The organism is Caulobacter sp. GW821-FHT10E02, assembly GCF_059415225.1.
In genome coordinates, this window is the sequence record NZ_JBWKMV010000001.1 from 1129869 (window position 1) to 1185112 (window position 55244).

57 protein-coding genes (2 of these 57 cut by a window edge) are annotated in these 55244 nt (G+C 68.3%); 31 read left to right on the forward strand and 26 right to left on the reverse strand.

The window, feature by feature from the left end:
* The 4 genes from AC07NI_RS04970 to AC07NI_RS04985 form a co-directional block, all read right to left on the reverse strand.
* Positions 1-488 carry the beginning of a PepSY-associated TM helix domain-containing protein gene (locus tag AC07NI_RS04970; protein ID WP_494616602.1) on the reverse strand. It extends 1018 nt beyond the left edge of the window, so the window shows 488 of its 1506 coding nt (coding positions 1-488); its start codon is at positions 486-488; its stop codon lies off the left edge, out of view.
* Positions 488-1051, reverse strand: coding sequence for a hypothetical protein (locus AC07NI_RS04975; RefSeq protein WP_494616603.1), 564 nt, complete (start codon positions 1049-1051; stop codon positions 488-490). Before AC07NI_RS04975 ends, AC07NI_RS04970 begins: the two co-directional genes overlap by 1 nt.
* Positions 1048-3378, reverse strand: coding sequence for a TonB-dependent receptor (locus AC07NI_RS04980; RefSeq protein WP_494616604.1), 2331 nt, complete (start codon positions 3376-3378; stop codon positions 1048-1050). The genes AC07NI_RS04975 and AC07NI_RS04980 overlap by 4 nt, the downstream gene beginning before the upstream one ends.
* A gap of 80 nt (positions 3379-3458) precedes the next feature.
* Complete coding sequence (locus AC07NI_RS04985) at positions 3459-4361, reverse strand: LysR family transcriptional regulator (RefSeq protein WP_494616605.1); 903 nt, start codon at positions 4359-4361, stop codon at positions 3459-3461.
* 96 nt (positions 4362-4457) lie between these two features.
* Here AC07NI_RS04985 and ilvD point away from each other — a divergent pair, with 96 nt between their 5' ends.
* Positions 4458-6305: a dihydroxy-acid dehydratase gene (gene ilvD, locus AC07NI_RS04990; RefSeq protein ID WP_494616606.1), complete on the forward strand. Its 1848-nt coding sequence runs from the start codon at positions 4458-4460 to the stop codon at positions 6303-6305.
* A gap of 6 nt (positions 6306-6311) precedes the next feature.
* Here the strand turns inward: ilvD and AC07NI_RS04995 are convergent, their stop codons facing one another.
* On the reverse strand, positions 6312-7259 hold the full coding sequence (locus AC07NI_RS04995) for a LysR family transcriptional regulator (RefSeq protein ID WP_494616607.1): 948 nt from the start codon (positions 7257-7259) through the stop codon (positions 6312-6314).
* A 121-nt stretch (positions 7260-7380) separates the two neighbouring features.
* Here AC07NI_RS04995 and AC07NI_RS05000 point away from each other — a divergent pair, with 121 nt between their 5' ends.
* The 4 genes from AC07NI_RS05000 to AC07NI_RS05015 all read left to right on the forward strand — a co-directional run bounded on the left by AC07NI_RS05000 (position 7381) and on the right by AC07NI_RS05015 (position 11983).
* The gene (locus AC07NI_RS05000) at positions 7381-8460 is read left to right on the forward strand and encodes an HlyD family secretion protein (RefSeq protein WP_494616608.1); all 1080 of its coding nucleotides are present in this window, start codon (positions 7381-7383) and stop codon (positions 8458-8460) included.
* Complete coding sequence (locus AC07NI_RS05005; RefSeq protein ID WP_494616609.1) at positions 8460-9998, forward strand: DHA2 family efflux MFS transporter permease subunit; 1539 nt, start codon at positions 8460-8462, stop codon at positions 9996-9998. Before AC07NI_RS05000 ends, AC07NI_RS05005 begins: the two co-directional genes overlap by 1 nt.
* Positions 9982-11427 carry an efflux transporter outer membrane subunit gene (locus tag AC07NI_RS05010; RefSeq protein ID WP_494616610.1) on the forward strand — a complete coding sequence of 482 codons (1446 nt, stop codon included), beginning with the start codon at positions 9982-9984 and terminating at the stop codon, positions 11425-11427. Before AC07NI_RS05005 ends, AC07NI_RS05010 begins: the two co-directional genes overlap by 17 nt.
* A 106-nt stretch (positions 11428-11533) precedes the next feature.
* Positions 11534-11983, forward strand: a complete 450-nt coding sequence (locus AC07NI_RS05015) for a DUF2147 domain-containing protein (RefSeq protein ID WP_494618264.1) — start codon at positions 11534-11536, stop codon at positions 11981-11983.
* Here the strand turns inward: AC07NI_RS05015 and AC07NI_RS05020 are convergent.
* From AC07NI_RS05020 to AC07NI_RS05035, 4 genes are read right to left on the reverse strand one after another with little or no spacing between them, the layout of a single operon-like run.
* On the reverse strand, positions 11980-12306 hold the full coding sequence (locus AC07NI_RS05020; protein WP_494616611.1) for a hypothetical protein: 327 nt from the start codon (positions 12304-12306) through the stop codon (positions 11980-11982). The genes AC07NI_RS05015 and AC07NI_RS05020 overlap by 4 nt on opposite strands.
* Entirely contained in the window at positions 12303-13814 is a 1512-nt protein-coding gene (locus AC07NI_RS05025; RefSeq protein ID WP_494616612.1) for a GMC oxidoreductase, read from the reverse strand. The genes AC07NI_RS05020 and AC07NI_RS05025 overlap by 4 nt, the downstream gene beginning before the upstream one ends.
* A gap of 47 nt (positions 13815-13861) precedes the next feature.
* On the reverse strand, positions 13862-15325 hold the full coding sequence (locus AC07NI_RS05030) for a M56 family metallopeptidase (protein ID WP_494616613.1): 1464 nt from the start codon (positions 15323-15325) through the stop codon (positions 13862-13864).
* Entirely contained in the window at positions 15315-15698 is a 384-nt protein-coding gene (locus tag AC07NI_RS05035; RefSeq protein WP_494616614.1) for a BlaI/MecI/CopY family transcriptional regulator, read from the reverse strand. Before AC07NI_RS05035 ends, AC07NI_RS05030 begins: the two co-directional genes overlap by 11 nt.
* Positions 15699-15824: 126 nt before the next feature.
* On the opposite strand from AC07NI_RS05035, the gene AC07NI_RS05040 reads away from it, so the two are divergent.
* From AC07NI_RS05040 to AC07NI_RS05115, 16 genes are all read left to right on the forward strand, one after another.
* Positions 15825-16403 carry a 2'-5' RNA ligase family protein gene (locus AC07NI_RS05040; RefSeq protein WP_494616615.1) on the forward strand — a complete coding sequence of 193 codons (579 nt, stop codon included), beginning with the start codon at positions 15825-15827 and terminating at the stop codon, positions 16401-16403.
* Positions 16403-17074 (forward strand): DNA alkylation repair protein, encoded by a 672-nt coding sequence (locus AC07NI_RS05045; protein WP_494616616.1) that lies wholly within the window; start codon positions 16403-16405, stop codon positions 17072-17074. Before AC07NI_RS05040 ends, AC07NI_RS05045 begins: the two co-directional genes overlap by 1 nt.
* 40 nt (positions 17075-17114) lie before the next feature.
* Positions 17115-17462, forward strand: a complete 348-nt coding sequence (locus tag AC07NI_RS05050) for an ArsC family reductase (protein ID WP_494616617.1) — start codon at positions 17115-17117, stop codon at positions 17460-17462.
* Between the two features lie 72 nt (positions 17463-17534).
* Positions 17535-18254, forward strand: a complete 720-nt coding sequence (locus tag AC07NI_RS05055) for an HAD family hydrolase (protein ID WP_494618267.1) — start codon at positions 17535-17537, stop codon at positions 18252-18254.
* A gap of 29 nt (positions 18255-18283) precedes the next feature.
* Positions 18284-18478: a hypothetical protein gene (locus AC07NI_RS05060; RefSeq protein ID WP_494616618.1), complete on the forward strand. Its 195-nt coding sequence runs from the start codon at positions 18284-18286 to the stop codon at positions 18476-18478.
* Positions 18479-18488: 10 nt separating this feature from the next.
* The gene (locus AC07NI_RS05065) at positions 18489-18905 is read left to right on the forward strand and encodes a hypothetical protein (protein ID WP_494616619.1); all 417 of its coding nucleotides are present in this window, start codon (positions 18489-18491) and stop codon (positions 18903-18905) included.
* Positions 18905-19420, forward strand: a complete 516-nt coding sequence (locus AC07NI_RS05070; RefSeq protein WP_494616620.1) for an RNA polymerase sigma factor — start codon at positions 18905-18907, stop codon at positions 19418-19420. Before AC07NI_RS05065 ends, AC07NI_RS05070 begins: the two co-directional genes overlap by 1 nt.
* On the forward strand, positions 19417-19725 hold the full coding sequence (locus AC07NI_RS05075; RefSeq protein ID WP_494616621.1) for a hypothetical protein: 309 nt from the start codon (positions 19417-19419) through the stop codon (positions 19723-19725). The genes AC07NI_RS05070 and AC07NI_RS05075 overlap by 4 nt, the downstream gene beginning before the upstream one ends.
* Positions 19726-19840: 115 nt before the next feature.
* Entirely contained in the window at positions 19841-20227 is a 387-nt protein-coding gene (locus AC07NI_RS05080; RefSeq protein ID WP_494616622.1) for a DUF6249 domain-containing protein, read from the forward strand.
* Positions 20228-20261: 34 nt separating this feature from the next.
* Entirely contained in the window at positions 20262-20837 is a 576-nt protein-coding gene (locus AC07NI_RS05085; RefSeq protein ID WP_494616623.1) for an RNA polymerase sigma factor, read from the forward strand.
* A complete protein-coding gene (locus AC07NI_RS05090; RefSeq protein WP_494616624.1) occupies positions 20830-21210 on the forward strand; it encodes a hypothetical protein in 381 nt (126 codons plus the stop codon). Before AC07NI_RS05085 ends, AC07NI_RS05090 begins: the two co-directional genes overlap by 8 nt.
* A gap of 121 nt (positions 21211-21331) precedes the next feature.
* Positions 21332-22159 carry a 3-methyl-2-oxobutanoate hydroxymethyltransferase gene (gene panB / locus AC07NI_RS05095; protein ID WP_494618270.1) on the forward strand — a complete coding sequence of 276 codons (828 nt, stop codon included), beginning with the start codon at positions 21332-21334 and terminating at the stop codon, positions 22157-22159.
* A gap of 149 nt (positions 22160-22308) precedes the next feature.
* The gene (locus AC07NI_RS05100; protein WP_494616625.1) at positions 22309-23073 is read left to right on the forward strand and encodes a tetratricopeptide repeat protein; all 765 of its coding nucleotides are present in this window, start codon (positions 22309-22311) and stop codon (positions 23071-23073) included.
* Complete coding sequence (locus tag AC07NI_RS05105) at positions 23070-24500, forward strand: PQQ-like beta-propeller repeat protein (RefSeq protein WP_494616626.1); 1431 nt, start codon at positions 23070-23072, stop codon at positions 24498-24500. The genes AC07NI_RS05100 and AC07NI_RS05105 overlap by 4 nt, the downstream gene beginning before the upstream one ends.
* 133 nt (positions 24501-24633) lie before the next feature.
* Positions 24634-26394, forward strand: a complete 1761-nt coding sequence (gene der, locus AC07NI_RS05110) for a ribosome biogenesis GTPase Der (RefSeq protein WP_494616627.1) — start codon at positions 24634-24636, stop codon at positions 26392-26394.
* A gap of 55 nt (positions 26395-26449) precedes the next feature.
* Positions 26450-27598, forward strand: a complete 1149-nt coding sequence (locus AC07NI_RS05115; protein ID WP_494616628.1) for a serine hydrolase domain-containing protein — start codon at positions 26450-26452, stop codon at positions 27596-27598.
* Here the strand turns inward: AC07NI_RS05115 and AC07NI_RS05120 are convergent.
* The 6 genes from AC07NI_RS05120 to radA all read right to left on the reverse strand — a co-directional run bounded on the left by AC07NI_RS05120 (position 27595) and on the right by radA (position 34650).
* On the reverse strand, positions 27595-29070 hold the full coding sequence (locus tag AC07NI_RS05120) for a methyl-accepting chemotaxis protein (RefSeq protein WP_494616629.1): 1476 nt from the start codon (positions 29068-29070) through the stop codon (positions 27595-27597). The genes AC07NI_RS05115 and AC07NI_RS05120 overlap by 4 nt on opposite strands.
* Positions 29071-29266: 196 nt before the next feature.
* Positions 29267-30022: an SDR family NAD(P)-dependent oxidoreductase gene (locus AC07NI_RS05125; RefSeq protein ID WP_494616630.1), complete on the reverse strand. Its 756-nt coding sequence runs from the start codon at positions 30020-30022 to the stop codon at positions 29267-29269.
* 48 nt (positions 30023-30070) lie between these two features.
* Positions 30071-31060 (reverse strand): bile acid:sodium symporter family protein, encoded by a 990-nt coding sequence (locus AC07NI_RS05130; RefSeq protein WP_494616631.1) that lies wholly within the window; start codon positions 31058-31060, stop codon positions 30071-30073.
* Between the two features lie 97 nt (positions 31061-31157).
* On the reverse strand, positions 31158-32657 hold the full coding sequence (gene purF / locus AC07NI_RS05135) for an amidophosphoribosyltransferase (RefSeq protein WP_494616632.1): 1500 nt from the start codon (positions 32655-32657) through the stop codon (positions 31158-31160).
* The gene (locus AC07NI_RS05140; RefSeq protein ID WP_494616633.1) at positions 32654-33271 is read right to left on the reverse strand and encodes a CvpA family protein; all 618 of its coding nucleotides are present in this window, start codon (positions 33269-33271) and stop codon (positions 32654-32656) included. Before AC07NI_RS05140 ends, purF begins: the two co-directional genes overlap by 4 nt.
* Positions 33268-34650: a DNA repair protein RadA gene (radA, locus tag AC07NI_RS05145; protein ID WP_494616634.1), complete on the reverse strand. Its 1383-nt coding sequence runs from the start codon at positions 34648-34650 to the stop codon at positions 33268-33270. Before radA ends, AC07NI_RS05140 begins: the two co-directional genes overlap by 4 nt.
* 119 nt (positions 34651-34769) lie before the next feature.
* Here radA and AC07NI_RS05150 point away from each other — a divergent pair, with 119 nt between their 5' ends.
* On the forward strand, positions 34770-35384 hold the full coding sequence (locus tag AC07NI_RS05150) for a hypothetical protein (protein WP_494616635.1): 615 nt from the start codon (positions 34770-34772) through the stop codon (positions 35382-35384).
* Here the strand turns inward: AC07NI_RS05150 and AC07NI_RS05155 are convergent.
* The 8 genes from AC07NI_RS05155 to rpsF all read right to left on the reverse strand — a co-directional run bounded on the left by AC07NI_RS05155 (position 35374) and on the right by rpsF (position 45264).
* On the reverse strand, positions 35374-37551 hold the full coding sequence (locus AC07NI_RS05155; RefSeq protein ID WP_494616636.1) for a DUF6311 domain-containing protein: 2178 nt from the start codon (positions 37549-37551) through the stop codon (positions 35374-35376). The two genes, AC07NI_RS05150 and AC07NI_RS05155, sit on opposite strands and share 11 nt — an antisense overlap.
* A gap of 39 nt (positions 37552-37590) precedes the next feature.
* On the reverse strand, positions 37591-38679 hold the full coding sequence (gene alr, locus AC07NI_RS05160; RefSeq protein ID WP_494616637.1) for an alanine racemase: 1089 nt from the start codon (positions 38677-38679) through the stop codon (positions 37591-37593).
* A 31-nt stretch (positions 38680-38710) separates the two neighbouring features.
* Complete coding sequence (locus AC07NI_RS05165) at positions 38711-39397, reverse strand: MarC family protein (RefSeq protein ID WP_494616638.1); 687 nt, start codon at positions 39395-39397, stop codon at positions 38711-38713.
* Between the two features lie 214 nt (positions 39398-39611).
* Complete coding sequence (locus tag AC07NI_RS05170) at positions 39612-41138, reverse strand: replicative DNA helicase (protein ID WP_494616639.1); 1527 nt, start codon at positions 41136-41138, stop codon at positions 39612-39614.
* A 204-nt stretch (positions 41139-41342) separates the two neighbouring features.
* Entirely contained in the window at positions 41343-43787 is a 2445-nt protein-coding gene (locus AC07NI_RS05175; RefSeq protein WP_494616640.1) for a TonB-dependent receptor plug domain-containing protein, read from the reverse strand.
* Between the two features lie 199 nt (positions 43788-43986).
* A complete protein-coding gene (rplI, locus tag AC07NI_RS05180; RefSeq protein WP_494616641.1) occupies positions 43987-44571 on the reverse strand; it encodes a 50S ribosomal protein L9 in 585 nt (194 codons plus the stop codon).
* A gap of 13 nt (positions 44572-44584) precedes the next feature.
* The gene (gene rpsR, locus AC07NI_RS05185) at positions 44585-44863 is read right to left on the reverse strand and encodes a 30S ribosomal protein S18 (RefSeq protein ID WP_004615089.1); all 279 of its coding nucleotides are present in this window, start codon (positions 44861-44863) and stop codon (positions 44585-44587) included.
* A gap of 14 nt (positions 44864-44877) precedes the next feature.
* Positions 44878-45264 (reverse strand): 30S ribosomal protein S6, encoded by a 387-nt coding sequence (gene rpsF, locus AC07NI_RS05190; RefSeq protein WP_454716438.1) that lies wholly within the window; start codon positions 45262-45264, stop codon positions 44878-44880.
* 237 nt (positions 45265-45501) lie between these two features.
* Between rpsF and AC07NI_RS05195 the strand changes: the two genes are divergently transcribed.
* Together AC07NI_RS05195 and AC07NI_RS05200 are read left to right on the forward strand one after the other, a co-directional pair.
* Positions 45502-46011: a DUF2059 domain-containing protein gene (locus AC07NI_RS05195; RefSeq protein WP_494616642.1), complete on the forward strand. Its 510-nt coding sequence runs from the start codon at positions 45502-45504 to the stop codon at positions 46009-46011.
* A 47-nt stretch (positions 46012-46058) separates the two neighbouring features.
* Positions 46059-46721 (forward strand): hypothetical protein, encoded by a 663-nt coding sequence (locus AC07NI_RS05200; protein WP_494616643.1) that lies wholly within the window; start codon positions 46059-46061, stop codon positions 46719-46721.
* Here the strand turns inward: AC07NI_RS05200 and AC07NI_RS05205 are convergent.
* The 3 genes from AC07NI_RS05205 to AC07NI_RS05215 all read right to left on the reverse strand — a co-directional run bounded on the left by AC07NI_RS05205 (position 46696) and on the right by AC07NI_RS05215 (position 49289).
* Positions 46696-47505, reverse strand: a complete 810-nt coding sequence (locus AC07NI_RS05205; RefSeq protein ID WP_494616644.1) for a sterol desaturase family protein — start codon at positions 47503-47505, stop codon at positions 46696-46698. The genes AC07NI_RS05200 and AC07NI_RS05205 overlap by 26 nt on opposite strands.
* 69 nt (positions 47506-47574) lie before the next feature.
* On the reverse strand, positions 47575-48687 hold the full coding sequence (locus AC07NI_RS05210; RefSeq protein ID WP_494616645.1) for a helix-turn-helix domain-containing protein: 1113 nt from the start codon (positions 48685-48687) through the stop codon (positions 47575-47577).
* 68 nt (positions 48688-48755) lie between these two features.
* Positions 48756-49289, reverse strand: coding sequence for a peroxiredoxin (locus AC07NI_RS05215; protein ID WP_494616646.1), 534 nt, complete (start codon positions 49287-49289; stop codon positions 48756-48758).
* Positions 49290-49482: 193 nt separating this feature from the next.
* Between AC07NI_RS05215 and fabD the strand changes: the two genes are divergently transcribed.
* The 7 genes from fabD to gmk all read left to right on the forward strand — a co-directional run.
* Positions 49483-50427, forward strand: coding sequence for an ACP S-malonyltransferase (gene fabD, locus AC07NI_RS05220; RefSeq protein ID WP_494616647.1), 945 nt, complete (start codon positions 49483-49485; stop codon positions 50425-50427).
* 21 nt (positions 50428-50448) lie between these two features.
* The gene (gene fabG, locus AC07NI_RS05225) at positions 50449-51189 is read left to right on the forward strand and encodes a 3-oxoacyl-[acyl-carrier-protein] reductase (protein ID WP_494616648.1); all 741 of its coding nucleotides are present in this window, start codon (positions 50449-50451) and stop codon (positions 51187-51189) included.
* A 139-nt stretch (positions 51190-51328) separates the two neighbouring features.
* Complete coding sequence (locus AC07NI_RS05230) at positions 51329-51565, forward strand: acyl carrier protein (protein ID WP_004615098.1); 237 nt, start codon at positions 51329-51331, stop codon at positions 51563-51565.
* A 182-nt stretch (positions 51566-51747) separates the two neighbouring features.
* A complete protein-coding gene (gene fabF / locus AC07NI_RS05235) occupies positions 51748-53028 on the forward strand; it encodes a beta-ketoacyl-ACP synthase II (protein WP_494616649.1) in 1281 nt (426 codons plus the stop codon).
* On the forward strand, positions 53025-54128 hold the full coding sequence (mltG, locus tag AC07NI_RS05240; RefSeq protein WP_494616650.1) for an endolytic transglycosylase MltG: 1104 nt from the start codon (positions 53025-53027) through the stop codon (positions 54126-54128). The genes fabF and mltG overlap by 4 nt, the downstream gene beginning before the upstream one ends.
* 4 nt (positions 54129-54132) lie before the next feature.
* Positions 54133-55014: a YicC/YloC family endoribonuclease gene (locus tag AC07NI_RS05245; protein WP_494616651.1), complete on the forward strand. Its 882-nt coding sequence runs from the start codon at positions 54133-54135 to the stop codon at positions 55012-55014.
* Positions 55007-55244 carry the start of a guanylate kinase gene (gmk, locus tag AC07NI_RS05250; protein ID WP_494616652.1) on the forward strand. 404 nt of this gene lie beyond the right edge of the window, so only the first 238 of its 642 coding nucleotides appear in the window; the start codon lies at positions 55007-55009; its stop codon lies off the right edge, out of view. The genes AC07NI_RS05245 and gmk overlap by 8 nt, the downstream gene beginning before the upstream one ends.

Sequence of the window (55244 nt, forward strand, 5' to 3'; positions counted from 1 at the left end):
ACAATGAAGCCGCCCCAGGCGCGGGGCAGGTGCAGGACGGTGTGGAGCTCGGCCTGGAACTCGCTCCAGGGCAGCTTCTGTTCGGCTGCCAGCTTGCCGGTCGCGTCGGCGACATAGGTGTGCTCGCTACCCTTGGCGTCGTCGCCGTGGACCGACAGGCGGGGCGCGGCGGGCTCGGGCAGGCGGATGAAGAGATCGTGGGCCTTGGGGTTCTTGGCCAGAACCGCGCGGAACGCGGCGTCGGCGGCCTGCGGCGAGGCCTCGTGCAGCACGGGTCCGGCCGGCTGTTCCCAGCGGTTGAACTCGTAGGTGAAGACGGCGATCGAGCCCGAGAAGCAGACCAGATAGATCAGCGCCGCGAAGGTCAGGCCCAGGGCCGAGTGGCCGGCCAGCATGGCGCGGACGAAGTCGGCGGGGACCTTCGGCCAGATCGGCTTGCCGACGGCTTTGGCGCGTTTGGCCGGCGCAGCGGCGGTCGAGCCGTCCATCACAGCGCTCCCTTCAGGAAGGCCGCGCCCAAGGTCACGACCGAGACGCCGGCCAGGACGGCGAAGGCGCGGAGGATCTTGTCGTCGGACAGCGTCCAGGCCATGCCGCCGGCCCACAGGAACGGCACCATCAACCCGCCGATGACCATGCGGCTCTGGATCTGGCCCGGCGCGCAGATGGCCACGGCCAGGCCGCAGCCGAGCGCCGCGATCCCGGCCAGGGGCCCTGCCAGGAAGCCGCGCAGCCAGCCGCGCCAGACGACGCGGCGGCGGTCGGAAGGCTCGGGCGCCAGTTCGCGCGCGGCCTTCTTCCTGGCGTTGCGGCGCTCGACCCCAGCCCCAACGAAGAAAAGGGCGACCGTGGAGGCGATGGCCAGCATGGCCGAGGGCCCGCGCACCGCGCCCAGCAGCGGCGCCGACGCGGCGATGGCCAGGACCAGCAGGCCCCAGCCGCCCAGGATCAGCCACGGCCGTTCAGGGCGCGCCTCGTCCCAGGCCCGCTTCAGCAGATAGACGCCCGCCAGCGGTAGCGGCGCCAAGGCCAGACCCCAGAGCGGGCTCACCAGCGGGTCTCCAGCGTCACGCCGACCACGCGCGGCTCGCCCAGCATCGACACCGGGATGTCGGTGCGGGTGTACTGGCTGTAGGTCGCGTTCAGCAGGTTCTTGCCATAGACGTACGCGCCCCAGTGTTCGCGCTCGTAGCCGAAGCGGCCGTTGAACAGCAGGCGGCTCTTGACCGGCGAGTCCTGGGCCTGGTCGATGCCGGCGGCCGAGAACGAGCTCGACTTGTAGCTGCCGTCCAGGTGGGCCAGCCAGCCGTCGCTCCAGCGGTAGTCGCCGCCCAGCGCCAGGGTCCATTGCGGGGCGTAGGGGAATTCCGAGCCCGACAGGTTGCGGTTGTCGTCGCCCGCCGTGATCGTGAACTCGTCGAACTTGGTCTTGGTATGGCCCATCGAGGCGTACCAGGAGAGCTGGGTGGTCAGCTGCTGGGCGACCTCCAGCTCGAAGCCGTACAAGTGCGACTTGCCGGCGTTCTTGACCTCGTAGTCGTAGGCGTTGAGGCCCAGATTGACGATGACCTGCTGGTCCTTCCAGTCGGTGTAGAAGGCGTTGGCGTTGACCGTCAGGGTCCCGTCCAGCCAGGCCGTGCGCAGCGAGGCCTCGTAGTTCCAGGTGTATTCCGGCTCATAGGCCGCGACGCTGGAGCGCGCCTGGTTCACCGTCGAGCCGCCCGAGCGATAGCCGCGCTGAGCCGTGAGGCTGGTGTTGATGTCCGGCGTCCACTCGTACTTCAGGCCAGCTTTCGGCAGGAAGGCGTTGAACTTGCGGGTGTTCTCCGGGGCCGAGGCGTTGGCCTGGGCGATCATGCCGGCCACGAAGCCGTTCACCTGGGTCACGTACGGGGCGTAGGGGCCAAAGCCGGTGGCGCTGGGATAGGCGCCGGCGAACACGGCGGTCTGCTTGGTGCTCGAGGTGTTTTCTTCGTGGTCGTAGCGGAAGCCGCCCAGCAGGCTCAGCTTGTCGGTCAGGGCGAAGCTGGCGTCGGCGAAGATGGCGCTGGTGTCGATCGTCGAGGGCTGGTCGCCGGAATAGTCGACCGGGATCACCGGCAGGGCGGCGATATAGAGGTTGGCGAAGCCGTTGGCCTGGGCCGCGGCGGCCGCCTGCTGGGCGGGCGTGGGCGACGGCACGCCGGTCAGTAGGGTCGAGGTCAGGACATTGACCAGGGTGGCGCGCGGGAACGGCACGTTGGTGCGGCTGACCGAGAAGTCCTTGGCGTCGCGTTTGGCGTGATAGAGGCCGATCAGGCCCTTCAGCCGGTCGCCCTCGTAGTTCAGGCGGACCTCCTCGGACGTGGTCTCGGTGGCCGTGTCGCGCGTGCCGTACGAGCTGGCGACCGGGCTGAAGTCGAAGTCGATCGTGGCGTCGGTCTTGACCTTGTTCCACGAGACGATGGCGTTCAGCGTCAGGGCGTCGGACAGCTTGTAGCTGCCGTCCACCGTGAAGATGTCGGACTTGGAGTTGGTGCGCGAAGGCGTGTCCGACAGGTCGACGCGATGGTCGTAGTAGTCGGGGCGGTCGGTGCGCGAATAGGTGAACTGGTAGCCGGACTCGCGCTTGTTGTGGGCGTAGGTGGTGATCACCTTCAGGCCGGGCAGGGCGGTCGGGGTGTAGAGCAGCTTGCCGCGCACATAGAGGTTGTCGACCGCCTCGATGTCCTGCTTGAGGACTGGATTGTAGACGAAGCCGTCGCTTTCCTTCTTCTGCACGGCCACGCGGAAGGCCAGCTGGTCGGCGACGATCGGGCCACCGCCGGCGATCCCCACCGTGCGCTCGTCGCCGCTGGCCAGGCCGACGCTGGCGCGGAAGCTGGGCGTATAGGTCGGGTTGGCCGAAGTGATGATCACCGCGCCGGCCAGCGAGTTGCGGCCCTGCAGGGTCGATTGCGGGCCCCGGAAGACCTCGACCTGACCGATGTCCCACAGCTCCAGCGGGCCGCCGAACGTGGCCTCCAGCGGCAGGGCCGCGCCGTCGACATAGACGGTGGCCAGGCCGCCGGTGCCGCCGCCCGAGACGTTCATGTTGCTGACGCCGCGGATTGTGAAACCGGTCTTGCCGTAGGTCTCGCTCATGTTCGCCGTGCGGGCGACCACGTCATAGAAGGTGCGCAGGTTCTCGCGCTCGATGCGGGCGGCCGTCGTCACGGCCACGCTGGACACGGTTTCTTGCAGCGAGCGGGAGGCCTTTTCACCGGTGACGATGACGGCCTCGACGGCGGTCGCTTGGTCGGCGACGGGCGCCGGCGCGGCGGGCGTCTCCTCGGCGGCGGCGGCGTGAGCCAGGGCCAAAATCCCTAGCGAGCAAGCGGTCAGCAGCGAACGGCGCATCAAATCCCCCAGTCAAAACAGGAGGAGGGCGCTACTTTAGATAAAAATGAGAGTCAATCTCATTTGCAAGTGTCGCACCCCTAGGAGGCCGGTTCGTCCAGCAGCTTCAGGACGTTGGCCAGGGTGGGGGCGACGTCGTCGCGTCGCCAGGCCAGGCCCGTCTCCAGCATCGGCGCCGCGCCGGCCAGCGGGACGTAGCTCACGCCCGCCCGGGCCAGGTTACGCAGCGAGGCCGGCACCAGGGCGATACCCAGGCCGCTGGAGACCAGGCTGATGATGGTCTGCATCTGGATGGCCTCCTGGACGATCCGCGCCGTGCCACCCAGGGAGGCGAAATAGCCGGTGACCAGGTCGTGGAAGGCCGGGGCCACGTGCTTGGGGAACAGGATCAGCGGCGAGGCCAGCACCTCGGCACTGGAAAGCTCGGTCTCGCGGGCGATGCGGCCGTCCTCGATCCAGGCGCTGGGCACGGCGGCGACCAGCGGCTCGCGCAGCAGGCGGCGATAGGCGAGGGCGGGCGGCAGCGGGTGGTCGGCGGGCGGGATGATGATGCCGGCATGGCGCTCGCCGCTGACGATGGCCGGGATCTGCACGTCGCTGGTCGCCTCGAACAGGCGGATCTCGACATCCGGATAGGCCTGGGAGTAGCGCCGCACCAGCGAGGGCAGGACGCTGTAGTCGGCGGTGCTGACGAACGACAGCGCCAGGTAGCCGGTCTGGCCGTCGCGCATCTGCTGCGCCAGGGCCGGCAGGCCGTCCAGCGCTGCAAGAGACTCCAGTACATGCGGCAGCCACTGCTCACCCAAGGCGGTCAGGCGGACGCTGCGCTTGGTGCGCTCGAACAGCGGTGCGCCCAGGTCGCGCTCCAGGCTCATGATCGACTGGCTGAGCGGCGGCTGGGTCATGCCCAGGCGCTCGGCCGCCCGTCCGAAGTGGAGCGTATCGGCCACCGCGGCGAAGTGGCGAAGCTGGCGGGCGTCCATCTGATATCTCGTGCGACCTAATATCGATGAACTAATATATTTTGCGAGCGGGCGGAACGGGCCTAAATAACCACACCGCCGACATTGAGATTTCCCATGCCTCCCTATCGTTCACGCACCTCGACCCACGGCCGCAACATGGCGGGGGCCCGCGGCCTCTGGCGCGCGACGGGCATGAAGGACGAGGACTTCGGCAAGCCGATCATCGCGGTGGCCAACAGCTTCACCCAGTTCGTCCCGGGTCACGTGCACCTGAAGGACCTGGGCCAGCTGGTCGCCCGCGAGATCGAGGCGGCCGGGGGCGTGGCCAAGGAGTTCAACACCATCGCCGTCGACGACGGTATCGCCATGGGCCACGGCGGGATGCTGTACTCGCTGCCCAGCCGCGAGCTGATCGCCGACAGCGTCGAGTACATGGTCAACGCCCATTGCGCCGACGCCATCGTCTGTATTTCCAACTGCGACAAGATCACGCCCGGTATGCTGATGGCCGCCATGCGGCTGAACATCCCGGTGGTCTTCGTCTCGGGCGGTCCGATGGAGGCCGGCAAGGTGCAGATCAAGGGCCAGATCCGCGCCCTGGACTTGGTCGACGCCATGGTCGTGGCCGCCGACGACAAGTACACCGACGAGGAAGTCACCGCGATCGAGAAGGCCGCGTGCCCGACCTGCGGCTCCTGCTCGGGCATGTTCACCGCCAACTCGATGAACTGCCTGACCGAGGCCCTGGGCCTGTCGCTGCCCGGCAACGGCTCGGTCCTGGCCACCCACGCCGACCGCGAGGCTCTGTTCAAGGAAGCCGGCCGCCTGGTCGTCGACCTGTGCGAGCGCTGGTACGTGCAGGAAGACGTCACGGCCCTGCCGCGCGGCATCGCCACGCGCGAGGCGTTCGAGAACGCCATGAGCCTGGACATCGCCATGGGCGGTTCGACCAACACCGTGCTGCACCTGCTGGCCGCCGCTCAGGAAGGCGGGGTCGACTTCAAGATGGAGGACATCGACCGCCTGTCGCGCCGCGTACCCTGCCTGTCGAAGGTCGCGCCGGCCAAGGCCGACGTGCACATGGAGGACGTCCACCGCGCCGGCGGCGTCATGGCCATCCTGGGCGAGCTGGAGCGCGGCGGCCTGATCGACGCCACCCAGCCGACCGTCCACGCCACGACGATGGCTGAAGCCCTGGCCCGTTGGGACATCGGCCGCACCAACAGCGCAGTCGCCCACGAGCTGTTCCGCGCCGCGCCGGGCGGTAAGCCGACCCAGATCGCCTTCAGCCAGGCCGCGCGCTGGGAAGAGCTGGACCTGGATCGGGAGAAGGGCGTCATCCGCTCTGTCGAGCATCCGTTCTCGAAGGATGGCGGCCTGGCCGTGCTGTTCGGCAACCTGGCCCCCGAGGGCTGCATCGTGAAGACGGCCGGGGTGGATGACTCGATCCTGACCTTCCGGGGTGTGGCCCGCGTGTTCGAAAGTCAGGAAGACGCCGTTAGCGGCATCCTGGGCGGCAAGGTCGTGGCCGGCGAGGTCGTGGTGATCCGTTACGAGGGCCCCAAGGGCGGGCCGGGCATGCAGGAGATGCTGTACCCGACCACCTATCTGAAGTCGAAGGGCCTGGGCGCGGCCTGCGCCCTGATCACCGACGGCCGCTTCTCGGGCGGCACCTCGGGCCTGTCGATCGGCCACGTCTCGCCGGAAGCCGGCGAAGGCGGCCTGATCGCCCTGGTCGAGACCGGCGACTCCATCCTGATCGACATCCCCAACCGGGGTATCACGCTGGAGGTGTCGGACGCGGTCATCGCCGAACGCCGCGAGGCCCAACTGGCTCGTGGGGCGAAAGCCTGGAAGCCGCTGGACCGCAAGCGTGAGGTTTCGCCGGCCCTGCGCGCCTACGCCGCCATGACCACCAACGCCGCGCGCGGCGCGGTGCGCGACGTCAGCCAGGTCGAATAGTCGAGGCTAGAGCTGGGCCGCTGCTTCGCGGCAGAGGTCCAGCAGCCAGCCATTGGGCGAATCCGCCGCGTCGCTGGCCCGCAGCACCGCGCCGAACGGCGTGGGCGGCGGGGCGTTCGGCGGCTCGACCATCACCACCTTGCCCCGGTCGGCGGCCAGCTGGGCCAGGCGGCGGGGCAGGATGCAGGTCATGTCCGACCGTCCGACCATGTTCATGGCGCTGAACGAGTCCTGCACCGTGAATGGTTGGTAGGGGTTGTCGCCCAGCGCATAGGTGTCGCCCCAGGAGGTGACGCGGCGCAGGCCCAGGTGGCCGGCCGAGGTGCGGTCCGGATCGTCGGCCCCGCCGCCCGAGACGCCCAGGCGCGGCAGGCGGGCCAGGACGTCGTAGTCGATGCCGGCGGCCAGCAGCGGGTGATCGCCGCGCACCACCCAGACGCCGGTCTCCTCGAACAGCGGGCTGTAGGAGAAGCGGCCGGGGATCGCCTCAAAACAGCCGATGACCATGTCCAGTCGCCCCGTGTCGAGGTCCTCGGTCATGCCGGCATAAAGGTTGTGGAAGTGGATCTGGACGTTGGGCGCGGTGGCCATCACCCGCTCGGCGATCAGCGGACCCAGCACGTAGGAGATGTAGGTCCCGGCCGCGATGTTGAAGGTGTGCGTGTCCAGCGCCGGGTCGAAGCGCTGGTTGGTGACCGCGGTCTCCAGCATCTTCAGGGCCGTACGCGCGGTGTCGGCGATTTCCAGCGCGCGGGGCGTGGGCCTCAGACCGGTCTGGCCGCGCACGAAGAGGTCGTCGCCGACCATCTCGCGCAGGCGTCGAAGCGCATGGCTGACGGCCGATTGCGAGAGCCCGAGGCGCTCTCCGGCGCGTGTTGCGTTCTTCTCTTCCAGCAGGGTGACGAACACCCGGAAGAGATTGAGGTCGGCGGTTCTGAAATTCACGGCGTTCATGGCTGGTGTGAAGACATATCATTTCTCTCATGACAGGCCGAGCCCTATCTGAGGGCCAAGGTTCGCGACCCGAACGAACCCAACGATTCCCCCAAATCCGATTTGAGACGTGGAGCAGCGCGTGAGCGACGCTGAAGGTTACGAGGCTATCGCCGGCGCCGAGGCGAACGCGGCCAGCAGGCGGCGAGAGCGGACCCTGGGTCAGCGGCTGCGCTGGCCGCTGATGATCGGTGTCCCGCTGGTCGTCCTCGCGGGCATCGGCGTCTTCGTGGTGATGACCGGCGGCAAGTCCGAGACCACTGACAACGCCTACGTCCAAGCCAGCCGCACGGGCATCAGCACCAGCATCGACGGCCGCGTGGTCGAGATCGACGTCAAGGAGAACCAGCGCGTGGCCAAGGGCCAGGTGCTGTTCCGCCTCGACCCGGCCGACTACCAAGTCGCCGTATCGGAAGCCGAGGCCGCCCTGGCCCAGGCCCGCTTCGACGTCCAGGGCAAGCGCGCGGTCTACAACCAGCGCCTGGCCGACCTGGCCGCCGTGCAGGAGACCGCCGCCTACGCCCAGCGCGAGGCCGTCCGCCAGCGCGACCTGGCCGCCGCCGGTGTCGCCACCAAGGCTCAGGCCGATGAAGCCAAGCACGCCGCCGACCAGGCCCAGCGCCAGGTCGCCGTCGTCCAGCAGCAGATCGCCACGGCCCTGGCCGACCTCGGCGGTCGCGCCGACATCGCCACCGAGAGCCAGCCGGCCGTGTTGCAAGCCGCCGCCAAGCTGGACCGCGCCAAGCTGGACCGCTCCTACGCCGCCGTGATCGCCCCGACCGACGGCGTCATCGCCAAGGTCGAGCAGCTGCAGGTCGGCCAGCGCGTCGAGGCCTCCCGGCCGCTGTTCTTCCTGATCTCGGGCAAGCCGTGGATCGAGGCCAACTTCAAGGAAGACCAACTGGCCCACATGCGCGTCGGCCAGCCGGCGACAATCAAGGTCGACGCCTATGACAAGCCGCTGAAGGCGCACGTCGCCAGCTTCAGCCCCGGCACCGGCGCGAGCTTCGCCCTGTTGCCGGCCGAGAACGCCACCGGCAACTGGGTCAAGGTCGTGCAGCGCGTGCCCGTGCGCCTGACCCTTGACGACGCCGCGCCGAGCAATCTCTCGGCCGGTCTCAGCGCCAAGGCCAAGGTGGACGTCCGCTCGGGCAAGAACTGATGACCCCCAAGGTGCTCCAGGAGGGCCACGCCCGCGACGTCGCCAATCGCACGGCGATCACCATCTCGGTGATGCTGGCGACGATCATGATCTCGCTGGACACCACGATCGCCAACGTCGCCCTGCCGCACATCCAGGGCAGCGTCTCGGCGTCTGCGGACCAGATCACCTGGGTGCTGACCTCCTACATCGTGGCCTCGACGATCATGACGCCGCTGACCGGCTTCCTGACCGAGCGGATGGGCCGCAAGATGGTGCTGATCGTCTCGATCATCGGCTTCACCGCCGCCTCGATGCTGTGCGGCGTGGCCCAGAACCTGGTCGAGATCGTCCTGTTCCGCCTGCTGCAGGGCTTGTTCGGCGCGGCGCTGATCCCGCTGTCGCAGGCCGTGCTGCTGGACATCAACCCGCCCGAGCGCCACGGCCAGGCCATGGCCGTCTGGGGCGCCGGCGCGGTGCTGGGCCCGCTGCTGGGTCCCGGCCTGGGCGGTTGGCTGACCGACAATCTCGACTGGCGCTGGGTGTTCTTCATCAACCTGCCGATCGGCATCCTGGCCTTCTGCGGCGTGTTCTTCTTCCTCTCCGAGAAGAAGAGCAGCGAGAAGCGCAAGTTCGACACCCTGGGCTTTCTCGCCCTGGCCATCGCCATCGGCGCCTTCCAGCTGATGCTGGACCGCGGTCCCAGCCAGGACTGGTTCGGCTCGCGCGAGATCTGGATCGAGCTGATCATCGCCATCATCGCCGTCTGGGTGTTCGGCGTGCAGCTGGCCACGGCCGAGAAACCGTTCGTGGCCCGCGAGCTGCTGGCCGACGGCAACTTCATCACCTGCTGCCTGTTCGGCTTCTTCATCGGCATCCTGCTCTACAGCACGCTGGCTTTGCTGCCGCCGCTGATGCAGACCCTGCTGGGCTATCCGGTCGCCTTCACGGGGTTGGTCTCCATGCCCCGCGGCCTGGGCTCGTTTATCGCCATGTTCGCGGTAGGCCAGCTGATGGGGCGGATGAACATCAAGCTGCTGCTCAGCATCGGCCTGGCGATCAGCGCGCTCTCGCTCTTGCAGATGAGCCACTACAATCTGGAGATGGACACGACGCTGCTGATCACGTCGGGCTTCCTGTCGGGCGTCGGCACCGGCCTGATCTTCGTGCCGCTGTCGACCATCGCCTTCGCCAAGGTGATGCCGCAGCATCGCGCCGAGGGGGCGGGCCTCTTCACCCTGATCCGCAACATCGGCTCGGCGGCGGGCATCTCGATCATGCAGGCCCTGTTCGTCAGCGGCATCGAGAAGCACCACGCGGTGCTGGTCGAGCACGCCCGGCCCGACAACCCGCTGTACCAAGCCTATGCCCCGAACGTGTTCTCGACCGAGGCCGCCATGGCCGCGTTCAACGGCGTCATCGGCCGCCAGGCGGCGATGCTGTCCTATCTCGACGACTTCCGGCTGATGCTGGTGATCACCATCGCCTGCGCGCCGCTCATCCTTCTCATGCGCACCCCGAAGCCGGGAGCGAAGGCCGCCAATGTCTCCGACCACTAAGCTCATCGCCGCGCTTCTGGCGGCCACATCCCTGACCGCCTGCACGACGGTCGGTCCGAACTTCCAGGCCCCCGAAGCGCCCAAGACCGCCTCGAGCCTGGGCGCGGGCGAGACGGCTCCTGCCGCCGCGCGCCTCGACGCCGATGCGGCCAACGCCGGCCCGTGGTGGACGGCGCTGAACTCGCCCGAGCTGGACGCCGTCATCCGCCAGGCGCTGAAGGACAGCCCGACCCTGGCCGAGGCCGACGCCACCCTGGCGCAGTCGCAATCGGCCCTTGCCCAGGCGCGCGGCGTGGCCGGCCCTCAGGTCACCGGCAATGCGGGCGTCGCTCGTGAGCGCGCCAACCTGCAGGCGTTCGGCTTCACCGGCTTTGGCGACATCCAGCTCAGCAACCCGACCTTCAGTCTCTATTCGGTCGGCGGGGCGATCAGCTACGACCTCGACCTGTGGGGCGGCAACAAGCGCCGTATCGAGAGCGCCACCGCTCGCGCCGAGGCCCAGGGCCGGCGCGCCGAAGCCGCTTACCTCAGCCTCACCGCCAATGTCGCCCTCCAGGCCGCGACCATCGCCACGCTGCGGGCCCAGATCGCCAGCGTCGAGCAGATGATCGCCGACGACGAGGCCAATATCGAGCTGATCCGCAAGGCCAACGCCCTGGGCGGCTCGACCAGCCTGGCCAAGGTCTCGGCCGCCAGCCAGCTGGAAGAGGACCGCGCCCAGCTGCCGGCCCTGCAAGGTGAGCTGGCCGCCGCCCGCCACGCCCTGGCGGTGCTGGTCGGCAAGGCGCCGGCCGACTGGAACGCGCCGGCCTTCGATCTGTCGACCATGGCCCTGAACGCGCCCGTGCCGGTGACCCTGCCGTCGCAGCTGGTGCGCAAGCGTCCGGACATCCTGGCCGCCGAGGCAGAGCTGCACGCCGCCACCGCCGACATCGGCGTCACCACGGCTGACCTCTATCCGAACCTGAAGCTGTCGGCCTCCCTGACCCAAGGAGCGCTGAAGCCGGGTGATCTCTTCTCGTACGACGCCAGCGGCTGGGACATCGGCGCCGGCCTGACCGCCCCGCTCTTCGACGGCGGCGCCCTGAAGGCCCGTCGCCAGCAGGCCCGCGAGGCCGCCCGCGCCGCCAGCGCCCGCTATCAGCAGACCGTACTGACCGCCTTCGGCCAGGTCGCCGATGCGCTCTCGGCCCTGTCGGCCGACGAGGCCGCCCTGGCCGCCCACGCCCGCACCGAGCAGCAGGCGACCGAACGCCTGCGCCTGGCCCGGGTGGCCTTCGACAAAGGCGGCGGCACGCTGTTGGAGGTCGTCGACGCCCAGCGCACGCTCAACGCCGCCCGCTCGGCCCAGGCGCGCGCTCAGGGCCAGCGGCTGGTCGACGCCATTCGACTGTTCGCCGCCACTGGGGCCGATTGGCGCACCGGCTGACCGTTTCGGGTCTTCGCCTCAATTCCGACGGCTTCACCTCGTCTCTCCGAGCGGTTAGCTTCGCGCGCCTTTAGGGGGCGCAGATGAGAGAAGAGCCGTGAAGAGCATGTCGCGTGGACTGGTTGTAGCGTTGGCGCTGTGGGCCGGCGGCGGAGCCGCCTTGGCCCAGACGGCGGCCGCGCCGCGTCCGGGCGATATCTACGGCGTGTGGCGCAATCCCAAGGGCAGCGTCCATATCGAGATCAAGCCGTGCGAGACCCGCACCTGCGGCGTCGTGGTCTGGGCCAACGACAACGCGCGCGAGGATGTGCGCAAGAAGAAGAACCAGGACCTGGTCGGCATGCAGCTGCTGCGCGACTTCGCCGTCTCGGACCCCAACGAGTGGAAGGGGCGCGTCTACGTGCCCGACCTGGACATGACCTTCTCGGGCCAGGTCAAGCTGCTGGACCGCGCCTCGCTGAAGGCCAAGGGCTGCCTGCTGCCCAACATCCTGTGCAAGTCGCAGACCTGGACGCGGGTCGACACCGCTACGGCCAGCACCGGCAAGGCCTCCTAGGCCTCCAGCGACAGCAGGGCCAGCAGCGCCCCTTCGGTGTCCGACAGTCGCCAGCCGCGATAGGCGAAGACCGAGCCTTTGCGGAAGTCGGCTGCTGCCTGCTCGCGCAGCCGTGGCAGGGCGGCCAAGCCGCGTCCGGCCGGGAACAGCCGCTTGGTCAGCATGGCGGCGGTGATGGTCGGGTGCTGCTCGCGCCAGGCCTTGCCGATGCGCTGCACGGCGGCGGGATCGAGCCCGCCGAAGGTGGCGTCCGGCGCGCGGGCCAGGGCGGGCGTGGCGGCCAGCGCCACCAGGGCGGCCAGGAGGTCGCGGCGGCTGGTCATCGAACGGTCTCGCTCTTGAGGTGGTCGGCCAGGCGCATGCACAGCGCCAGGATGGTCAGGGTCGGGTTGACGATGCCGGAGGTCGGGAACACCGAGCTGCCGGCGACATAGAGGTTCTTGGCCTCATGCAGGCGCAGGTCGGCGTCGACCACGCCCTTCCTGGGATCGGCATGCATCCGCGTCGTCCCCATGTGGTGGCGCGAGGCGCTGGAGGTGGCCAGGAGCTTGTCGCGCGGGATCGACCAGCATAGCCGGCCCTGGCCCGAGGCCCCGAACGCATCGGCCAGGCCCGCCACCGACCGCTCTAGGTCGGCATAGTCCTTGTCGCCATAGGCCCACGTCAGGCGCACGCGCGGCATGCCCAGCGGGTCCTTGTGCTCCGGATCCAGGGTCACGCGGCTGTCGGGATTGGGGAAGTGCTCGGTCATGGCGAAGTAGCCGAGCAGCTGGGCTTCGTCCTGGCCGTTCAGGCGGCGGATCGTCTGGGTGTCCGCGCCGGCCTTGGTGTCGGTCCCCGAGGGCGTGGCCTTGTAGAGCGTGGCGGTGAAGTTGCCGGTCTTCATCCGCGCCTGGGCCTTCGGGCCAGAACCGATCACGCAGTGGGCCGCCATGCGCTTGGACGGCGCATAGAGCTCCATCGGCGCGGCGCGGGTGATGGTTACGGCCGATCCTTCGGTCTCGGCGTCGCCATCGTTTGAATAGGTGACGTGGCCCTGGAAGAACCGCCCGACCAGGTCGTGGCCGTTGCCGAGGTTCTCGGAGGCCAGCAGCAGGCGGACGTTCTCGATGCCGCCGGTCGCCAGGACGTAGCGCTTGGCCTTGGTCGTGTGGCGCTTGCCGTCGAGGCAGGCAACGTCGAGACCAACGATTTCAGCGCCTTGGCGGCGGATGTTCACCACATTGGCGTAGAGATAGACGGTGATGTTCGCGGCTTGCGCGAACTGGGTGCGCCAGGCGTCGAAGGCCTTCTTGTCGCTGCCGCCGGAGAACTTGCTGAACTCACGCGGGGCCGGGAAGAAGCCATCGGCCGGGTCCAGCGCCAGGGGCTGGCGATCGGGCTCGGTGGGCCTTGGCATCTCCAGCGGGAAGCGCGGGATCTCCAGCAGATCGCAGGCTCGGTCGTAGTAGCCCTGCATCTGCGGGCGGGTGACCGGCCAGCCGCTGTAGGGGATCCAGGACCGCTCGGCGAAGTCGGCGGGGTCCAGCGGTCCGCACTTGCCGCCCCAGACGTGGCCGGAGCCACCCAGGGCTCGCACCCGGGACTGGACCGGATAGTTGTCGAACGGCCGGTCTGGATTGCCGGGAGCCTTCTGGACGCCGGAGCCGGCATAGAGGGCCTGGTTCTCCATATCGATTTCCAGGCCGCCGCTTTCCAGGATCACGACCTTCAGCGGGCCGCCGGCCAGCTCCTTGGCCAGGGTGATGCCGGCCAGGCCGCCGCCGATGATCACGAGATCGGCCTCGATCCGGCTGGCGTCAGGCAAAGTTCGGGCGTCGATGATCGCCATCGTTGAAAAACTCGCTGATTTTAAAGGGGAAGTTTGGGGCGGGTCCCTTAGGACCGCGCGCCCCGGCTCTTCAGGTAGTTCACGACGGCGCCGTGGCCGTTCTTGCGGGCCTGGCCCAGCGGCGAGCGCATCTCGCCGGCATTGGCCTCGACCACGCGGTTCACATTGGCGCCGTGCTCGACCAGATAGGTGACGATCGGCAGGCTGCCGGCCTGGGCGGCGTTGATCAGCGGCGTCTCGTCGCCGGGGACGAAGATCTCGACGTTGGCGCCGCGATCGACCAGGGTGCGGACGATCTCAAGATTGCCCGACAGCGAGGCCTGGATCAGCGGGGCGCCGTCGCCGCGCACGGCCAGGTTCGGATCGGCGCCGGCGGCTAGCAGGGCCTGGACGATGTCCATGCGGCCCCGACGGGCGGCCTCGATCAGCGGCGAGCCGTCGCCGGGCAGGATGGCGTTCACGTCGGCGCCCAGGCCGATCAGTTCGCGGACGGCGACGATGTCCTTGGCGCGGACGGCCTCGAACAAGGGCTGGCTGAGATGGCGGGCGACGGCGCGCCTGGTCGCGTCGGGGCTCTGCTGGACGACCTGCGCGGGCTGGGCGGCCCAGGCGGCGACGCCGGCCGACAGGCTGAGGACCGCGACGGCGGCCGCGCCGGCCAGGTGACGGCCGCGATGGGCGTGATGGCGGGTGAGCAAGGTGAAGCGCTCCTTCAGTTGGTTGTTGGCCGAGGCGGGCCAGTGGCAGCCCATCGGCGGGGCGAAGGCGGCCAGCTGGGTCTTCAGCATGGCTTCGCCATAGGCGCGGCGGGTCTTGGGATGACGGGCCAGCACGGCGGCGTCGCAGGCGATCTCCTGGTCGATGCGCAGCACGGCCGCGCCCAGGTGGACGAAGGGGTTGAACCAGAACAGGCACCGCAGGCCGGTGACGACGGCGTTGATCTGGGCGTCGCCGACGGCCAGGTGGTTACGCTCGTGAGCGAGGATCAGGGCCTGCTCCTCAGGCGTAAAGCGCTCGGCGAAGTCGGCGGGCAGCACCACGCACGGGGCCAGGGCCCCGATCACGGCCGGGCCGACGCCTGGACGCTCGGCCAGCAGCAGGCTGGCGTCGTCGGTGGTGCTGAGCCGGCCCAGAGACCGGACGAACCGTCGCTGGCGCTCGGCCTGGACGATCAGCCCGGCGAAGGCGACTAAGGCCCATAGGCCCAGGACGATCTCGGCGATCGGCAGGGTTCGGGCTTGCTCGGGAGCGGGCGCTAGCGACGTGACTGGTAATGGCGCTTGTACCGCTGCGACCACGGCAGGCTTGGTCGCGACAGGCGCGGGCAGGTTGATGGTTCGCGCCGGGATCAGCAGGGCCAGGATCGACAGCGGCGCGATCAGCCACAGGGCGTAGGCGCTGCGCGCGCCGAACGCGGCGCGGACCGGCTTGCGCAGGGCCAGCACCAGCAGGACCGCCGCCGCCAGGGCGAGATTGGCCTTGGCCAGGAACAGGATCAGCTCACTGGTCATCGTCGATCTTGTCCAGCAGGCGGCGCAGTTCGGCGATGTCCTCGGGATTCAGCTTCTCGCGCTTGGAGAAGTGGCTGACCAGGGGCGCCAGGCGGCCGTCGAACAGGCGGTCCAGCAGGCCCTGGCTCTCGGAGTCCACATAGTCCTCGCGGCCGACCAGCGGGCGGTAGAGGAAGCGGCGACCGTCCTTGTCGGCGGCGATCGCGCCTTTCTTAAGCAGGCGGTTCAGCAGGGCCTTCACCGTGCCCTCGGCCCAGCCGTGGTCCTTGGCCAGCAGAGCCAGGACGTCCTCGGCGGGCTTGGGGCTGTCGGCCCAGAGCACCTTCATGACTTCGCTCTCGGCGGCGCTGATGCGTTGCGGGTTCGTATCCATGCTCTAACGATTACGCACGTAAACGATCTCGTCAAGCCAACGATTACGCGCGTAAACGAAATGTAATGCGCGTTGGCCCGGAAACCGAAGCGGCGTAACCCTGGCGGCGAGACAGGAGGCGCCGGAATGGCCGAGACATTGCAGATGGGCCTGCCGGGCTTCGACCCGCCGACGCCGACCGACCGGCTGATGTTCCTGCTGTATCCGGACCCCGCCACGGCTGAGCGGATCGCCGCCGAGGCGCGGCGGCTGAAGGAGGCCCTGGGTCTGCGCGGCCAGCCGCTGCTGACCGACCGCTTCCACATCACCCTGCATCACCTGGGCGACTATGTCGGACTGCCCAATGACATCGTGACCAAGGGCAAGATGGCGGGTGGTGCGCTCTCGGCGGCGCCGTTCGAGGTGGTCTTCGACAAGGCCGTCAGCTTCGCCAACCGCCCGGGCAACAACCCCTTTACCCTGCAGGGCGGGGAGGGCGTCGCCGCTCTGATCGACTTCCAGAAGGCGCTAGGCCTGAAGATGGCCGGCGCGGCCCTCAAGCCAGACAAGCAGTTCCTCCCGCACATCACGCTGCTCTATGACGGCCAGGTCGTTCCGGCCCAGGACATCGCGCCGATCCGCTGGACGGTCGACCGCTTCGTGCTGGTGCAGAGCAAGCTGGGCCAGACCCAGCACATCGTGCTCCAAGAGTGGCCGCTGGGCTGATGGCGACCGCGGCCGATGTCCTCCAGGAACTGGAAGCGCTCGGCGACGACACCTACCGCGCGGGCATGGCCCGTTACGTGATCACCTATGAGAAGGCGTTCGGCGTTTCGGTCGGCGAGCTGCGCAAACTGGCCAAGCGGCTCGGTCGTGACCACGCCCTGGCTCAGGCCCTCTGGGACACCCGCTGGTATGAGGCCCGGCTGCTGGCCGGCATGGTCGATGACCCCAAGCTGGTGACCCCCGAGCAGATGGACGCCTGGCGCGCGGAGTTCGACAGCTGGGCGGTCACCGACACCCTGTGCTTCGACCTGTTCGACCGCACGCCCCACGCCCTCGCCAAGATCGATCAATGGATGACGCTGGAGGGCGAGTTCGACAAGCGCGCGGGCTTCGTCCTGCTGGCCTGCGTGGCCCTGCACCGCAAGGAGCTGCCCGATGAGCCTTTCCTGGAGCGGCTCTATCTGATCGAAGCGGGCGCGACGGATCCCAGGAACTTCGTCAAGAAGGGCGTCAACTGGGCGCTGCGGGCGATCGGCTCGCGTAAGAGCCCGGCCTTGAAGGCCGCCGCCCTGGACTGCGCCGCGCGGCTGGCGGCTAGCCCTGATCCCACCGCCCGCTGGAACGGCAAGGACGCGCTGCGCCAACTGGGCAAGAAGGCGACGCTCGGCTAGGGCAGGGAGCCCGCACGGATTCGCCTGGAGGAGCCCGGCCATGACCCTGACGATGTACGGCATCAAGAACTGCGACACGGTCGCCAAGGCCCGCAAGTGGCTGGAAGCGCGCGGTCAGGCCTATGACTTCCACGACTACAAGGCGGCTGGCATTGATCGCGCCACGCTGGAGGGCTGGGTGCAGGAGCACGGCTGGGAGGTCATTTTGAACCGCGCCGGCACGACCTTCCGCAAGCTGGACGAGGCTGACCGCACCGACCTGACCGCCGACAAGGCCGTCGCCCTGATGATCGCCCAGCCGTCGATGATCAAGCGCCCGGTGCTGGATCTCGGCGATCGCCGCCTGGTCGGTTTCAAGCCCGAGATCTACGAGGCGGCGCTAAGCTAAGCCACGAACTATCCACGCTTTCCCTCGCGTGGTGAGCGAAGTTTAAGACGACAACTTCCAGGGGATCAGTCTATCACTGGACGGAAGGTCCCGCGTCGTCGCGGGCCATTAGGGGGTATTGGACGCGTGGGGGACGCTGTCTCGCGATACGAGCTGGTCATCTTCGACTTCGACGGCACGCTGGCTGACAGCGCCGCCTGGATGATGCGGGCTGTCAATCCGATGGCGCGCCGGTACGGCTTCAAGACCGTCACCGACGAGGAGATCGAGATGCTGCGCGGCCGCAGCACCCGCGAGGTCATCCGCTATCTGGGCGTCTCGCCCTGGAAGCTTCCGCTCATTGCCCGCGCCGGCAAGAAGCTGATGGCCGCCGACGCCCACACCATCCCGCTGTTCCCCGAGACCGCCCGGATGCTGCGCGCCTTGCACGCGTCCGGCGTCAAGATCGCGGTGGTCAGCTCCAACAGCGAGGCGGTGATCCGCCGGGTGCTGGGCGAGGAGCTGGGCGACCTGATCAGCCTCTACGCTTGCGGCGCGTCGCTGTTCGGCAAGGCCCGCAAGTTCAAGCAGGTCACGCGTCAGGGCGTCTCCCGCGACAAGATCATCTGCATCGGCGACGAGACCCGCGACATCGAGGCCGCCCGCGCGGTGGGCCTGGACTGCGGCGCCGTCACCTGGGGCTACGCCAAGCCCTCGATCCTGGCCGAGCACCAGCCCACGGTGTCGTTCGCCACGATGTCGGAAATTATTTCGTACGTCGCTGCATCCAGCCCGGCGGTCGGCGGCGACTAACCTTCGAAAGCGCGAATGATCGCGCCCGTTTGAAGGACCTGACCGTGGCCGACCTGTTCCGTGACTTCTGGTGGCTGATGTTCCCGATCGGCGCCATGGCGCTGGGGGCCTTCCGCTCATGGCTGGACTACCGCGCCCGCCGCGAGGTGGTGGAGACTCTGCGCGAGCTGGCCGCCAAGGGCCAGGAACCGCCCGCCGCCCTGGTCGCGGCCCTGGACCGCTAAGGAGGATTCGATGTCAGAAGACATTTTCCGTCAGTTCTGGTGGCTGATCTTCCCGCTCAGCTGGTTCGTGTTCGGCGCCTGGCAGTCGTGGCTGTCGTATCGCGCCAATCGCGAGACGCTGGACCTGATCAAGACCTACGCCGCCTCCGGCCGCGAACCGCCGCCCGAACTGCTGGCCCGGCTGAACAAGCGCTGGCACGGCGACGACGAGGATCGTGACGAGCGTCCGCGCTATCGCCGCCGCCGCGAGCGCAGCTGGTACCAGGTGGTGCTGTTCGGCGCCCTGGCCAGCGGCTTCACCGTCGCCGCCGCCACCGACATGTACGGCGCGGGCGAGGCCTTCGTGATCGTGGCCTTCGTGCTGGGCGCGCTGTGCCTGGCCACCCTGGTGCAGGTGATCCTGGAGCAAAAGGGTCCGACGATCTGATGGAAGCCGCGCTCGTCCGACAGGCGCGCGCGGGCTCCCAGGCCGCCTTCGCGCGGCTGGTGGCGATCCACGAGAAGCCTTTGCGCGGCTTTCTTCGCAAGAGCGGCTGGATCGACGCCGACGACATCGCCCAGGAGGCTTTCGTGGCGGCCTGGGCGGGCCTGCCGAGGCTGCGCGAGGACGAGGGCTTCCGGGCCTGGCTCTATGGCGTGGCCTGGAAGAAGGCCCTGTCGCAGCGACGCGGCGCCCAGCGCGCCGCCGCCCGCGACGAGGCCTGGCGTGGGGAGCAGGAACTGGAGACCGCCGCCGAGGTCGGGGCCGAGGACCGCATGGCCCTCGAAAAGGCCCTGGCGACGCTGCCGGAAGACCAGCGGGCCTGTGTCACCCTGTGCCTGGGCCAGGCTTGGTCGCACGCCGAGGTCGCCGACGCCCTCGGGCTTCCCCTGGGCACCGTGAAATCGCATGTTACCCGCGGCCGCGAGCGGCTGCTGTCTGTACTCGGAGCTGCGTCATGAGCCTCGACGATCAACTTGCCGCCTTCCTGGGCGAGGAGCCCAAGCAGAGCCGCGCCGACGTCTTCACCGCCGAGGTGATGAAGCGCGTCGAGCGCCAGGTGTTCGTCGACCAGCTGACGGCCGGCGCCGCCGGGGCGGTGGTCATCGCCCTGGTGCTGTGGGCCTGCTCGCCAGTGCTGAACCGGGCGGTGGAGATCATCGCGCCAGGGCTGGCGCCGGTCGCGGCTTTGGGGGCTTTCGTCGCGGCGGCGTTGATGGCCGGCGGCCCTTCGGTATGGCGTCGACTGGGGATTTCGATCCACTAGTCGCGTCTTACGAAAGTTTCATCCCGGCGGGCGCCTCCAAACAGGACCGTGAACGCCTCTTACTAGTGAAGGCGGCGCGGGGGCGTCGTCCAAACAACTCGTTGGAGGATTTAAAATGGGTCCTGATATCATCGTTCCGCTGGGCGCTTTCGCCATGATCGTCGCCATCGTCTGCCTGCCGTTCTACTTCAAGAGCCGCGAGCGTCGTGAAATGCAGCGCACCCTGCGCGTGGCCATCGAGAAGGGCCAGCCGGTCCCGCCCGAGGTGATCGAGGCCATGAGCCGCAGCGTGAAGACCCCGCCGACCCGCCTGCGCGACCTGCGCACCGGCGTGATCTGGTTGGCCGTCGGCATCGGCATCGCCGGCGCCACCTATTTCGGCGACTTCATCCACGGCAATGGCGACTTCGACGGCTTCGGCTTCGCCTGCATCCCGGTCGTGATCGGCGTCGCCTTCATCGTCCTCAGCTTCTTCAATCCGAACAAGGAAGAGCGGGTCTAGGACGGCTCGCGAGCCTTGGGAGGGGCATGATCCAATGGGCACGGAACGCCCACCAACCGGTCACGATGTCGAACTCGCCGCCCAAGCGGCGGCGGGCGACCGACGGGCCTACGGGGAGCTGGTGCGCAGGCACGGCTCGGCCGTCCGGGGTCTGCTGAGACGCCTGGGCGCCGACTCGGCCACCGCCGACGACCTGGCCCAGGACGCCTTCATGACCGGTTTCGAACAGGCGGCCGAGTTTCGCGGGGAAGGGACCTTCGGGGCCTGGATCAAGAAGATCGCCGCGCGGCTCTATCTGAAGAAGGTCAAGCGCGACACGCGGCTGATCTTCTCGGACACCGTCGAACCGGTCGAGGACGTGATGGTGCGCGACGCGTCGGGGGACGCGGCCAGTCGCATCGATCTCGACGAGGCCCTGAAGACGCTGTCACGTGGGGAGCGCCTGTGCGTTTCCCTGTGCTACGGCGCCGACTGGTCCCACGCCGAAGCGGCCGAGGCCTTGAATATCCCGATCGGCACGGTCAAATCCCATGTCAAACGTGGTTTGGATAAACTCCGGGCGAAGCTCGCCCGGCCAGAGGAAGGGGCGAGGAGGGAAGCTCATGGCTGAACCCGATTTCGAAGCCCAACTGTCACGTATGTTCGCCGAGCCGCCGTCGTTCCCCGACACGGCTCTGTTCAACGCCGAGGTCGCGGCCAAGCTGGACCGAGGCTGGGCGATGCGGCGAATGTTCATCGCCATAGCCGGCGGCGCGGCGGGCCTGATCGCGGCCTTCCAGTTGCTATCGACCCGCTTCTCCAGCGAAGTCGCGCAGCTGTCGAAGAACGGCAGCCACACGCTGGAGAACGAGATCAACGGCGCCGTCGCCAAGTTCAACGCGGTGCTGACGACCCCGTCCAGCGCCGAGGCGGTCTGGTTGGCGGCGGGTCTGGCGGTGGTGGCGCTGGCGTTCTTCGTGACGCGCGCGGTCGAGGACTTCTAGCGCGAGAAAAGTCCGGCGCGCCGTACTGTCTTGAGCGGTGTTATCACCGTTCATGTTGCGGTGCGGCGCGATCCGGCCCACAAACGGCGCCTTGAAAGACGCCGCTTAGGGAGCGCTCGCCCTGTCCGCCCATCGTGAAGAGACGGTCCGCCGTCTGGCCGCCCCCGACATCACCGCCCGCAAGGGCGGCGTGCCCATCGTCTGCCTGACGGCCTATACGGCGCCGGTCGCCGCCGCGCTCGATGACGCGTGCGACCTGCTGCTGGTCGGGGATTCGCTGGGCATGGTCGTCCACGGCCTGCCCAACACTGTCGGCGTGACCCTGGAGATGATGATCCTGCACGGCCAGGCCGTTATGCGCGGCTCCAAGAAGGCCATGGTGGTCGTGGACATGCCGTTCGGCTCGTACGAGGGCGCGCCCGATGAGGCCTACGCCAACGCCGTGCGGATCATGAAGGAGACCGGCGCCCAGGCGGTGAAGGTCGAGAGCGGCCCGACCGTGCCGGCGACCATCGCCTATCTCACCCAGCGTGGCGTGCCGGTCATGGGTCACGTGGGTCTTCGCCCGCAGGCCGTGCTGCTGGAAGGCGGCTTCAAGGCCAAGGGCAAGGACGAGGCCGGCCGCGCCAAGGTGCTGGAAGAGGCCCGCCTGACGGCCGAGGCCGGAGCCTTCGCCATCGTCGTCGAGGGTGTGGCCGAAAGCCTGGCCCGCGAAGTCACCGAAGCGGTTTCGGTCCCAACCATCGGCATCGGCGCCTCGGCCGGCTGCGACGGCCAGGTGCTGGTCGTCGACGACATGCTGGGCCTGTTCGACTGGACCCCTAAGTTCGTCCGCCGCTACGCCGACCTGAAGGGCGAGATCGAGCGCGCCGCCGCCGAATACGCCCGTGACGTGAAGGATCGCAGCTTCCCGGGCGAAGCCGAGACCTATTACGCCAAGAAGGCTTAAAAGGGCGCGTTGCGGCTGGGCGCGGCACGCTATAGGTTCGCCGCCTCGGCGAGCGGCCCTCCGCCCGCCACAATCTGTCTTCAACCCAGCGGCGTCGCTCCAGTGCGGGTGACGTGCCTGGGTTAGCGCCTGTTTCGGAGCCTCGTTTCGTGGTCGATGTTTTTGACGAAGTCGAAGAACAGCTTCGCTCGGAGCGCTATCGCAATCTGGCGGTGAAATCGCTGCCGTTCGTGGCGGCGGCGGTGGCGGCCGTGGTGATCGGCGTCGGCGGTTACTGGGGCTGGACCTCGTACAAGACGACCCAGGCCAACAAGGCCTCGGAAGGCTACCAGGCCGCGCTCGTGACGGCTCAGAAGCAGGGCCCGGCCAGCGCGTTCGGCCAGTTCAAGACCGTCGCCGACGGCGGCGCCGACGGCTACAAGGCCCTGGCTCTGCTGCAGATGGGCGATATCCGCCTGGAAGAGAACAAGACCAAGGAGGCCGTCGGCTATTTCGACGAAGCCGCCAAGGCCGCGCCGAACGCCTTGCTGGGCGACCTGGCGCGCCTCAAATCCGCCTTCGCCCTGATGGACACGGCTCCCTACAAGGATCTTGAGTCGAGGTTGACGCCTTTGGCGGGGGAAAAGAGCCCGTACCGCGTGTACGCCAAGGAAGCGCTGGCCTTCGCCAAGCTGCAGGCCGGCGACATGAAGGGCGCGCGCGCCGATTTCGTGATCCTGGCCAATTCGCTCGACAGCAGCACGTCCGAGGAGGTGCGCCAGCGCGCCCAGGCGGCCATGCAACTGATCGACTCGGGTACCGCCAAGGACCTGGCCGCCGCCGTGAAGGCCGCCGCCAACCTGCCGCCGATGCCGCCGATGATGAGCCAACTGCCCGCCGCGGCTGGCCCGCAAGCCGCCCCTAACGCCCAATGAGCCGCCTGATGATTTCCAAGCGTTCCGTCGCCCTGGTCGCGCTGATGTCGGCGTCCATGGCCGTCACCGGCTGCTCGACGGTTTCGAAGATCAATCCCTTCCACGGCAAGGACAAGAACAAGTCCCAGGCCAGCCAGGGTCAGCGCATCTCGATCATCGCCTTCGACCAGAAGGTCGAGGCCAACGAGTCGCTGAAGGGCGCCGACTTCTTCCTGCCCGATCCGGTCGCCCAGACCGAATGGCGCCTGCCGGGCGGCAACGCCGAGCAGTCGATCGAGCACGTCGACGCCGGCAAGGACTTCCAGATCGCCTGGAAGAAGGGCTTCGGCAAGAAGGGCGGCAAGACCTTCCACGTCACCGCGCCGCCGGTGTCGGCCGAGGGCCGCATCTTCGTGATGGACGGTGAAGCCGACGTCGTGGCGCTGGACGCCAAGTCGGGCTCGCAGATCTGGCGCAAGGACCTGCGTCCGGCCGCCGGTTCGATCAAGAAGGCCGGCTTCCTGGGCCTGCTGCCCAAGAAGAACGACCGCCTGGGCTTTGGCGGCGGCGTCGCCGTCGGCGCCGACAACAAGCTGTACGTCACCTCGGGCTTCCGCCTGGTTGCCCAGCTGGACGCCGCGTCGGGCAATCTGAACTGGACGCAGGACGTCACCACCCCGATCCACGCCGCCCCGACCGTCGCCGACGGCCGCGTGTTCGTGGTTTCGACCGACAACGAACTGCTGACCTTCGACGCCGCCACCGGCGCGCCGGGCTGGACCTACCAGGCCCTGAGCGAACCGGCCCGCATCCTGGCCGCCTCGAGCCCCGCCGTCAGCGGCGACACCGTCGTGGCCGGCTTCGCCTCGGGCGAACTGGTGGCCCTGCGCGCCACCAACGGCAACGACCTGTGGAGCGAGGCCCTGAGCCGCGCCAGCCGCACCAACGCGCTGTCGGAAATCCGCGACATCCCGGGCCGCCCGGTGATCTACAAGGGCGACGTCTTCGCCGTCAGCCACTCGGGCGTCTTCGCCGCCACCGACCTGCGCTCGGGCCAGGCCCGCTGGAGCCTGCCGGTCACCGCCATCACCACCCCGTGGGCCGCTGGCGACGTCGTCTTCGTCGTCGACAAGGCCGGCCAGGTGATCTGCGTCTCGCGCGAGAACGGCTCGGTCTACTGGATCCAGGACCTCAACAACACCGAGGCCCTGTCCAAGAAGCAGAAGAAGAAGCGCGCCAAGCATCCGATCCTGTGGTCGACCCCGATCCTCGCCAATGGCCGCCTGATCACGGTGTCCAGCGCCGGTGAAGCCGTCGCCCTGAACGCCAAGACCGGCGCCAAGGAAAAGACCCTGAAGATCGGCGCCTCGGTGCTGATCAACCCGATCGCTGTCGGCAACATGATCTATCTCGTCACCGATGACGCCGAACTGATCGCCATCCGCTAAGCGAAGAGCGGGCTTCCGAGCCCGCTCGACAACTTGAAACGCTCTTGAGCCCGGGTCCGCGAAAGCAGGCCCGGGCCTTCGCTTTTTCCGCAGCCTTTTGCGGGAAAGGCAAAAATCGACTACTGGACGCCTTATGCCTTTGAAACTCGCCATCGTCGGCCGCCCCAATGTGGGCAAGTCCACGCTGTTCAACCGTCTGGCCGGCAAGAAGCTGGCCATCGTCGACGACCAGCCGGGGGTCACCCGTGACCGCCGCTACGCCGACGGCCGCCTGGGCGACCTGGACCTGCACCTGATCGACACCGCCGGCTTCGAGGACGTCGCCGACGAGAGCCTGGAAGCGCGCATGCGCGCCCAGACCGAGCTGGCGATCGAGGAAGCCGACCTCTCGCTGTTCATCTACGACGCCCGCGAAGGCGTCACCCCGCTGGATGAAGTGTTCGCCACCCTGCTGCGCCGTCGCGGCAAGCCGGTGATCATCGCCGCCAACAAAGCCGAGGGCAAAGCCGGCCAGTCGGGCATCGGCGAGGCCTACAAGCTGGGCCTGGGCGAGCCGATCCCGATCTCGGGCGAGCACGGCGAGGGCATGGCCGAACTCTACGCCGCCATGCTGGAAGCCGTCCCCGAGGACCAGTACAGCGATGACGAGGACGACGAGGACAAGCCGATCCGGCTGGCCATCGTTGGCCGTCCGAACGCGGGCAAGTCCACCCTGATCAACCGCCTGATCGGCGAGCAGCGCCTGCTGACCGGCCCCGAAGCCGGCATCACCCGCGACTCGATCTCGGTCGACTGGGTCTGGGGCGACAAGAAGGTCCGCCTCGTGGACACCGCCGGCCTGCGCAAGAAGGCCAAGGTGCAGGAGAAGCTGGAGAAGCTCTCCACCCAGGACACCATCCGCGCCATCACCTTCGCCGAGGTCGTGGTGCTGGTCATGGACGCCACCCACCCCTTCGAGATCCAGGACCTGCAGATCGCCGACCTGACCGAACGCGAAGGCCGCGCCCTGGTGTTCGTGCTGGCCAAGTGGGACCTGATCGAGGACCAAGCCGCGACCCTGGCGGCCTTCCGCGAGCACGCCGAGCGCATGCTGCCCCAGGTGCGCGGCGCGCCGGTGGTGGCGCTGTCGGGCGAGACCGGCAGCGGCGTCAACAAGCTGATGCCGGCCGTGCTGAAGATCCACAAGGACTGGTCGACCAAGGTCAAGACCCGCGACCTGAACGACTGGCTGCAGATGGCCATGCAGCGCCACCCGCCGCCCGCCGTCTCGGGCCGCCGCGTGAAGCCCAAGTATATGGCCCAGACCAAGGCCCGTCCGCCGACGTTCGTGCTGTTCTCCAGCCGCGCCGACCAGATGCCCGACCACTATCGGCGCTATTTGATCAACAGCCTGCGGGAAAGCTTCGACCTGCCGGGGGTGCCGCTGCGCATCACCATCAAGTCGGGCGCCAACCCCTATGCCGACGGCGAGGCCAAGGGCCACAGCGGCCGGGGCAAGCGCGAGTTCGAACGCCGCGAGCGCGAGGAGGAACGCATCCGCGCCTCGCGCAACACGGTCAAGAAGTCCAAGCGCATCGCCGACGAAGCCGCCGCCAAGGCCGCGATCGAGGCGGGCCTGCCCGATCCGCGCCTGGCCAAGCCGGTCAAGAAGAAGGCTCCGGCCGCTGCCAAGGCTGCTCCGGCGGTCGAGAGCGCCGTGGCCGCCGAACCCGGCAAGGCCGCCGTCAAGTCGGTCAAGAAGCTGGGCCCCAAGGTCCAGAAGAAGGTCTCGACGACGCCCAGCTACAAGGTCGGCGCCAAGTCGGCCGGCGGCAAGGCGGCGGGTCCCAAGCGTCCGGTGTCCGGCGCGCGCACGGTCCGGGGCAATACCGGTCCGGGCAAGCCGAAGCGCTGAGCCTAAACTTCGCCATACGCGTTTAGCTTCCTGAAGCTGAACCGGAGGAATGGCGATGCGGGGGATGGGACTGGCCTTGGTGTTGGCCGTGCTGCCGGCGAGCGCGCTGGCGGCCGACTACAAGCCCGTGGTCTGCAAGAGCGCGGTGACCTATGCTGGGCCGGCGCTGCATGCGCCGGTCGCGCCGCCGCTGTTGGCCGAGGTCCCCAAGGCCGCGCTGGATGCCGAGACCGTGGCGCGGCTGGAGGCGGCCTTCAATCAGGCCAAGGGCGCGACCCAGGCTTCAGCCATGACCGCCGCCGTCCTGATCCCCGGCAAGGGCGCCTGGAGCCGCACCGACAGCGGCGACCAGCCGCCGATGCTGTTCTGGGCCAGCGCAGGCAAGAGCCTGGTGGCCATCGTCGCCCTGCAGTTGGTCGAGGCCGGCAAGCTCAAGCTCGAAGACCCGATCGGCAAGTACGTCGCCGGCGTGCCCAATGGCGACGTCGTGACCATTCGCGACCTTCTGGCCCATACCGGCGGCCTGTTCAGCGCCAACGAAGATCTCAAGGCCCGCGCCGAGCGCCGCGCCCACACCCTGGACGAGGACGTGAAGATCATCGGCCGCCACGGCGCGTTCTCGTGCCCCGGCGAGCGCTGGCGCTACTCCAACACCGGCTACGCCTTGCTGGGCGCGGTGATCGAGAAGGTCGATGGCCAGCCTTGGCAGACCTCGGTCGAGGCGCGAATCATCAAGCCGCTGGGCCTGACCTCGCTGCGGATGCTCAGCGTCGGCGACAAGGCCGAGGACGTGGCCAAGCTGGTCTCGGCCAAGGAGGCGCCGATCGAGCCCGCCTGGGCCGGAGCGGCCGGCGGGGCCGTGGGCTCGGCGCAGGACATGGCGCGGGTCTGGGCGGCGCTGCTGGGCGGCAAGCTGCTGAAGCAGGAGACGCTCGCGGCGATGTTTGGCCGGCTCTATCCCATGTTCGACGCCGGCAGCTTCTACGGCCTGGGCGCGATGGTCGTGGAGGTCCCGGAGGCCGACGGCAGCAAGAGCCTGTGGCTGGGCCATCTGGGTGGCACGCCGGGCGCAAGCGCGGTCGTGGCCTATTCGGTCCGGGACAGGGCCGTGGCAGCCGTCGCGCTCACCGGTGACGGCTCGGCAACGGCCACGGCGAACCTGCTGCTGCGCCAGTTGCGGGGCGCGGCAGCAGCTACGCCCTAGAACTCTTCCCAGTTCGTCGCCGGCGCGGCCGAGCCCGGGCGGGCATAGGCCTTGGCGCGAGGGGCGGGGCGGTGGCTCGGCGTCGGGGCCTGCGCACGGGTGCGCACCGGCGCGCCGGTCTCGAAGCGCGAGACCAGCTGGGCCAGGTCCTGGGCTTCGCCGCGCAGCGAAGCCGAGGCGGCGTTGGCTTCCTCGACCATGGCGGCGTTCTGCTGGGTGACCTGGTCCATCTGGTTCACCGCGGCGTTGACGCCGTTCAGGCCCGTGGCCTGTTCCTGCGAGGACACGGCGATCTCGCGGATCAGGCCGTTGATCTCGCCGACCTTGCCGACGATGCCGCTGAGGGCCTGTCCGGTCTCGCCGACCAGCCTCACGCCGCGTTCGACCTGGGACGTGCTGCTGGCGATCAGGGTCTTGATCTCCTTGGCGGCGTCGGCCGAGCGCTGGGCCAGGGCCCGGACTTCCTGGGCGACGACGGCGAAGCCACGACCGGCTTCACCGGCGCGCGCCGCTTCCACGCCGGCGTTGAGCGCCAGCAGGTTGGTCTGGAAGGCGATCTCGTCGATGACGCCGATGATCTGGGTGATCTGGCCCGAGGACTTCTCGATCTCACCCATGGCGGCCACCGCCTCGCGGACGACCTCGCCCGAGCGGTCGGCGTCGGTGCTGGCGGCCGAGGCGGCGGCCGAGGCCTGCTTGGCCCCGTCGGCGCTGCGGCGCACCGTGGCGGTGATCTGGTCGAGGGCCGCGGCGGTCTCTTCCAGGCTGGCGGCCTGCTGTTCGGTGCGCTTGGACAGATCGTTGGAGGCGCTGGCGATCTCGTTGGCGCTGCCTTCCATGCCGCCGGCCGCGTCGGCGATGGCGCTCATGGCCTGGCGGAGGCTGTCGACCGCGCCGTTGAAGTCCTGCTTCAGCACGGCGTAGCGGCCGTTGAACTGCGCGTCCACGCGCGCCGTCAGGTCGCCGCGCGCCAGCTGGTTCAGGCTCTGGGCCAGGACGGAGACGACGTGGTCCTGCTCGTCCTGCGTCGCCTTGCGCTCGGCCTCGATCTGGCGGCGCTCGTCTTCCATCGCCGTGATGTCGGTGGCGAACTTGATGACCTTGGTCGCCTTGCCGTTCTTGTCGAAGATCGGGTTGTAGGAGGCCTGGATCCAGACCTCGCGACCGCCCTTGCCGATGCGCTTGTACTTATCGGCGAAGAACTCGCCGGCGTTCAGGCGACGCCAGAACTCCTGGTACTCGCCGCTGGCGGCGTAAGCGCTGTCAACGAACAGGCTGTGCTTGCGGCCCTGGATCTCGCCCAGGCTATAGCCCAGGGTCTTCAGGAAGTTGTCGTTGGCGGTGATGATCGTGCCGTCGAGATTGAACTCGATGACGGCCTGCGACCGCTGGATGGCCGTGACCACGGCTTCCAGGTCGGCGATACGCGTCGAGGTGTCACCGGTATCGCGACCGAGAGAGAACAGCGCCATGAGGACCCTTGAGGGCTTGCGTTAAATTGACGCACGCTGTCTCGGGCCGCCTTGGTTAAACAATCGATAATCGTATAACATGTTCATCGAATGGTCAAAAATGACCTCGAATTTCGCCGATCCTGGGTGGATATTCCTCAGCGAACAACTTTTGCGGCCGGAATTGTAAAATAAGTTTGCAATCTGCGAATCGATATCAGGCGTCGACGCTGGCCGACTCCTGGCCGCGGTCCTTGAAGCGCACGACGCCCTTCGGCGGTTCGCGATCCGGGCGGACCAGATCGATCATGAAAGGCACGATCGTCTCCGGCGCGGGAACGGTGCTGGGGTCTTCACCCGGGAAGGCGCCGGAGCGCATCCGCGTGCGCATCGCGCCGGGATCGACGCACAGGGCGCGGACGGGGGTGTTCTCCATCTCGTCGGCATAGACGTCGACGATGGCCTCCAGCGCGGCCTTGGTGGCGGCATAGGCGCCCCAGAAGGCCGGGCGGGTCTTGGCGACGCTGCTGGAGAAGAACAGGGCCCGGCCGGCGTCCGAGGCGCGCAGCAGCGGGTCCATCGACCGGATCAGCCGCCAGTTGGCCGTCAGGTTGGTGGACAGGATCATGTCCCAGCCCTTGGGCTCCAGGTGGCTGACGGGGGTGAGCGGACCCAGCAGGCCGGCCGCGCCGACCACGATGTCCAGCTTGCCCCAGCGCTGGTGGATGGCCGCGCCCAGGTGGTCCAGGCCATCAGCCTCGCGCAGGTCCAGCGGCACCAGGGTGGCGCGCTCGCCGGTGGCTTGCAGGATCGCGTCGTCCAGGGCTTCCAGCGCGCCTTGCGTGCGGCCGACGGCGATGACGTGGGCGCCGGCCTTGGCCAGGCCCAGGGCGACCGCTTCGCCGATGCCGCGCGTGGCGCCCGTGACGAGGGCGATGCGGCCGGCCAGCGGCTGGGAGGAGTCGGAAGTCATGGGCGCGTTCTAGAGCAGGGAAGGGCGGACGGAAACCAGCGGAAGCCCTTAAGCTTCCATCTCCTGTTCGGCGTATTTCTTGGCGTAGTGCTGGGCGATGACCGAGCAGGCCATCAGCTGGATCTGGTGGAAGATCATCAGCGGCAGGACGATGATCCCGGCGGTTGGGCCGGGGAACAGGATGTTGGCCATCGGCACGCCGGTCGCCAGACTCTTCTTGGAGCCGCAGAAGGTGATCGCTTTCTCGTCCTCGGGCGAGAAGCCCAGGGCCCGCGCGCCGTAGGTGGTGATGGCCAGCACGACGGCCAGCAGCGCGCCGCAGACCGCCAGCAGGACGCCCAGTTGCGCCGGCGAGATCTTGTGCCAGATGCCGCCGACCACGGCCTCGCTGAAGGCGGCGTAGACCACCAGCAGGATCGAGCCGCGATCGACATAGCCGATCAGCTGCTTGTTCTTCTCGATCCACTTGGCGACCAGCGGCCGGGCCAGCTGGCCGGCGATGAACGGCAGGAGCAGCTGGACGACGATGTCCTGCACCGACTTCCAGCCGCCCGCGGCGCCGCCCTGCGTGTGCATCAGCAGGCCGACCAGCACGGGCGTGATGAAGATGCCGAAGAGGTTGGAGGCGCTGGCCGCCACGACGGCGGCGGCGACATTGCCGCGCGCGATCGAGGTGAAGGCGATCGACGACTGCACGGTCGAGGGCAGGCAGCACAGGAACAGGATCCCCGCCGCCAGGGTCGGCGGCAGAACGCCCAGCTTGCTGGTCAGCAGGCCCAGGATCGGAAACATCACGAAGGTGAAGGCCAGGATCAGCATGTGCAGCCGCCAGTGCGTCGCGCCGGCCACCACGCTCTCGCGCGACAGCTTGGCCCCATGCAGGAAGAACAGCAGGGCGATGGCCAGCTTGACGACGATGTTCAGGCCGTGCGCGGCCTCGCCCCGCACCGGCAGGATCGAGGCCAGCACGACCATGCCGAACAGCGCCAGGACGTAGGGCTCGAGCTTCAGCTTGGCCAGGATATTGGAAATCGACATGTCACCGCGCGATCGTGAAAACGACGGCGCTCCAGAGGAACGCCGTCGCTTCGTGCGCTATCGGGGATAAGCGCAAATTGCAAATCGTCAGAAGGTGTTAGGCGCTGAGTAGCGAGAGCTGCTTGTCGTTGGTCTCGTTACGGCCCTCGGCGATTTCACGGTCCGTCAGGCGGGTCGGATAGTCGCCGGTGAAGTAGTGGTCGGTGAACTGCGGGGCGGCCGGGTCGCGCGGACCGGCTTCCAGGGCATCGTAGAGGCCCTCGACCGACAGGAAGCCGAGCGAGTCGACTTCCAGGAACTTGGCCATCTCTTCCAGCGACTTGTTGGCCGCCAGCAGCTGTTCGCGCTCGGGCATGTCGATGCCGTAGAAGTCGGGCCACTTGATCGGCGGGCTGGCCGAGCGGAGATGGACCTCCTTGGCGCCGGCCTCGCGGACCATGCGGACGATCTTCAGCGAGGTGGTGCCGCGCACGATCGAGTCGTCGATCAGCACCACGCGCTTGCCGGCCAGGATGGCGCGGTTGGGGCTGTGCTTCATGCGCACGCCCAGCTCGCGAACGCCCTGGGTCGGCTGGATGAAGGTGCGGCCCACATAGTGGTTGCGGATGATGCCCATCTCGAACGGGATGCCGCTCTCCTGGGCGAAGCCCAGGGCCGCCGGCACGCCCGAGTCGGGCACCGGCACCACGACGTCGGCCTCGATGCCGGTTTCCTTGGCCAGGTTGCGGCCCATGCGCTTGCGCACGCCGTAGACCGAGCGGCCGTTCACGACGCTGTCGGGGCGGGCGAAATAGACATATTCGAACACGCAGGGGCGCGCGGCCTGGGTCTGGAACGGCTTGGTCGAGGTGATGCCGGTCTCTTCGATCACCACCATCTCGCCGTGCTCGATGTCGCGCACGAAGCGGGCGCCGATCATGTCCAGCGCGCAGGTTTCCGAGGCCAGGACCGGCTTGCCGTCCAGGTCGCCCAGCACCAGCGGGCGGATGCCCAGCGGGTCGCGCAGGCCGATCATCTTCTTGTTGGTGATCGCCACCAGGGCGTAGCCGCCCTCGATCTGGCCGACGGCGTCGACGAAGCGGTCGACGATCTTGGCCTTCCGCGAGCGGGCGATCAGGTGAAGGATCACTTCCGAGTCCGAGGTCGACTGGAAGATCGCGCCTTCCTGCACCAGGCGCTCGCGCAGGGTCAGGAAGTTGGTCAGGTTGCCGTTGTGGGCGATGGCCACGCCGCCGGTCTCCAGATCGGCGAACATCGGCTGGACGTTGCGGATGCCCGCGCCGCCGGCCGTGGAATAGCGCGTGTGGCCGATAGCCATGTTGCCGGGCAGGCGCTGCACCAGGTCCGAGCCGGTGAAGGCGTCGCCGACATGGCCCATGTGGCGTTCGGTGTGGAAGCGGGCGCCGTCGAAGGCGGCGATGCCGCAGGCTTCCTGGCCGCGATGCTGCAGGGCGTGCAGGCCCAGCGCCGCGATGGCCGCCGCGTCACGGACGCCGAACACGCCGAACACGCCGCACTCCAGGCGCAGGGTGTCGTCCTCGGGGTCACGCACGGGCTGGGAGGAATACCGGTCGGTCGACTGGCCCAGGAAGGTCATCGCGATTTCTCCACCAGGTCGTCGAGCTTGCGACGCTGGTCATCATCATAGCCTTTATCCGACGACTTCTCGCCGGACGTATTGTCGCCGCCCTCGTGGACGGCTTCCTTGATCGCGGGGGCCAGCTTGCCGGCCAGGGCCTTGCCCTTCGGGGCGAAGACCTTGAGCACCGTGCCGCTCGCCTCGGACAAGGGGTAGAACATCGAGTCCTGCACCCAGTGCGGCATGCGGTCCGGCGGCGTCGCCAGGTGCAGCAGCAGGTTGAAGACCCCCAGGATCACCACGGACCGGATCAGGCCGAAGATGGCGCCGACCGCGCGGTCCAGCGTCCCGGCCGAGGTCTCGTGCAGGCCGGCGGTCAGCTGGCCGCCGATCAGGCGGAAGATCAGGAAGAAGACGACGAACACCACCAGGATCGCCGCGGCCGTGGCGGCCCAGTCCGGGTCCATGAGGCTGCGGAAGATCGGGCCCGAAATGCGCAGGCCGAACAGGGCGATGGCGGCGGCGAAGATGAACGACAGCGCCGAGGTCAGCTCGCGCGAGGCGCCGCGCACCCAGCCGGTGACGCCCGAAACCAGCAGTAGCAGCCCGGCGATGATGTCGAACGGCGTCACGTCAAGCTGCTCCAGATCTCGTCGCCGATGCGACGGACGGCGTCGGCCACGCGGGCGACCCCCGCGACCGGCAAGGCTCCGCCGCCCTCAGGAAGGCCGGAGAGCGGTCCAAGCGCCCGGCCAAATCCCAGTTTCGCGGCTTCCTTCAAACGCGTCTCCATCCGGCTGACGGGCCGTACTTCACCCGACAGGCTGAGCTCGCCGAACACGACGCAGTCCTGGGGCAGGGCGACGTCCAGGGCGGAGGAGGCCAGGGCCGCCGCCGCCGCGAGATCCGCCGCCGGTTCCGTGATCCGGATGCCGCCAGCGACGTTCAGATAGACGTCCTTGTCGCCAAAACCAAGGCCGCATCGGGATTCCAGGATCGCCAGCACCATGGCGAGACGCCCGGAGTCCCATCCGACCACGGCCCGGCGCGGCGTTCCGTACGCTGAGGGCGCGACCAGGGCCTGGAATTCCACCAGGACAGGCCGGCTGCCCTCGATGCCGGCGAACACAGCCGCGCCGGCCGAGCGCTCGCCGCCTTCGTTGAGGAACAGGGCCGAGGGGTTCTTGACCTCGCGCAGGCCGATATCGCCCATCTCGAAGACGCCGATCTCGTCGGTGGCCCCGAAGCGGTTCTTGGCTCCGCGCAGGATGCGGAACGGGTAGCCGCGCTCGCCTTCGAAGGCCAGGACCGCGTCGACCAGGTGCTCGACCACGCGCGGGCCGGCGATCTGGCCGTCCTTGGTGACGTGGCCGACCAGCAGGATCGCCACGCCCTTCTTCTTGGCCAGGCGCACCAGTTCGGTGGCGCAGGCGCGGACCTGGGTGACCGTGCCGGGCCCGGCCTCGTGGGCGTCGCTCCACATCGTCTGGATGGAGTCGATGACGACGAGGTCGAAGTTGTCGCGCTTCAGCCCGTCCAGGATGTCCCGCAGCGAGGTCTCGGCGGCCAGGCTGACATTGGCTTTCGCCAGGCCCATCCGGTCGGCGCGGCCGCGGATCTGCTCGACGGCCTCTTCGCCCGAGATATAGGCGCACGAGACGCCGCGCAGGGCGGCGCTGGCGCAGACCTGCAGCAGCAGGGTGGACTTGCCGACGCCCGGGTCGCCGCCGATCAGGATGGCGGAACCGGGGACCACGCCGCCGCCGCAGACGCGGTCGAACTCATCGACACCGGTCAGGATGCGCGGGGGCGGGGGCGTGTCGCTCTCCAGGCCGGTGAACTGCAGGCCGCGCACGCGGGAGGCCTTGGTCGAGGACAGGGCGCCAGGGGGCCTTGCCCCGACCTCTTCGGCCAGGGTGTTCCAGCTCTGGCAGGCGGGGCATTGTCCGGACCACTTGGTCTGGACCGCGCCACAGGACTGGCAGGCATAGACGGCGCCGTCGCGGGCCATGGGGGCTCCTGATTCTCGGATAGCGGGAGACTACAGGGTGGCGAGCCCCTGCGCCAAAGCCGGACGCAGCCAAGCTGTGGGCCGATGCGTTAGGGTCCAGTCAGATGAGGAGCGGGACGATGCGAAACAAGGCCCTGTGCGCGGCGATCCTGGCGACGGCGGCTTTGACGGCCTGCGGTCGTTCCCAGCCGAAGGACCCGGACGCCTCCGCGCGCGTCGAGGTCAATGGAGGCGAGGTCACGGTCGGCCAGCTCCAGAAGGAGTCCGCCCGCGCCGAGACGGCGGCGGTGAAGGGGACGCGGCCACTGGCCCCGGCCAGCCTGCCGGCCTTGCTACCCGCCACCGTCGGCGGCTTTTCCCGCGCCAATGTCACGAGCCAGCCGGGGACCGAGCCCGGCATGACCAAGGTCAGCGCCCGCTACATCAAGGAGGGCTCGGCCTTCACGCTGGAGGTCGTCGATCTGGGCGCGATCGGCTCGGTCGGGGCCAGTGACGACGCGCGCGGCTCCCAGACCACCCGTCGCACGGCCACAGGCTACGAGAGCGTGACGACAGCCGCCGGCCGCACGGTCACCGAACAGTGGGACGACGCGGCCAAGTCGGGCCGCTACGCCGTGGTCGCCGCCGATCGCTACAGCATCACGGCCGAAGGCGCGGCGGGCAGCGCGGCGGTGCTGAAGGCCGCTGTCGAGACCGTCAACGCCGCGCGGCTCCGAGCGCTGGCTACTGGCTGATGATCACCTTTTCGACGCCCAGGCCGATCCGACGCGGGTCTTCCGGGGTCGAGGGCATCGGGGCGCCGATCGTGTATTCCAGGCTCAGGGGCTCGCCCGGCTTGACCAGATCGGCCGGGATGCTGACGCGATAGGGCCGCCAGTTGGCCTTCTCGACGTTCCAGGTCACCAGCTTGCGACCCTTCACGGTCACCTCGATCTTCTGCATGACCTCGGGCGGCTTGTTGAAGCTCATGGCGTGCAGCTCGACGACCAGCGGCGCACCGGCGGCCATGCCCGGGACGTTGATGGTCATCGTCGAGCGGGGGCCGTTGGACCAGATGCCCTTCGGATCGGCGGGCGACCAGCCCGAGACCAGTTCCGGCGGACTGACGCCCTGGTCGAAATTGACCTGGGTCAGCACGCGCCCGCCGTTCGGCACATAGGGCGCGATCTCGGTCAGGCCCGGCACCTTGTTCAGGCCCTGGCCGCAGATCAGGCCGCGCAGGAAGCGGTGGCAGTCGATGCGCTGGGTGAAGCGGCCATAGTCGGCGCCGGCGCTCTCTTCCATGACCACGGTGATGCGGTTGTCGCCCGGCGCGGCGACCTTGAAGGCGTCCTGCGGCGTCTTGCAGTCGCCGCCCTGGCCACGCGCGGTCGAGGCGCCGTTCGACGAGCCGCCGGTGCGGACGGCCGCCAGGGTCAGCTGCGAGATCTCCATCTGGTCGATGGTGTTGCTGGCGCAGAAATAGATCGGCGCGAACACCCAGGGACGGTTGTGGAGCACGGTCGCCTTCTCAAGGTCGACCGGGTGATAGGACGGCGCGCTTTCGCTGAAGGTGTGGCGCACGCCGGCGCGCATCTCGTGGCTGTCGCCCCATTGCAGGCCGACGGCCAGGGCGGCGATAGCCAGCAGAGTGATCGGACGGGCATGGCGGCCGATCTGCACGATCGACACGGCGGTCAGCAGATAGGCAGGAGCCCAGAACAGGCGGCCATGGGCGCGGAACAGGCTCAGCCACTCGAACACGCCCGACAGCTTCGGACCGGTGAACAGCAGGCGCTGGGCCAGGTACGGGTTGGGACCGATAGCCCAAACGGTCAGCGCGACCATGGCCAGGGTCAGCGGCAGCCAGCGACGGCTCCAGTCGCGCACCGGGCTCGGGAGCCAGCCGTGGCGTACCGACAGGAAGATCCCGGCGACGATGGTGAGGATCACGCCGGCGCCCAGGTAGTTGTAGCCCTCGAACCACTGGCCGCCGTTGGGGTCCAAGGTCTGCTTGAACCAGCCGCCCTCGAAGGTCTGGCCGAACAGCGCCGAGCCCTGCGGCAGGATCGGACCCAGGATGTTCATCGAGTAGTAGCCGATGGTCCCGCTCTTGCCGCCGTCGGCGCCCTGGCCGATGCCATAGCCCAGCAGGACGGCGGTCAGGACCATGCCGCCCAGCACCAATGCGCTGGCCTTGGCGCAGATGATCCAGGCCTTCGGGCGCTTCTGGGCGATCTCGGCGGCCATGGCGGCGGCGAAGCAGAAGCCGACCGGCGGCAGGTGATAGGCGTGGACGCCCATGGCCAGGGCCGCCAGGCCCGCGAAGACGCCGGCGCGACGCAGGGTCAGGCCGTTGCGGATGCTGTCGACAGCGGCGGCCAGGGCGAAGATCGGCAGCCAGTGGCCGCTGAGGGCCACGTGGCCATGGCGCATCAGGAAAGCCGGCATCAGCAGGGCCAGCAGGCCGCCCAGGGCCAGCAGCGCCACCTGGCGCACGTCCAGGGCTCGCAGCAGGGTGATCATCGCCAGCGGTTGCAGGGCGTAGGAGATCAGGAAGAACAGGCCCAGGCCGTTCAAGGCATGCCACAGGCCCGTGGCCTTCAGCACGATCGTCAGCCACGGGATGCTGTCGGTGTAGATGGTCGAGAGCAGGGTCGGGGACAGCAGCTTGTCGGTGGCGACCAGCGGGAAGCGCCAGGCATGGCGGAACACCGCCTCCTGGCCGGCCAGCATGGTGGCCATGTCGTTGTGCGGCGCGCGCCAGAAGTCGGCATGGGCGCCGACCAGCTTGAAGCCGATCAGGTGATGGAAGAGGCCGATGGCGGCGACCACGACGGCCAGGGCGACCCAGCGCCAGCCGGCTTCCTGGCGGGCGGCGGTCAGCAGCGCCCGCTTGGCTTCCTGGTACAGTTCCGACATCGACGCGCCCCCGGGCGATACTCTAGCGCAGGCTGAACCCTAGCCGCCCCGCGACCCCACATAGCGGCGCGTCGCGCGGAGCGTCAATCGCGTCAGCCGCTCGTAGGCCGAGGTGCCGGCGGCCTGCGCCGCGTCGTCGATCGGCAGGTTGGGACCGAACAGTTCGACCATCGCGCCGGGGCGGGCGGCGTCGCAATCGGTGATGTCGACGGCGATCAGGTCCATGGAGACGCGGCCCAGCATCGGCCGCAGGGCGCCGTCGAACCACACCGCGCCGCGCGGATAGGCGGCGCGCGGGACGCCGTCGGCATAGCCGGCCGCGATGATGGCCACGCGGGTGGTCTCGGTCGCCGTCCAGCCGGCGCCGTAGCCGATGCTCTCGCCGCGGGGCACGACGCGGACCTGCAGGATCGGGGCTTCGACCGTGGCGACGGCGCGGATCTCCGGATGCGGCCGGCCCTCGGGTCCGCCGCCATAGAGGCTGATCCCCGGGCGGGCCTGGTCGAAGCGGTAGGCGTCACCCAGGAAAATGCCCGCCGAATTGGCCAGGCTGCGCCGGGCGTTCGGCAATAGGGTGACGGCCTCCTGGAAGCGTTCCAGCTGGCTCGCGTTCAGCGGATGGGCGGGCTCGTCGGCGCAGGCCAGGTGGCTGACGACGAGTTCGATGTCGAGACGCTTGAGGCGGTCGAACGCGCCGACCAGCACCTTCAGCTCTTCGGGGCGCAGGCCCAGGCGGTTCATGCCGGTGTCGACGTGCAGGGCGGCCTTCAGCCGGCCCGCGCGGGCCTGGGCGTTCCAGGCCTCGACCTGGGGCAGGCTATTGAGCACGGGCGTCAGCTTCGCGCCTTCCAGCGTGTCGCCCGAGCCGGGCGTGGCGCCGTCCAGGACGTGGATGGTCGCCTCGCGGTCGCCTAGCGCCTCGCGCAGGGCGACGCCCTCGGCCAAACGGGCGACATAGAAGGTGCGCGCGCCCTCGGCCCACAGGCGGTCGGCGACCGGGGCCGCGCCCAGGCCATAGCCGTCGGCCTTGACCGCCGGCGCCACCTCGACCCCGCCGGCGCGCGCGCGCAGGGCCGCGTGGTTGGCGGCCAGGGCGTCGAGGTCGATGGTGATGCGGGTGTCGGTCACGGGTGGGGCGTAGCCGAGGCGGGCAGGCGGTTCAACCGTGATGCACGGCCAGGAACCGCGCCACCAGGTTCTCGGCGCCCGAGGCGATGATCTGCACGCCGATGCACAGCAACAGGAACGCCACCAGCCGCGACAGCACTCGCGCTCCGCCCTGACCCAGCAGACGCATGACCGTGCCCGAGGCGCTGTAGAGCAGCCAGACCAGGATCGCCACGGCGGCCGCGGCCAGGCTGGCGCCGATGAAGAACGGCGCGACGGCGTCGCCTTCGGTCGGACGCTGGGAGGAGAGGGCGATGGCCACCGAGATCGAGCCGGGGCCGGTCGTGAATGGCATGGTCAGCGGGAAGAAGGCCACGTCTTCATGGCTCTGGGCCGGTTCGGTCTGGCTGGTCTTGCGGTCCTCGTGCTCCTGCGGGTCCATCAGCAGGCCCCAGGCGCGGATCGCCACCACCAGGCCGCCGGCCACCCGCAAGGCGCCCAGGCTGACGCCGAAGAAGTTGAGGATATAGCCGCCCAACAGCAGCGAGCCGAGCAGCACCAGGAAGGCGTAGAACCCGATCAGCCGCGCCAGCCGCAGCCGCTCGGACCGCGCGCGACCGCCCATGGCCTGGTCGAAGATCAGCGACGCCCCGACCGGATTGACGATCGAGAACAGCGCCGGGAACGCCAGCAGGAAGGCGCCGACCAGGCTGGAAGTGGGCAGGGGGCTGAAGTCCATGTGACTCGTCGGCTAGGGAGGGGGCGAGGCGGGGACGGTGGCTTGAGCCGTACGCCTTAGTCAAACACCCAAACACCGTTTTCCCCGGCGAACGCCGGGGCCCAGATACATCCGGAGCGGTTTGGGCGGGTTCGCCTTCTGCCTGGTCAGCTTCCGAAGGGCTGGTGGGTTCGATCTGGGCCCCGGCGTTCGCCGGGGAGATCGGAGGGAGGGACTACTCGTCCGACGGAATGTTCCGCGCCTGGGCGAAGTAGTGGTCGCGGGCCAGGTTGCCGAACTTGGTGGTGTCGCTGTTGAACGACAGGCGCACGGTGCCGATGGGGCCGTGGCGTTGCTTGGCGATGATCACCTCGGCCAGGCCGTGCAGGCGATCCATCTCTTCCTGCCAGGTCAGGTGCTCGGGCGTGCCTTCGCGCGGCTCGGCGCGGCCGACGTAGTAGGCCTCGCGATACACGAACCACACCATGTCGGCGTCCTGTTCGATCGAGCCCGATTCCCGAAGGTCGGAAAGCTGGGGCCGTTTGTCGTCGCGCTGTTCGACCTGACGCGAGAGCTGCGAGAGCGCGATGACCGGGCAGGCCAGCTCCTTGGCCAGGGCCTTCAGACCCATGGTGATCTGCGAGACTTCCTGCACGCGGCTGGCGTTGGACGACAGGTCCGAGCCGGTGACCAGCTGCAGGTAGTCGACCACGACCAAGTCCAGGCCCATCTGACGCTTGAGGCGACGGGCGCGGGCGGTCAGCTTGGCGATGGAGATACCACCGGTGGCGTCGATGAACAGCGGCGCTTCCTGCAGCTCCATGGCCGCGTCGCGGACCCGGCCGAACTCCGAGGCGTCGATCTCGCCCTTACGCAGCTTGTCACCGGACACGCCGGAGGCGTCGGCCAGCATACGCAGGGCCAGCTGCTCGGCGCTCATTTCCAGCGAGTAGAAGGCCACGACGCCGCCCTGAACGGTCTTCTTGGTGCCGTCGGGCTGGATCTCGTAGGCGTATTTCTTGGCGATGTTGAACGCGATGTTGGTCGCCAGCGCGGTCTTGCCCATCGACGGACGGCCGGCCAGGACGATCAAGTCGGACGGGTGCAGACCACCGATCTTCTGGTCGAGGTCCATCAGGTCGGTCGAGACGCCCGACATGCCGCCTTCGCGGCTGTAGGCCTCGGCGGTCATCTCGACGGCGCCGCGCAGGGCGTCGCCGAACGACACGAAGCCCGACGAGGCCGTGCCGCTTTCGGCCAGGCTGTAGAGCTGCTGTTCGGCCGACTCGATCTGGTCGCGGGCGGTCTTCTTCTCGTCGTTCTTGTCGACGCCGCCGTGGGCCGCGGTGGCGATGTCGCCGCCGATGCGGATCAGCTCGCGACGCAGCGACAGGTCGAAGATCACCCGGGCATAGTCGCCGGCATTGGCCGCCGGCGGGGCGCGGTCGACCAGGTCGGCCAGGTAGCGCAGGCCGCCCAGTTCGGCGAAGGCGACATCGGCCTTGAACTCGTCGGCCAGCAGGATCGGCTCGGCCAGCTGGCCCTTGCGGACGTGGGTCTCGATCGCCTGGAACAGGCGCTGGTGCAGGGGCTCGTAGAAGCAGCGCGACTGCAGGCTGTCGGTCAGGCGTTCGTACGCGGCGTTGTCGTAGAGCAGGATGCCCAGCAGGGCTTGCTCGGCTTCCATGTTGTGGGGCGCCACGTTGATCGTGGGCTCGGGAAGACCGGGGAGAACGAGGTCGAGCGCGGGTACGAGGGACATCGGCGGATCTTAACGCGACAGGGTTTCGGACGCTCGGGTCAGATGGCCGCGCGGCTCCAGATGAACGGGGATGTTCTGTGTATATTCTGACGGCCGCACGTCAGAAGCGGACGCTTGTGCGCGGCCTGTGCAATTGCACTTTTCGCCAACGGAAAAGGCCCGGAGATCGCTCTCCGGGCCCAAACGTTTGCGCGGTTTTGGCGCTTACCAGTTGATCGCCAGGCGACCGTAGAGGAAGCGGCCGTTGAAGCCGAACGGCGAGAAGCTGGAGAACGGGTTGCCGCCGCTGGTGTTAAGGTTCGGCGGCACCTGGTCGGGATACTGGTCGAACAGGTTGTCCGCGCCGACCGACACCGTGGTGTGGTCGCCGAAGCGGTAGCGGGCTTCCAGGTCGACGATGCCTTGCGAGCCCGTGTGCCAGTCGCCGCTGCCGTCGGCGGCGGTGCCGGGCGACAGGACATTGCCATAGAGCGTCGTGCGCAGGGTGGCGCCCCACGGACCCTTGCTCCAGTCGCCTTGCAGCGAGACCTTGTTGCGCGGCGTGCCTTCCTCGAAGCGCAGCACGGCCTGGCGGCCGAACAGCGTGGTCGGGGTCGGCAGCACCGTGGTGGACGGCGTGCGGTTGACCTTGAAGTCGTTGACGTTGGCGGCCGCCGTCAGGTCGAACGTGCCGGCCTGGTCGTCGAGGATGCGGTAGCGGGCCACGATGTCGACGCCCTTGGTCTTGGTGTCGACGCCGTTGGTGAAGAAGCGGCCGGCCGAGGCGCCCGCGGGCGACAGCAGGTCGAAGATCACCCGGGCGTTGGTGCCCGCCGCCGCCGTGGCGCTGCCGGTCAGGGTCTCGCTGAGGACGATGCGGTTGTCGACATTGATCTGATAGGCGTCGACCGTCAGCTCGAACGGACCCTTGTGGTAGACCGCGCCTAGCGAGAAGTTCTTGGACTTTTCAGGCTCCAGCGGCTTGCCGCCCAGGGCCTTGCCGACGACGCTGACCGACGGATAGGTGCCGGTCTCGAACGGCACGGCCGTGGTCACGCCGCCGACCAGCTGGTTGATGTACAGGATCGAGGTCGAGGTGAAGTACTGCTGCTGCAGGCTCGGCGCGCGGAAGCCGGTCGAGACCGCGCCGCGCAGGGCGAAGGCGTCGGTGAAGTCGTAGCGGCCCGACAGCTTCCAGCTCGTGTTGTTGCCGAAGTCCGAATAGTGCTCGTGACGGACGGCGGCCGAGGCGGTCAGCTTCTCGGTCAGCTTGCCTTCCAGGTCCAGATAGGCGCCGACGGCGTTGCGATCGACGTCCACGACGTTGCTGGGCGTGAAGCCGGTGAAGCCGCGCGAGCCGAACGACAGGGTCGGGGAGACCGTACCGCGAGCGTACGAGGCCACTTCGCCGGCGTTGATCTTATAGGTCTCGCGGCGGGCTTCCAGGCCGAAGGCCACGTTCAGGGGACCGGCCAGGCCGACGTCGAACTCCTGGCTGGCGTCGAGGCCGAACACCACCTGGTCATAGGTCAGGCCGCCGGCCTGGAACTGGGTCGGCGAGGTCGGGCCGTACGACGGGTTGAGGGTGTTCTTGACCCCGAAGTCGAGGTCGTTCTTGCCGTAGACCAGGTTGGTGTCGATCTTCCAGCCGGCCAGGTCGCCGCGCAGGCCAATAGCGGCGGTGACGTCCTCGGTGTTGGTGGTGATCAGCGGCAGGTAGCCGTTCGGATAGACGCTGGTGATGGTCTGGCTGGCATCGGTGGGCAGGCGGTAGGTGGCCGAGGCCTCGCTGTCGCGCTGCTGATAGCCGTACCAGCCATAGAGCTGCCAGTTGTCGCCGATCGGCTTGCCGGCGTTGGCGTAGAAGCTGACCTGCTCGACCTCGGGATCGCCAAAGCGCGAGGTCACGCGCTGCGGGGTGACGCGGGTGTCGGTGTCGCTGCGGTTGGTGAAGCCGCGATCCACATACTCGGCCGACAGCGTCAGGAAGCCGTCCGAGCCGAGCTTCAGGCCCTGCCAGCCGGCCACGGTCTTGGTCGTGCCGTCGCGGCGCTTCTGCTTCTGGCCGGTCTGCAGGCCGTCGAAGCTGGTGATGTACTTGCCGGCCGTGACCGTGACGCCGCCGCCGTGGTCGGCTTCGCGCAGGCGCAGGTTGATGACGCCAGCGATGGCGTCCGAGCCGTACTGGGCCGCGGCGCCGTCACGCAGCACTTCGATGCGATCCAGGGCGACGGACGGGATGGCGTTCAGGTCGACGGCGGCCGAGCCGCGGCCCACCGAGCCGTTCAGATTGACCAGCGCCGTGGCGTGGCGACGCGTGCCGTTGACCAGCACCAGGGTCTGGTCGGGCCCTTGGCCCCGCAGCACCGCGGGGCGGACCGAGTCGGTGCCGTCGGTGTTGGACGGGCGCGGGAAGGTGATGGACGGGACGGTGGCGGCCAGGGCCGTGGCCAGCTCGGTGCTGCCGCGCTGTTGCAGGGTCTTGGCGGTGACGACATCGACGGGCGCCAGGGTGTCGAGACGCGAGCGACCGGCGGTGCGAGTGCCGGTGACGACGATCTCGTCGACATTGGTGTTGTCGTCGGCGGGCGCGGCGGTCTGGGCCTGGGCCAGGGTGGCGGTGGCGGCCGTCAGCGACGCGGCGGCCAGCAGCAAGGTCTTGTAGCGCATACGTAATCCCCGTTTTTGGCCGGGGCTCAGACGTACGTGCTCGCCCCGAGACAGGGGTCTTCAATCGCCCCCACGACGAACATGGATTCTCGTCACAAAAGCTACAAGCGGAGCAATTCTATGCTGCGGCGCAGAAAAAACGGCGCGGATTGCTCCGCGCCGTTCTCTTGAAAACCTACAAACCCTGACGGGATTGGAATTAGGCTTCGTAGTGGTCGCCTTCGAACGAGCCGGCGCCGCCTTCCGCCATGTCTTGGGCGGCTTCGGCTTCGGCCGCGCGATCTTCCTCGAATTGCGAGTTGATCACGTTTTCGCCGCGCGCTTGGCGATCGGCTTCGTCCTGGCTGCGCGCGATGTTGAGCGTGACCGTGACGGTCACTTCAGCGTGCAGCTTCACCTTCACTTCGTGGACGCCCAGCGTCTTGATCGGCTTGTCCAGCACGACCATCGAGCGGTCGACCTTGCCGCCTTCGGCCTTGATGGCGTCGGCGACGTCACGGCCAGCGACCGAACCGTACAGCTGGCCGCTTTCGCCAGCCTGACGGATCATCACGTACTGCGTGCCGTCCAGCGACTCGCCGTTCGAAGCGGCCGATTCGCGGTTGCGGACGTTGCGGGCCTCGATCTCGGCGCGTTGCGCCTCGAAGGTGGCTTCGTTGGCCTTGGTGGCGCGGAGAGCCTTGTGGCGCGGCAGCAGGAAGTTACGGGCGAAGCCGTCCTTCACGGTGACCACGTCGCCCAGGACGCCGGTGCCTTCAACGCGTTCGAGCAGAATGACTTTCATCGTGGTGTCTCCCTTACTTCACGACGTAGGGGAGCAGAGCCAGGAAGCGGGCGCGCTTGATGGCCTTGGCCAGTTCGCGTTGCTTCTTGGCCGACACCGCGGTGATGCGCGACGGGACGATCTTGCCGCGTTCCGAGACGTAACGCTGCAGCAGCTTCACGTCCTTGTAGTCGATCTTCGGCGCGTTGGCGCCCGAGAACGGGCACACCTTGCGGCGACGGAAGAACGGGCGGCGAGCGCCGCCAGCGGCGGCGGCCGGAGCGCCGGCTTCGGGAGCAGTCGTATCGGTCATGATCTCTTTCTCCCTTACGCTTGGGCTTGCGCTTGCGGCGCGAAGTCTTCGCGCGGGCGCTCGGCGCGATCAGGACGATCACGACGGGCCAGAACCGGCGACAGTTCCAGGTCCAGCTCTTCGACGCGGATCGTCATGAAGCGCAGAACGTCTTCATTGATCAGCAGCTGGCGCTCCATTTCCTTCACGGCCGGCGCCGGGGCGTCGATCGCGAGCAGGGAATAGTGGCCCTTGCGGTTCTTCTTGATGCGGTAGGTGAGGTTGCGAAGGCCCCAGTACTCGATCTTGGCGATGTGGCCGCCATTCTCTTCGATGAGGGTCTTCAGTTGCTCGTTCAGAGCTTCGGCCTGTTGCGGCGAGATATCCTGCCGCGCGATGACCACGTGTTCGTAGAACGCCATGTTTTCCTTCTTCCGCTGTGGAAGGCGGCGCGGTCGTCGGCGGAAGTCCGACGTCCACGATGGTTCCTGCACACCGAGCGGGGAAATCCCCGGTCCCGGATGGGTGCGTGCAAGACCGCCTTCCGTGAGAACGCGCGCTCTTACAGAAGACGGGGCCGAAAGGCAAGGAAGCTTTGGGCTTGCCGCTCAAGGTTGAGCGCCTTTAGAGCTGGGCTCTGTCCATCTGGGGAAGGCGTGATGCGGAAGTTCCTGACCATCCTGGCGCTGACCTGCGTCCTGGCCGCGCCGGCCGTCGCGTCGGCCGAACCCTCGGCCAAGGCCTTGGCCCTGACGCGCCGCATGGTCGTGGCCATGCACGTCGAGGAGAACATGGTCCCCATGCTGCGGACCATGTTGCGCCAGCAGGTCGATCTCACCGTCGCCCAGAGCAAGACCCTCAGCGATCAGCAGAAGACCCAGCTCAGCGGCGCTCTGGGCGAGACGATGGATGAGATCTTCGCGGGTGGCTTCATGGGCGAGATCATGGAAAAGCTCGTCCCCGCCTATGCCGAAGTCTATTCCGAGGATGAGCTCCAGGCCCTGGTGGACTTCTATGAAAGTCCGATGGGGCAGCGCGTGTTGCGCAAGATGCCGTTGCTGGGACCGGCCGCCGCCAAGGTCATGGCGGATGTCACGCCCAAGATGCAGGCCGACATGATCGCGAAGCTCACCAAAAAGCTCGAAGGGCTGGATTCGCTCGGAAAATAGACTTGCTCGGCTTGTCGGTCACGTCATCTGTGCTAGGGAAAGCCTTGATGAACCGGGGCGTCGCCATCTCCTGTGTGATCCTGTCGGCCGTGGCGCTGAGCAGCGTCGCGCGCGCCGAGATCATCCAGAAGCCGGTCACCTCGGTCTCGGCCTATGAGGGCCGCTTCACCGGCTATTCGGCGGCCCTGCCGCTGGACCTCTCCTCCGACACCGAGAAGGTCGCCCTGACGCTGCGCTCGTCGGGCATGATCGAGAACCCGACCTACGACCTCGACCTGAACCTGTCGAAGAAGCCCGACGCCGACCGCGCGGGCGACCGGTCGATGGCCGTCGGCGCCTCGTGGAACGAGAACGAGGCCAAGGTGCGCTCGTCGATGTCCAAGGCCTTCGGCTTCGGCCTGCTGCCACGCGCCAACTATGTGCGCGTCTCGATGGACATGGACGCCAGCCAGGCCATCGCCGTGCCGGGCAAGATCCCGATCGCCCGCGCCAATATCCGCTCGTCCCTGACCCTGGATGGCCGGCCCGTGGGTTCGATCGCCTTTGGCGGCGGCTCGACGGGCGACGAGGGCGTCGATCTCAGCCTGACCCGGCCGTTCGACATCCCCGCCGAGTTCACCGTCAGCGTGCGCGGCGTCAGCAATCAGCGCGAAAGCTGGCGGCTGCAGGACGCCCGCGCCATGATCAAGCTGGTGAAGGTCGGCTGGTAGCCTCCAGCTTGCGGTCCTTGCGGGCCGTGACCTCTGCGAAGCGCTTCAGATAGTCCGGGTGCTCGGTGCCCATCAGCTTGTCCCACCAGGTGAAATAGAGCCCGTAGTTCCAGCCCGCCTGCGCGTGGTGCAGGTCGTGGTGGGTCACGGTCGTCAGCAGCGGGATCAGCGGCCGGCCGTCCTTGCGGGCGGGGAAGAGCTCGTAGCCCGAATGGCCGATCGTGTTGCGGACGATCTGGTGCAGCATGAACAGCCCCACCACCGGCCACTGGGTCGGCACAAGGATCATCCACAGCGGCACGAACACGCCGTTGATGAATGCCTCGCCCAGATCGAAGCTGTAGGCGGTGAACGGCGAGGGATTGTTCGACCGGTGATGTCGGCGGTGGAAGCGCCGGAACAGGCGGCGGTCGTGGATCAGCCGGTGCGTCCAGTAGAACCAGGCGTCGTGGGCCAGGATCATCAGGACCAGGCTGGTCCAGAACCACACGGGGGCCCAGCCCCTGGCGATGTACGGCCCTGGCAGCCAGCCGGCGCGGAACAGGCCGAAGGTCAGCAGGCCCAGGGTCGAGAAGATCATGATCGAGCGGATCGAGGTCAGGAACTCGATCAGCAGTTGGCGCGCGGCCGGGCGGCTGTCGCGGATCTTGCGGCCGGCCAGCGGGATGGCCAGCACGACCCACAGGACCAGCCAGACGCCGACCGAGAACACCGCATAGCGGGTGACATCGACCTGCATGGAAGCCAGCCAGTTGCGGGCGAAGGGGAGGAGGGCGTCGAGCATGGAAGGCTCCGATGAGAGGGCCTCGCCAAGCAAGCGGCCGAGCCTCCAACCGTCGCGCCGAACTTGAAATCAGGCCCGTTTGTCGGTTTTCGACGGGCCTTCGCCGGTTTCGACCAGCCGTAGGTGCGGATGGGCTGGAGTGACGTCCTGGCGCCAGGCGGTCGGGGTGACGCCCGTGGCGGCGCGGAAGGCGCGGTTGAACGGCCCCAGCGAGGCGAAGCCCAGTTCGTAGGCGATGGTCGAGACCGACTTCAGCGCTTGCTCAGGATCGGCCAGGGCGACCTTGGCCGCCTCGATCCGCCGGCCGTTGACGTAGTCGGCGAAGTTGCGGTGGCCCAGCGTGCCGTTGATCAGCTTGCGCAGGCGATGCTCGGGCGCGCCGACCAGGGCCGCCAGCGTGCCGATCGACAGGTCCTCCCCGCGCCAGACCTCGTTCTCGTTCATGGCCTTGTCCAGCCGTGCCAGGACCAGGCGGTCGGCGGGCGTGAGGTCCAGGGTCTCGGCGGGCTTGACCACTGGCGGCTCGCCGGCGGCGGGCGAGGCCTGGACCAGCACCGGCTCGGCGCGCAGCAGCGCCAGGGCCGAACCGACGCCCAGGGCCGCCAGGGCTATGGCCTGGATCAGGCTGGGCAGCACCGGCCCCTGCCGCAAGCCGAAGTCGCACAGGGTCTGGATGAACATGTAGCTGGCGGCCGCGCCGGCGATCGGGCCGCGCAGGTGGCGGCGCCGCTCGACCAGGTCGATCCGCCAGCCATGCCAGGCCATCAGCAGGATGTGGGCGTGCAGCGCGATCGAGGTGGCGGCGAAGAACCACCACATCGCCGCGCGCAAGGGGATGTCGGGCAGGAGGGCGCCGCCCAGCCACTGGACGAACACGCCGGCGGGGATAGCGAAGCGCCAGGCCGGGATCTTGGCCTCGTCCTCGAACAACACCGAGCAGAACAGCCAGAAGATCGCCGCTGCCATGGCCCCGAGGCCCCAGGTCACGACGCTGAAGTGGCGATGTTCGGAGTAGTAGAACTGGCTCTCGATGGCGTGAGCGATCGAGCAGACCATCACCAGCACGCCGATCCAGCGTGTCGGCGTCATCTTGCGGCTGGCGGCCAGCGATACGCCCGTGGCGGCGAAAGCGCCGATGGCGACGCTACGCAGGGCCAGTTCGAGGGAGGCGGGATCGGTCATGGCCGATCATGGGCGCCAGCGCGCGCGACCCTCAAGCCGCGCGGCTGGTCGGAACCCGAAAAGATTGGCTACTTCTTGGCCTTGTAGGCCTTCACCGCGTCCATGGTCTGGGTGACGTGGCCGGCGAAGTTGCCGTCGGTGTAGCTGAGCAGGATCTTGTGGTTCGGCGCGATCACGTACGAGGTGCGGTTCGACCACTCTGGCTTCTGCGACAGCACCACGTCGTAACTCTTGACCAAGGCGGCGTCGGCGGAGGCCACCGCGAACTTGTCGCGGCAGTGTTCCTTCGAGAAGTCCTTGATGCGGTCGACATTGCCGGCCGTGACGCCGATCACCGTGGCGCCCAGCTTTTCGAACTCCGGCGTGGCCTCGGCGAACTCGTGGGCTTCGGCGGTGCAGCCCGCGGTGTAGGCGGCCGGGAAGAAGTACAGGACCACCGGGCCCTTCTTCAGCGCCTTGGCCAGCTTGAAGTCGAAGTCCTTGCCGGCCAGGGCGGCCTTGGCGGTGAAGTCGGGGGCCTTGTCGCCGACCTTGAGGGCGGCCATGGCGGGGGAGGCGGCGAGCAGGGCGACGACGCCGAGGCTGGCGATCAGGCGTTTCATGGGGGAGGTCTCCAAACGTCCAGCGGCGCTCCGCAGCCGGCGCGGTGGCAATTTGAACCTCGCCGCGCGGAAAGCAAGACGGCTCAAGGTCTAGGTTGGAGCCAGAACGGCTTGATGACCTCGCACTTGCCCGACAAGGGGCTTTACCCTAACCCTCCCGGCCTTGAATTGACTTGAGAAGGAGCGGGCCATCATGAGCATCGCCTTCATTTTTCCCGGCCAGGGCAGCCAGTCGGTCGGCATGGGCGTCGATCTCGCCGAGGCTTTCGCCAGCGCCCGTGAGGTCTTCCAGGAGGTCGACGACGCCCTGGGCCAGAAGCTGTTTTCGCTGATGAAGGAAGGTCCCGAAGGCGACCTGACCCTGACCGAGAACGCCCAGCCGGCCCTGATGGCCGTCTCGCTGGCCGTGACCCGCACGCTTGAAAAAGAATTCGGGGTGGGCGTCGATCGCGCCGCCTTCGTCGCCGGCCATAGCCTGGGCGAATATTCCGCCCTGGCCGCCGCCGGGGCCATTACCCTTGCCGACACCGCCCGCCTGCTGAAGCTGCGCGGCCAGGCCATGCAGCGCGCCGTGCCGGTGGGCGAGGGCGCTATGGCCTCGCTGATCGGTCCGAAAACCGACTTGGCCCTGGCTGAAGCCGCCGCCGCCGGCGGCTCGGAAGTCGGCGTCTGCGTCGTGGCCAACGACAACAACAACGGCAATGTCGTGATCTCGGGCTCGAAAGCGGCCGTCGACAAGGCCATCGAGAAGGCCAAGGAGCTGGGCGCGCGCGCCATTCCGCTGAACGTCTCGGCCCCGTTCCACTGCCCGCTGATGCAGCCGGCCGCCGACGAGATGGCCGAGGCGCTCGCCAAGACCACCATCATCGCCCCGCGCGCGCCGCTGGTCGCCAATGTCACCGCCGCCCCGGTCCACGACCCGGACGTCATCCGCAAGCTGCTGGTCGAGCAGGTCACCGGCCGCGTCCGCTGGCGCGAGAGCATGACCTGGCTGGCCACCGAAGGCGGCATCACGCGTTTCGCCGAAGCCGGCGCCGGCAAGGTGCTCTCGGGCATGGCCAAGCGCATCGCCCCGGATTCGGAAGCGACGCCGCTGAACACGCCCGCCGACCTCGAAGCCTTCGCGGCCTCGCTCTAAAATTATAAGGAAGACCGACACATGTTCGATCTGACCGGCAAGACCGCTCTCGTCACCGGCGCCACGGGCGGCATCGGCGGCGCCATCGCCAAGGCCCTACACGAGCAAGGCGCCCACGTCGTGCTCTCGGGCACCCGCGAATCGGCCCTCTCGGAACTGGCCGCCCAGTTCGGCGAGCGCGTCTCGTACGTCGCGGCGAATCTGTCCGACTCGGCCGCCGTCGACGGCCTGGTCGTCAAGGCCGAGGAAGCCGCCGGCGCGCCGCTGGACATCCTGATCGCCAATGCGGGGGTCACCCGCGACGGTCTGCTCGTCCGCATGAAGGACGAGGACTGGGAGACCGTGATCAAGGTCAATCTGGAAGGCTATTTCCGCCTGGCCCGCGCGGCCGCCAAGGGCATGATGAAGCGCCGCGCCGGCCGCATCATCGGCATCACCTCGGTGGTGGGCGTGACCGGCAACCCCGGCCAGACCAACTACGCGGCCTCCAAGGCCGGCATGATCGGTTTCTCCAAGGCCCTGGCCCAGGAACTGGCCAGCCGTGGCGTGACGGTCAACTGCGTGGCCCCCGGCTTCATCGCCAGCCCGATGACCGACTCGCTGAACGAGCAGCAGAAGGCCGGCATCCTCTCGACGATTCCCGCCGGCAAGCTGGGCGAGGGGAGCGATATCGCCGCGGCGTGCGTTTTCCTGGCCAGCGACCAGGCCGGTTACGTCACCGGCCAGACCTTGCACGTCAACGGCGGCATGGCCATGATCTAAAACCGCTGTGCGTCCTTCGGTCTGCCCGCTAGCAAGCCGAAAAGGAACGTGATAGGCGGTGCCCGACAATTCCTGCGAATAGCGCGGTTTCACTTCGCTGTTCACGGGCCGAAATTTCAATAACGAGGGACTGAACCGAATGTCCGACATTCTCGAGCGCGTGCGTAAGATCGTCATCGAACACCTGGATGCCGATCCCGAGAAGGTCACCGAGAAGGCTTCCTTCATCGACGACCTGGGCGCCGACAGCCTCGACAACGTTGAGCTGGTGATGGCGTTCGAAGAGGAGTTCGACATCGAAATCCCCGACGACGCCGCTGAACACATCCAGACCGTTGGCGACGCCGTGAAGTTCATCACGGAAAAGACCGCCTAAAAGGCGTCGAGTTCGCTAGTCGAACCTGACCATTTCCGCCGCGTCGCACGGGCTCTTGCCATCGTGCGCGCGGCGGTTTTCGTTTGAGGCCCAGAATCTCCAGGAATGGGGATTCGCGAGTGGCGCAGGTTGGGCGTTATCCCCACATCTCGCGTCCCGCATCGAAGGTTTGGGAGTGATCCATGCGTAGAGTTGTCGTCACCGGTATCGGCATGCTGACCCCTCTGGGCCACGGCGTTGACGTTACCTGGAAGAACATCCTCGCCGGCAAGTCCGGCGCCAACCGCATCACGGCCTTCGATCCGACCGACTATGCCTGCAAGGTCGCTTGCGAGGTTCCGCGCGTCGACGGCCGCGGCGGCGGCGGTCCGGACGTCGAAGGCTCGTTCGATCCCGACCAGACCATGAGCCCGCGCGACCAGAAGCGCGTGGACGATTTCATTCTCTACGGCGTCGCCGCCGCTGACGAAGCCATCAAGGATTCGGGCTGGGTCCCGGAGACCGACGAGGACAAGTGGCGCACGGGCGTCATCCTGGGCTCGGGCATCGGCGGCCTGTCGACGATCGCCGACACGGCGCTGGAGCTGGAGGCCAAGGGCCCGCGCCGCGTCAGCCCGTTCTTCATCTCCTCGGCCCTGATCAACCTGATCTCGGGCCAGGTCTCGATTAAGTACGGCTTCAAGGGCCCCAACCACGCGGTCGTCACGGCCTGCGCCACCGGCGCCCACGCCATCGGCGACGCCATGCGCCTGATCAAGTACGGCGACGCCGACGTGATGGTGGCCGGCGGCGCCGAAGCGGCCGTCTGCAAGGTCGGCATCGCCGGCTTCATCGCCTGCCGCGCCGTCTCGACCGATTGGAACGACACCCCGGAAAAGGCCTCGCGTCCCTATGACAAGGACCGCGACGGCTTCGTGATGGGCGAGGGCGCCGGCGCCCTGGTCCTGGAAGAGTACGAGCACGCCAAGGCGCGCGGGGCCAAGATCTACGCCGAAGTGGTCGGCTACGGCCTGTCGGGCGACGCCCACCACATCACCGCCCCGTCGGAAGACGGCGAAGGCGGCGGCCGCGCCCTGGCCTCGGCCATGAAGGACGCGGGCCTGAAGCCCTCGGACATCGACTACATCAACGCCCACGGCACCTCGACCATGGCCGATGGCCTGGAAGCCGGCGCTGTCGAACGCTTCCTGGGCGACCACGCCAAGAACGTCGTCATGTCCTCGACCAAGTCGATGACGGGCCACCTCTTGGGCGCGGCCGGCGCGATCGAGGGGATCTTCTCGGTCCTGGCGATCCGCGACCAGATCGCCCCGCCGACCATCAACCTCGACAATCCCGACGTCCACGTCGCCATGAACCTGGCTCCGAACAAGGCCGTGCCGATGAAGATCGACGTGGCCGTGTCCAACAGCTTCGGCTTCGGCGGCACCAACGCCACCGTGGTGTTCAAGAAGGTCTCGTGAGCAAGAAGCCGCCCGCCCCACGCGCCGCAAAGCGCACGCCCGCTCGGGCGAACCGTCGCGAAACCGCGTCCGTGGGGCGGCGGCTGATCCGCGCCTTCTTCGGCGCCGTCACGACCCTGGTCGTGGTCGGCATGGTCGCCATTCTCGGCGCGGCCTGGGTCTATAACGGCCCGGGTCCCGCCGCGAAGGCCGGCGACAAGACCACCGTCGTCCTGCGCAAGGGCGCCAGCCTGCCGGAGATCGCCTCCAGCCTGGAGCAGGGCGGCGTGATCCGCTCCAACTCGATCTTCATGACCGCCGCCAAGCTGACGGGCGCGGCCCGCAGCCTGAAGGCCGGCGAATACGAGTTCGACAGCCGCGCCTCGATGGCCCAGGTGCTGGACGCCATCCGCCACGGCCGCATCGTTCGCCACTGGATCACCATCCCCGAGGGCCTGACCTCGGACATGGTCATGGACATCCTCACCAAGTCCGACCTGCTGACCGGCAGCGCCGCGACTCCGCCGGAAGGCGCCATCCTGCCCGAGACCTATGAGGTCCAGCGCGGCGAGGACCGCGCCGTCGTGCTCAAGCACATGATGGACGCCCGCGACAAGCTGGTGAACCAGCTGTGGGCCAACCGCCAGTCGGGCCTGCCGTACCAGTCGAAGGAAGACGCCGTGACCATGGCCTCGATCGTCGAGAAGGAGACGGGCGTGAAGGGCGAGCGTCCTGAGGTGGCGGCCGTGTTCATCAACCGCCTGCGCACCGGCATGCGCCTGGATACCGATCCGACCGTGATCTACGGCATCTCGCGCGGCCGTCCGTTGGGCCGAGGCCTGCGTCGCTCCGAGCTGGATACGTTCACGCCATACAACACCTACAAGATCGACGGCCTGCCGCCGACGCCGATCGCCAATCCGGGCCGCGCGGCCCTGGAAGCGGCGCTGAACCCGGCCAAGACCAACGACCTCTATTTCGTCGCCGACGGCACGGGCGGCCACGTGTTCGCCTCCACGCTGGAGCAGCACAACGCCAACGTCGCCAAGTGGCGCCAGATCGAGCGCCAGCGCGCGGGCGAAGGCGTCCCGGTCGTGCCCGCGCCTCCGGCGGGGAAGTAACGCCATGGCGATCTCGGGGATGACGGGCTTCGCCCGGGTCGAGGGCGTCCATGGCGCCTGGACCTGGGCGGTCGAGGCGCGCAGCGTCAACGGCCGCAACCTCGAGACCCGCTTCCGTGGCCCGCCCGGCTTCGAGAGCCTGGAGCGCACCGCGCGTGAAGGCTCGCAAGGCCGCTTCCAGCGTGGCCAGCTGACCGTCAACGTCCAGGCCAAGCGCGCCGAGACCTCGGGCGAGACCCAGGTCAATATCGCGACCCTGGAGCGCTACCTGACCGCTGGCGGGCCCTATGTCGCTACCGGTATGGTCGCCAAGCCGACCCTGGATGGCCTGCTGTCCCTGAAGGGCGTCATCGAGGCGCGCGAGGACGAGGACGACGCCGAGACCCGCGCCGCGGTCGAGACCGCCATGGCCGCCTCGATCGTCCAGGCCCTGGATGGCCTGAAGCTGGCGCGTCAGGAGGAGGGGGCCGCCCTCGATCCTGTGCTGAACGGCCTGATCGACAAGATCGAGGACCTGACCGCCCAGGCCGAGCGCGAGGCCGCCGGCCAGCCGGCTGTACTGAAGGAGCGCTTCGCCCGTCGCATGGCCGAACTGGTCGGCGAGGCGGCCAGCGAAGAACGCATCGTCCAGGAAGCCGCCGCCCAGGCCGTGAAGGCCGACGTGCGCGAGGAACTGGACCGCCTGGCCAGCCACGTCGTGGCCGCGCGCGGTCTGCTGTCGGGCGAGGGCGCGTCGGGCCGGCGGCTCGACTTCCTCTCCCAGGAATTCATGCGAGAATCCAATACCCTCTGCTCGAAATCGGCCCTGACCGCCCTGACCGCGATCGGTCTGGAGCTGAAGGCCGTGATCGAGCAGTTCCGCGAGCAGGTCCAGAACGTTGAATAAACCCCACCACAATACCCGCGGCCTGCTGCTGATGGTCGTCGCCCCCTCGGGCGTCGGCAAGACCTCGCTGACCCGCCGCCTGGTGGCCGACCATAACGACCTGCACCTGTCGATCAGCTACACGACGCGCGAGCCGCGGCCGGGCGAGCACCACGGCCGCGACTACCACTTCACCACGCGTGAAGCGTTCCAGGACATGATCGACCAGAACGCCTTCCTGGAGTGGGCCG

Bases quoted from the DNA above. Each gene is read 5' to 3' on its own strand.
- AC07NI_RS04980 (WP_494616604.1), bottom strand. From the start codon at position 3,378: ATGCGCCGTTCGCTGCTGACCGCTTGCTCGCTAGGGATTTTGGCCCTG.
- AC07NI_RS04985 (WP_494616605.1), bottom strand. From the start codon at position 4,361: ATGGACGCCCGCCAGCTTCGCCACTTCGCCGCGGTGGCCGATACGCTC.
- ilvD (WP_494616606.1), top strand. From the start codon at position 4,458: ATGCCTCCCTATCGTTCACGCACCTCGACCCACGGCCGCAACATGGCG.
- AC07NI_RS04995 (WP_494616607.1), bottom strand. From the start codon at position 7,259: ATGAACGCCGTGAATTTCAGAACCGCCGACCTCAATCTCTTCCGGGTG.
- AC07NI_RS05005 (WP_494616609.1), top strand. From the start codon at position 8,460: ATGACCCCCAAGGTGCTCCAGGAGGGCCACGCCCGCGACGTCGCCAAT.
- AC07NI_RS05010 (WP_494616610.1), top strand. From the start codon at position 9,982: ATGTCTCCGACCACTAAGCTCATCGCCGCGCTTCTGGCGGCCACATCC.
- AC07NI_RS05015 (WP_494618264.1), top strand. From the start codon at position 11,534: ATGTCGCGTGGACTGGTTGTAGCGTTGGCGCTGTGGGCCGGCGGCGGA.
- AC07NI_RS05020 (WP_494616611.1), bottom strand. From the start codon at position 12,306: ATGACCAGCCGCCGCGACCTCCTGGCCGCCCTGGTGGCGCTGGCCGCC.
- AC07NI_RS05025 (WP_494616612.1), bottom strand. From the start codon at position 13,814: ATGGCGATCATCGACGCCCGAACTTTGCCTGACGCCAGCCGGATCGAG.
- AC07NI_RS05030 (WP_494616613.1), bottom strand. From the start codon at position 15,325: ATGACCAGTGAGCTGATCCTGTTCCTGGCCAAGGCCAATCTCGCCCTG.
- AC07NI_RS05035 (WP_494616614.1), bottom strand. From the start codon at position 15,698: ATGGATACGAACCCGCAACGCATCAGCGCCGCCGAGAGCGAAGTCATG.
- AC07NI_RS05040 (WP_494616615.1), top strand. From the start codon at position 15,825: ATGGCCGAGACATTGCAGATGGGCCTGCCGGGCTTCGACCCGCCGACG.
- AC07NI_RS05045 (WP_494616616.1), top strand. From the start codon at position 16,403: ATGGCGACCGCGGCCGATGTCCTCCAGGAACTGGAAGCGCTCGGCGAC.
- AC07NI_RS05050 (WP_494616617.1), top strand. From the start codon at position 17,115: ATGACCCTGACGATGTACGGCATCAAGAACTGCGACACGGTCGCCAAG.
- AC07NI_RS05065 (WP_494616619.1), top strand. From the start codon at position 18,489: ATGTCAGAAGACATTTTCCGTCAGTTCTGGTGGCTGATCTTCCCGCTC.
- AC07NI_RS05070 (WP_494616620.1), top strand. From the start codon at position 18,905: ATGGAAGCCGCGCTCGTCCGACAGGCGCGCGCGGGCTCCCAGGCCGCC.
- AC07NI_RS05075 (WP_494616621.1), top strand. From the start codon at position 19,417: ATGAGCCTCGACGATCAACTTGCCGCCTTCCTGGGCGAGGAGCCCAAG.
- AC07NI_RS05080 (WP_494616622.1), top strand. From the start codon at position 19,841: ATGGGTCCTGATATCATCGTTCCGCTGGGCGCTTTCGCCATGATCGTC.
- AC07NI_RS05085 (WP_494616623.1), top strand. From the start codon at position 20,262: ATGGGCACGGAACGCCCACCAACCGGTCACGATGTCGAACTCGCCGCC.
- AC07NI_RS05090 (WP_494616624.1), top strand. From the start codon at position 20,830: ATGGCTGAACCCGATTTCGAAGCCCAACTGTCACGTATGTTCGCCGAG.
- AC07NI_RS05105 (WP_494616626.1), top strand. From the start codon at position 23,070: ATGAGCCGCCTGATGATTTCCAAGCGTTCCGTCGCCCTGGTCGCGCTG.
- der (WP_494616627.1), top strand. From the start codon at position 24,634: ATGCCTTTGAAACTCGCCATCGTCGGCCGCCCCAATGTGGGCAAGTCC.
- AC07NI_RS05115 (WP_494616628.1), top strand. From the start codon at position 26,450: ATGCGGGGGATGGGACTGGCCTTGGTGTTGGCCGTGCTGCCGGCGAGC.
- AC07NI_RS05120 (WP_494616629.1), bottom strand. From the start codon at position 29,070: ATGGCGCTGTTCTCTCTCGGTCGCGATACCGGTGACACCTCGACGCGT.
- AC07NI_RS05125 (WP_494616630.1), bottom strand. From the start codon at position 30,022: ATGACTTCCGACTCCTCCCAGCCGCTGGCCGGCCGCATCGCCCTCGTC.
- AC07NI_RS05130 (WP_494616631.1), bottom strand. From the start codon at position 31,060: ATGTCGATTTCCAATATCCTGGCCAAGCTGAAGCTCGAGCCCTACGTC.
- purF (WP_494616632.1), bottom strand. From the start codon at position 32,657: ATGACCTTCCTGGGCCAGTCGACCGACCGGTATTCCTCCCAGCCCGTG.
- radA (WP_494616634.1), bottom strand. From the start codon at position 34,650: ATGGCCCGCGACGGCGCCGTCTATGCCTGCCAGTCCTGTGGCGCGGTC.
- AC07NI_RS05150 (WP_494616635.1), top strand. From the start codon at position 34,770: ATGCGAAACAAGGCCCTGTGCGCGGCGATCCTGGCGACGGCGGCTTTG.
- AC07NI_RS05155 (WP_494616636.1), bottom strand. From the start codon at position 37,551: ATGTCGGAACTGTACCAGGAAGCCAAGCGGGCGCTGCTGACCGCCGCC.
- AC07NI_RS05165 (WP_494616638.1), bottom strand. From the start codon at position 39,397: ATGGACTTCAGCCCCCTGCCCACTTCCAGCCTGGTCGGCGCCTTCCTG.
- AC07NI_RS05170 (WP_494616639.1), bottom strand. From the start codon at position 41,138: ATGTCCCTCGTACCCGCGCTCGACCTCGTTCTCCCCGGTCTTCCCGAG.
- AC07NI_RS05175 (WP_494616640.1), bottom strand. From the start codon at position 43,787: ATGCGCTACAAGACCTTGCTGCTGGCCGCCGCGTCGCTGACGGCCGCC.
- rplI (WP_494616641.1), bottom strand. From the start codon at position 44,571: ATGAAAGTCATTCTGCTCGAACGCGTTGAAGGCACCGGCGTCCTGGGC.
- rpsR (WP_004615089.1), bottom strand. From the start codon at position 44,863: ATGACCGATACGACTGCTCCCGAAGCCGGCGCTCCGGCCGCCGCCGCT.
- rpsF (WP_454716438.1), bottom strand. From the start codon at position 45,264: ATGGCGTTCTACGAACACGTGGTCATCGCGCGGCAGGATATCTCGCCG.
- AC07NI_RS05195 (WP_494616642.1), top strand. From the start codon at position 45,502: ATGCGGAAGTTCCTGACCATCCTGGCGCTGACCTGCGTCCTGGCCGCG.
- AC07NI_RS05200 (WP_494616643.1), top strand. From the start codon at position 46,059: ATGAACCGGGGCGTCGCCATCTCCTGTGTGATCCTGTCGGCCGTGGCG.
- AC07NI_RS05205 (WP_494616644.1), bottom strand. From the start codon at position 47,505: ATGCTCGACGCCCTCCTCCCCTTCGCCCGCAACTGGCTGGCTTCCATG.
- AC07NI_RS05210 (WP_494616645.1), bottom strand. From the start codon at position 48,687: ATGACCGATCCCGCCTCCCTCGAACTGGCCCTGCGTAGCGTCGCCATC.
- AC07NI_RS05215 (WP_494616646.1), bottom strand. From the start codon at position 49,289: ATGAAACGCCTGATCGCCAGCCTCGGCGTCGTCGCCCTGCTCGCCGCC.
- fabD (WP_494616647.1), top strand. From the start codon at position 49,483: ATGAGCATCGCCTTCATTTTTCCCGGCCAGGGCAGCCAGTCGGTCGGC.
- fabG (WP_494616648.1), top strand. From the start codon at position 50,449: ATGTTCGATCTGACCGGCAAGACCGCTCTCGTCACCGGCGCCACGGGC.
- AC07NI_RS05230 (WP_004615098.1), top strand. From the start codon at position 51,329: ATGTCCGACATTCTCGAGCGCGTGCGTAAGATCGTCATCGAACACCTG.
- fabF (WP_494616649.1), top strand. From the start codon at position 51,748: ATGCGTAGAGTTGTCGTCACCGGTATCGGCATGCTGACCCCTCTGGGC.
- AC07NI_RS05245 (WP_494616651.1), top strand. From the start codon at position 54,133: ATGGCGATCTCGGGGATGACGGGCTTCGCCCGGGTCGAGGGCGTCCAT.